This window comes from Lysinibacillus sp. NPDC093216, from assembly GCF_050280325.1.
Taxonomy (GTDB): Bacteria; Bacillota; Bacilli; order Bacillales_A; family Planococcaceae; genus Lysinibacillus.
Genome location: NZ_JBNNVB010000021.1, coordinates 1 through 57,671, shown reverse-complemented (window position 1 = coordinate 57,671; position 57,671 = coordinate 1). Strand labels below are relative to the sequence as shown.

Annotated in this window: 46 protein-coding genes, 1 pseudogene and 1 other annotated feature (1 of these 48 running past the window's edge); of the genes and pseudogenes, 34 read left to right on the top strand and 13 right to left on the bottom strand. The window is 34.5% G+C overall.

All coding sequences use genetic code 11. The annotated features are described in order from the left end of the window. The 4 genes in view from ACQKOG_RS19730 to ACQKOG_RS19715 are tightly spaced (each overlapping or abutting the next) and all read left to right on the top strand, a layout consistent with a single transcriptional unit that may run on beyond the window. On the top strand, positions 1 to 141 hold the 3' portion of the coding sequence (locus ACQKOG_RS19730; RefSeq protein WP_370076519.1) for a thiamine-binding protein. The gene continues 150 nt to the left of window position 1, outside the view; 141 of the gene's 291 nt are visible here — the last part of the coding sequence; the start codon falls outside the window, past its left edge; it ends in the stop codon at positions 139 to 141. Next, entirely contained in the window at positions 141 to 911 is a 771-nt protein-coding gene (locus ACQKOG_RS19725; protein WP_370076676.1) for an ABC transporter permease, read from the top strand. Before ACQKOG_RS19730 ends, ACQKOG_RS19725 begins: the two co-directional genes overlap by 1 nt. Further along, a complete protein-coding gene (locus tag ACQKOG_RS19720) occupies positions 889 to 1,638 on the top strand; it encodes an ABC transporter ATP-binding protein (RefSeq protein WP_427448063.1) in 750 nt (249 codons plus the stop codon). The genes ACQKOG_RS19725 and ACQKOG_RS19720 overlap by 23 nt, the downstream gene beginning before the upstream one ends. Beyond that, on the top strand, positions 1,628 to 2,377 hold the full coding sequence (locus tag ACQKOG_RS19715) for a TatD family hydrolase (RefSeq protein ID WP_427448061.1): 750 nt from the start codon (positions 1,628 to 1,630) through the stop codon (positions 2,375 to 2,377). Before ACQKOG_RS19720 ends, ACQKOG_RS19715 begins: the two co-directional genes overlap by 11 nt. Here ACQKOG_RS19715 and ACQKOG_RS19710 read toward each other — a convergent pair. Together ACQKOG_RS19710 and ACQKOG_RS19705 are read right to left on the bottom strand one after the other, a co-directional pair. Continuing rightward, positions 2,343 to 2,795 (bottom strand): hypothetical protein, encoded by a 453-nt coding sequence (locus ACQKOG_RS19710; RefSeq protein ID WP_427448059.1) that lies wholly within the window; start codon positions 2,793 to 2,795, stop codon positions 2,343 to 2,345. The genes ACQKOG_RS19715 and ACQKOG_RS19710 overlap by 35 nt on opposite strands. Further along, positions 2,788 to 3,057 (bottom strand): hypothetical protein, encoded by a 270-nt coding sequence (locus ACQKOG_RS19705; RefSeq protein WP_427448057.1) that lies wholly within the window; start codon positions 3,055 to 3,057, stop codon positions 2,788 to 2,790. The genes ACQKOG_RS19710 and ACQKOG_RS19705 overlap by 8 nt, the downstream gene beginning before the upstream one ends. Before the next feature lie 124 nt (positions 3,058 to 3,181). Between ACQKOG_RS19705 and ACQKOG_RS19700 the strand changes: the two genes are divergently transcribed. After that, entirely contained in the window at positions 3,182 to 3,757 is a 576-nt protein-coding gene (locus ACQKOG_RS19700; RefSeq protein WP_427448055.1) for a TetR/AcrR family transcriptional regulator, read from the top strand. A gap of 13 nt (positions 3,758 to 3,770) precedes the next feature. Beyond that, entirely contained in the window at positions 3,771 to 4,193 is a 423-nt protein-coding gene (locus tag ACQKOG_RS19695; RefSeq protein WP_427448053.1) for a DUF5360 family protein, read from the top strand. On the opposite strand, the gene ACQKOG_RS19690 is transcribed toward ACQKOG_RS19695, so the two are convergent. The 5 genes from ACQKOG_RS19690 to ACQKOG_RS19670 all read right to left on the bottom strand — a co-directional run bounded on the left by ACQKOG_RS19690 (position 4,190) and on the right by ACQKOG_RS19670 (position 8,743). Further along, positions 4,190 to 4,372 (bottom strand): hypothetical protein, encoded by a 183-nt coding sequence (locus tag ACQKOG_RS19690; RefSeq protein WP_370076509.1) that lies wholly within the window; start codon positions 4,370 to 4,372, stop codon positions 4,190 to 4,192. The genes ACQKOG_RS19695 and ACQKOG_RS19690 overlap by 4 nt on opposite strands. 100 nt (positions 4,373 to 4,472) lie before the next feature. After that, positions 4,473 to 6,017, bottom strand: coding sequence for a solute symporter family protein (locus ACQKOG_RS19685; protein ID WP_370076675.1), 1,545 nt, complete (start codon positions 6,015 to 6,017; stop codon positions 4,473 to 4,475). 8 nt (positions 6,018 to 6,025) lie between these two features. Then, positions 6,026 to 6,364: a DUF485 domain-containing protein gene (locus ACQKOG_RS19680; protein ID WP_415730631.1), complete on the bottom strand. Its 339-nt coding sequence runs from the start codon at positions 6,362 to 6,364 to the stop codon at positions 6,026 to 6,028. A 489-nt stretch (positions 6,365 to 6,853) separates the two neighbouring features. After that, entirely contained in the window at positions 6,854 to 8,407 is a 1,554-nt protein-coding gene (locus ACQKOG_RS19675) for a solute symporter family protein (RefSeq protein WP_370076505.1), read from the bottom strand. Next, the gene (locus ACQKOG_RS19670) at positions 8,408 to 8,743 is read right to left on the bottom strand and encodes a DUF485 domain-containing protein (RefSeq protein ID WP_370076503.1); all 336 of its coding nucleotides are present in this window, start codon (positions 8,741 to 8,743) and stop codon (positions 8,408 to 8,410) included. 589 nt (positions 8,744 to 9,332) lie between these two features. On the opposite strand from ACQKOG_RS19670, the gene ACQKOG_RS19665 reads away from it, so the two are divergent. The 7 genes from ACQKOG_RS19665 (at position 9,333) to leuS (ending at position 20,432) form a co-directional block, all read left to right on the top strand. Next, positions 9,333 to 9,920: an SCO family protein gene (locus tag ACQKOG_RS19665; RefSeq protein ID WP_427448050.1), complete on the top strand. Its 588-nt coding sequence runs from the start codon at positions 9,333 to 9,335 to the stop codon at positions 9,918 to 9,920. Positions 9,921 to 10,748: 828 nt separating this feature from the next. Continuing rightward, positions 10,749 to 11,453, top strand: a complete 705-nt coding sequence (locus ACQKOG_RS19660; RefSeq protein ID WP_427448048.1) for an ABC transporter ATP-binding protein — start codon at positions 10,749 to 10,751, stop codon at positions 11,451 to 11,453. 2 nt (positions 11,454 to 11,455) lie between these two features. Further along, positions 11,456 to 13,780, top strand: coding sequence for an ABC transporter permease (locus ACQKOG_RS19655; protein WP_402872788.1), 2,325 nt, complete (start codon positions 11,456 to 11,458; stop codon positions 13,778 to 13,780). Positions 13,781 to 14,191: 411 nt separating this feature from the next. After that, positions 14,192 to 15,151: a 2-hydroxyacid dehydrogenase gene (locus ACQKOG_RS19650; protein ID WP_427448046.1), complete on the top strand. Its 960-nt coding sequence runs from the start codon at positions 14,192 to 14,194 to the stop codon at positions 15,149 to 15,151. 43 nt (positions 15,152 to 15,194) lie between these two features. Next, complete coding sequence (locus ACQKOG_RS19645; RefSeq protein ID WP_402872792.1) at positions 15,195 to 15,578, top strand: cupin domain-containing protein; 384 nt, start codon at positions 15,195 to 15,197, stop codon at positions 15,576 to 15,578. Between the two features lie 447 nt (positions 15,579 to 16,025). Continuing rightward, a complete protein-coding gene (locus ACQKOG_RS19640; RefSeq protein WP_370076491.1) occupies positions 16,026 to 17,279 on the top strand; it encodes an MFS transporter in 1,254 nt (417 codons plus the stop codon). Positions 17,280 to 17,762: 483 nt separating this feature from the next. Further along, positions 17,763 to 17,971: a binding site (T-box leader), on the top strand. 37 nt (positions 17,972 to 18,008) lie between these two features. Then, the gene (leuS, locus tag ACQKOG_RS19635; RefSeq protein WP_427448043.1) at positions 18,009 to 20,432 is read left to right on the top strand and encodes a leucine--tRNA ligase; all 2,424 of its coding nucleotides are present in this window, start codon (positions 18,009 to 18,011) and stop codon (positions 20,430 to 20,432) included. Between the two features lie 311 nt (positions 20,433 to 20,743). On the opposite strand, the gene ACQKOG_RS19630 is transcribed toward leuS, so the two are convergent. After that, on the bottom strand, positions 20,744 to 22,357 hold the full coding sequence (locus tag ACQKOG_RS19630) for a PucR family transcriptional regulator (protein WP_370076487.1): 1,614 nt from the start codon (positions 22,355 to 22,357) through the stop codon (positions 20,744 to 20,746). 371 nt (positions 22,358 to 22,728) lie between these two features. Between ACQKOG_RS19630 and ACQKOG_RS19625 the strand changes: the two genes are divergently transcribed. The 14 genes and pseudogenes from ACQKOG_RS19625 to ACQKOG_RS19560 all read left to right on the top strand — a co-directional run bounded on the left by ACQKOG_RS19625 (position 22,729) and on the right by ACQKOG_RS19560 (position 38,851). After that, positions 22,729 to 24,351, top strand: a complete 1,623-nt coding sequence (locus ACQKOG_RS19625) for a lactate permease LctP family transporter (RefSeq protein ID WP_427448041.1) — start codon at positions 22,729 to 22,731, stop codon at positions 24,349 to 24,351. Positions 24,352 to 24,463: 112 nt separating this feature from the next. Then, positions 24,464 to 24,829, top strand: a complete 366-nt coding sequence (locus ACQKOG_RS19620) for a hypothetical protein (RefSeq protein ID WP_427448039.1) — start codon at positions 24,464 to 24,466, stop codon at positions 24,827 to 24,829. A 190-nt stretch (positions 24,830 to 25,019) separates the two neighbouring features. Next, the gene (gene allC, locus ACQKOG_RS19615) at positions 25,020 to 26,249 is read left to right on the top strand and encodes an allantoate deiminase (RefSeq protein WP_427448037.1); all 1,230 of its coding nucleotides are present in this window, start codon (positions 25,020 to 25,022) and stop codon (positions 26,247 to 26,249) included. Between the two features lie 23 nt (positions 26,250 to 26,272). Next, positions 26,273 to 27,076, top strand: coding sequence for a (S)-ureidoglycine aminohydrolase (gene allE, locus ACQKOG_RS19610; RefSeq protein ID WP_370076479.1), 804 nt, complete (start codon positions 26,273 to 26,275; stop codon positions 27,074 to 27,076). A gap of 78 nt (positions 27,077 to 27,154) precedes the next feature. Then, positions 27,155 to 28,204, top strand: a complete 1,050-nt coding sequence (gene allD / locus ACQKOG_RS19605; protein WP_370076477.1) for an ureidoglycolate dehydrogenase — start codon at positions 27,155 to 27,157, stop codon at positions 28,202 to 28,204. Between the two features lie 17 nt (positions 28,205 to 28,221). Continuing rightward, on the top strand, positions 28,222 to 29,979 hold the full coding sequence (locus tag ACQKOG_RS19600; RefSeq protein WP_427448028.1) for an acyl-CoA synthetase FdrA: 1,758 nt from the start codon (positions 28,222 to 28,224) through the stop codon (positions 29,977 to 29,979). Then, positions 29,979 to 31,244, top strand: coding sequence for a DUF1116 domain-containing protein (locus ACQKOG_RS19595; protein ID WP_427448026.1), 1,266 nt, complete (start codon positions 29,979 to 29,981; stop codon positions 31,242 to 31,244). The genes ACQKOG_RS19600 and ACQKOG_RS19595 overlap by 1 nt, the downstream gene beginning before the upstream one ends. Further along, a complete protein-coding gene (locus ACQKOG_RS19590) occupies positions 31,241 to 32,011 on the top strand; it encodes a DUF2877 domain-containing protein (RefSeq protein ID WP_370076471.1) in 771 nt (256 codons plus the stop codon). Before ACQKOG_RS19595 ends, ACQKOG_RS19590 begins: the two co-directional genes overlap by 4 nt. 5 nt (positions 32,012 to 32,016) lie before the next feature. Next, entirely contained in the window at positions 32,017 to 32,949 is a 933-nt protein-coding gene (arcC, locus tag ACQKOG_RS19585) for a carbamate kinase (protein WP_370076469.1), read from the top strand. 978 nt (positions 32,950 to 33,927) lie between these two features. Next, a complete protein-coding gene (locus ACQKOG_RS19580) occupies positions 33,928 to 34,542 on the top strand; it encodes a hypothetical protein (protein WP_402872814.1) in 615 nt (204 codons plus the stop codon). Between the two features lie 118 nt (positions 34,543 to 34,660). Further along, positions 34,661 to 35,539, top strand: a pseudogene (locus tag ACQKOG_RS19575) (phosphotransferase family protein). Positions 35,540 to 35,971: 432 nt separating this feature from the next. Further along, a complete protein-coding gene (locus ACQKOG_RS19570; RefSeq protein WP_370076463.1) occupies positions 35,972 to 36,334 on the top strand; it encodes a DUF4259 domain-containing protein in 363 nt (120 codons plus the stop codon). Between the two features lie 144 nt (positions 36,335 to 36,478). Further along, complete coding sequence (locus tag ACQKOG_RS19565; RefSeq protein WP_402872820.1) at positions 36,479 to 37,354, top strand: hypothetical protein; 876 nt, start codon at positions 36,479 to 36,481, stop codon at positions 37,352 to 37,354. A 552-nt stretch (positions 37,355 to 37,906) separates the two neighbouring features. Then, positions 37,907 to 38,851: an alpha/beta hydrolase fold domain-containing protein gene (locus tag ACQKOG_RS19560; RefSeq protein WP_402872823.1), complete on the top strand. Its 945-nt coding sequence runs from the start codon at positions 37,907 to 37,909 to the stop codon at positions 38,849 to 38,851. Positions 38,852 to 38,976: 125 nt separating this feature from the next. On the opposite strand, the gene ACQKOG_RS19555 is transcribed toward ACQKOG_RS19560, so the two are convergent. Continuing rightward, complete coding sequence (locus tag ACQKOG_RS19555) at positions 38,977 to 39,456, bottom strand: MarR family winged helix-turn-helix transcriptional regulator (RefSeq protein WP_370076457.1); 480 nt, start codon at positions 39,454 to 39,456, stop codon at positions 38,977 to 38,979. 223 nt (positions 39,457 to 39,679) lie between these two features. On the opposite strand from ACQKOG_RS19555, the gene ACQKOG_RS19550 reads away from it, so the two are divergent. The 5 genes from ACQKOG_RS19550 (at position 39,680) to ACQKOG_RS19530 (ending at position 45,592) form a co-directional block, all read left to right on the top strand. Then, positions 39,680 to 40,903: a MalY/PatB family protein gene (locus tag ACQKOG_RS19550; RefSeq protein ID WP_427448022.1), complete on the top strand. Its 1,224-nt coding sequence runs from the start codon at positions 39,680 to 39,682 to the stop codon at positions 40,901 to 40,903. Beyond that, positions 40,900 to 42,189, top strand: coding sequence for a M20 metallopeptidase family protein (locus ACQKOG_RS19545; RefSeq protein ID WP_427448020.1), 1,290 nt, complete (start codon positions 40,900 to 40,902; stop codon positions 42,187 to 42,189). Before ACQKOG_RS19550 ends, ACQKOG_RS19545 begins: the two co-directional genes overlap by 4 nt. A 15-nt stretch (positions 42,190 to 42,204) precedes the next feature. After that, positions 42,205 to 42,411: a DUF3311 domain-containing protein gene (locus ACQKOG_RS19540; RefSeq protein WP_427448018.1), complete on the top strand. Its 207-nt coding sequence runs from the start codon at positions 42,205 to 42,207 to the stop codon at positions 42,409 to 42,411. A 7-nt stretch (positions 42,412 to 42,418) separates the two neighbouring features. Then, entirely contained in the window at positions 42,419 to 43,900 is a 1,482-nt protein-coding gene (locus ACQKOG_RS19535) for a sodium:solute symporter family protein (RefSeq protein ID WP_427448104.1), read from the top strand. A gap of 786 nt (positions 43,901 to 44,686) precedes the next feature. Next, on the top strand, positions 44,687 to 45,592 hold the full coding sequence (locus tag ACQKOG_RS19530) for a tyrosine-type recombinase/integrase (protein WP_427448016.1): 906 nt from the start codon (positions 44,687 to 44,689) through the stop codon (positions 45,590 to 45,592). Between the two features lie 192 nt (positions 45,593 to 45,784). Here the strand turns inward: ACQKOG_RS19530 and ACQKOG_RS19525 are convergent, their stop codons facing one another. Continuing rightward, the gene (locus tag ACQKOG_RS19525; protein ID WP_427448015.1) at positions 45,785 to 47,149 is read right to left on the bottom strand and encodes a tyrosine-type recombinase/integrase; all 1,365 of its coding nucleotides are present in this window, start codon (positions 47,147 to 47,149) and stop codon (positions 45,785 to 45,787) included. A gap of 831 nt (positions 47,150 to 47,980) precedes the next feature. Further along, positions 47,981 to 53,821 carry an AAA family ATPase gene (locus ACQKOG_RS19520; protein WP_427448013.1) on the bottom strand — a complete coding sequence of 1,947 codons (5,841 nt, stop codon included), beginning with the start codon at positions 53,819 to 53,821 and terminating at the stop codon, positions 47,981 to 47,983. A gap of 678 nt (positions 53,822 to 54,499) precedes the next feature. Here ACQKOG_RS19520 and ACQKOG_RS19515 point away from each other — a divergent pair. Then, positions 54,500 to 56,575, top strand: a complete 2,076-nt coding sequence (locus ACQKOG_RS19515; RefSeq protein ID WP_427448011.1) for a hypothetical protein — start codon at positions 54,500 to 54,502, stop codon at positions 56,573 to 56,575. A gap of 15 nt (positions 56,576 to 56,590) precedes the next feature. After that, positions 56,591 to 56,890, top strand: a complete 300-nt coding sequence (locus tag ACQKOG_RS19510; RefSeq protein ID WP_427448010.1) for a helix-turn-helix domain-containing protein — start codon at positions 56,591 to 56,593, stop codon at positions 56,888 to 56,890. On the opposite strand, the gene ACQKOG_RS19505 is transcribed toward ACQKOG_RS19510, so the two are convergent. Beyond that, entirely contained in the window at positions 56,885 to 57,253 is a 369-nt protein-coding gene (locus ACQKOG_RS19505; RefSeq protein ID WP_427448008.1) for a hypothetical protein, read from the bottom strand. The genes ACQKOG_RS19510 and ACQKOG_RS19505 overlap by 6 nt on opposite strands. A gap of 2 nt (positions 57,254 to 57,255) precedes the next feature. Beyond that, entirely contained in the window at positions 57,256 to 57,495 is a 240-nt protein-coding gene (locus ACQKOG_RS19500) for a helix-turn-helix domain-containing protein (protein WP_427448006.1), read from the bottom strand. Positions 57,496 to 57,671 lie beyond the last annotated feature (176 nt).

Sequence of the window (57,671 nt, the reverse complement as noted above, 5' to 3'; positions counted from 1 at the left end):
CTACCGGTTTTATTACAAATCATTGAAAAAATGAATGACAAGATGATTGAGCTGGGCGCGATCAATGTCATCACGCAAGTGAAAATTTTATATCAGCCATCTGGTATTACAATGGGTACATTGACGGAGAAATACCAGTGATGAGGCAAGCTTTCAAACAAGGAAGGACGATAATTTTTATCGCCTTCCTCTTATTCATATGGGAACTAATTGTCCGCTTTGCTGATACTCCACATTGGCTTTTGCCTGCACCGAGTGCCATTTTGAAAGAAGGTTTTCAATCGTATGAGACGTTTGTGCCACATGCTTTAGCGACTGTTCAATTAGCACTTCTTGGTCTAGCTATCGGGATAGTATGTGGGCTAACGGTTGCCGTGCTATTACATCGTTTTACGTTTGTGCGGGAGCTATTTTATCCTATTCTGATTATGTCACAGAATGTCCCGGTGCTCGTTCTAGCACCACTCTTAATCATATGGTTTGGCTTCGGTTTATTGCCAAAGCTCATTATTATTTGTCTTGTGTGCTTTTTCCCTATTGTTATTTCGGCAATGGATGGCTTTCGTCAAACTTCGCCTGAGCTGAAGCATTATTTTAGGATGATTGGTGCAACGAAAGCACAAACCTTTTGGAAGCTTGAATGGCCTTATGCGTATCCAGCGATTTTTTCAGGCGTAAAGATTGCGGCAACCTATAGCGTCATGGGAGCTGTCATTGCGGAATGGTTAGGTGCGAAAATGGGGATTGGTGTTTATATGACATTAGCACAATCTTCATTTCGAACGGATCGCGTGTTTGTAGCTATTTTTGCTATCGTATTTTTAAGTTTACTATTATTTAGTGCTATACAATTGTTAGAAAAACTTGTTGTGAAGGGGAGAGGACTCCATGCTAAGCATTCAAAACATTGATAAATCCTTTGATGCTCTTCCGGTTATTCGCAATTTATCGTTTGAGGTCAAGGACGGGGAATTTGTGGCGATTATCGGACCGTCAGGCAGTGGAAAAAGTACACTCTTTCAATTAATTGGTGGTGTTACTTCTATTGATAAGGGTGCTATTTTATTAAACGATACAGATATCCAGAAAAAAAGAGGGACGATTGGCTATATGCCTCAGCAGCCGTGTTTATTACCATGGCGTACGATAGTAGAAAATGTCACGATGGTCGAGGAGCTTCATAGAAAACCAAACGTGAACTTGGCCAAGGAATGGTTAGACAAAGTTGGGCTTGCAGCGTTTGAAAATGCGTATCCCAATGAGCTGTCAGGGGGTATGCAACAGCGTGTATCGTTTATTCGTGCCATTGTTAGTGATAAGCCCATCTTATGCTTAGATGAGCCGTTTTCTGCACTTGATGAGTTTACAAGGCTTGAAATGCAGGCGTGGCTTTTATCGATATGGGAGGAATATCGAAAGTCTATATTATTCGTTACACATAGTATCGAGGAAGCTCTGTTTTTAGCTGATCGTATCATTGTACTCACGAAACGACCAGCGACAATGAAAAAGGAAATAATCGTACCTTTTGCAAGGCCACGCCAAGAAGAAATTCGTCATTCCGCTTCGTTTACGGCTTTGAAGCAACAGTTATTCACGTATTTAACAGAAAAAAAGGATGAAGCGAATGTTGATTGATGCACATATTCATTTAGATCAGTATAAGGAAAACGATATACCAACTTTACTAGAGGAAGTTGAACATGTCATTGCCGTTAGCATGAATCTTCCATCGTGTGAAAAGACGTTGAAACTGTCGAAAGCCTATGCAAAGGTAAAAGCAGCGTTTGGGTTTCATCCCGAACAACCGTTACTTAGTGATGAGGAGGAAGACGCGTTATTCGAGTGGATACGCCAACACTCTGATGAAATGGTAGCAATTGGCGAGGTTGGATTGCCTTATTATTTGAGGCAGGAGAAGGCGATTGATGTTCGTCCGTATGTAGCATTGTTAGAACGGTTTATTGTATTGGCAAAGGAGTTAAATAAACCGATAGTGTTACATGCTGTTTATGAGGATGCGGCGATTGTTTGTGATTTGCTAGAAAAACATCATGTAACGAAAGCGCATTTTCATTGGTTTAAAGGCGATGAGGAAGTGATTGAACGGATGATTTCTAAAGGGTATTTCATTTCTGTCACGCCTGATTGTACGTATGAGGCAGAAATTCAACAACTTATTAAAAAATATCCAATCGAACTAATAATGGTAGAAACAGATGGGCCATGGCCGTTTGAAGGTCAGTTTGACAATAAGAGAACATCACCTTGGATGATGGATCATTCCATCGAGGTTATCGCTTCGATAAAGGGGCTTACAATACAGGAAGCGGCGCGCATCATCACAAGAAATACGACAAAATTTTATAATTTATAGCAAATAACGCAGCTGCTCTTTTAAAGGGCAGCTGTGTTTTTGTTAAAAGTAATAGAATCGCTGATAAAACGTTGAACATCGCTGATAAAAGAGCCAGAATCGCTGGTAAAACGTTGAACATCGCTGATAGAAGTGCCAGAATCGCTGATAAAACGTCGAACATCGCTGATAAAAGAGCCAGAATCCCTGATAAAACGTCAAACATCGCTGATAGAAGAGCCAGAATCGCTGGTAAAACGTTGAACATCGCTGATAAAAGAGCCAGAATCGCTGATAAAGCGTTGAACATCGCTGATAGAAGAGCCAGAATCGCTGATAAAGCGTTGACCATCGTTGATAAAAGAGCCAGAATCGCTGGTAAAACGTTGAACATCGCTGATAGAAGTGCCAGAATCGCTGATAAAACAAGCTCAAACATTGCTGATAAAAAGAGCCAGAATCGCTGATAAAACGTCGAACATCGCTGATAGAAGTGCCAGAATCGCTGATAAAGCGTCGAACATCGCTGATAAAATAGCCAGAATCGCTGATAAAACGTCAAACATCGCTGATAGAAGAGTTAGAATCGCTGATGAAACGTCAAACATCGCTGATAAAAGAGCCAGAATCGCTGATAAAAGCATCAAACATCGCTGATAAAAAATTACAGAATCACTAACTTTGGTTACGCTGGTGTTCATAGGAATCTCTCGCTATTAAGCGAAGCGGGGTAGTTCAATTGACATTATTTTCATTTGGTACTATAATTAAATGGAAAACAAGGAAAATAAAAACGTTTTTTAGTTTTCCGGAAGGTAGTTGATCATGTTGAAAGCTAGAATTTTAAAGGTATCAATTAGTGAAGCTGAACGAAAAGGATTCCGATTTACGATGGGGGAGCTAGCAAAACAGCTTGGTATGAGTACTAAAACATTGTATGGATATTATCCCTCAAAGGAAGAACTGCTAAATGAAATGATTGATCTTGCCATTGATGAACTGAAAATGAAAGAGAAAGAAATTCTGCATGATGCAACGTTAAATCTTGTAGAAAAACTACAAAAAAGTCTTGTACTAATTCCGGCTGATTTTAAGTTTGCTCAGCTCAAATATTTAGAGGAACTTCAACGCTATTATCCAAAGCAATGGGAAACTCTTGATGAATTTATTCATGAACAATGGGCAGGTATCTTTTCGTTAATAGATGAAGGAATTGCAACAAATAAAATACGTCCCTTTAATAAAGAGATCTTTATAGAAGTCTATATTGGCGGGCTTTATCGATTGATGGAACATGCATCCCAAAACAGAAATATGATTTCACTTCAGGATACAATGCAGGAAATGGTGGACATTCTTATGCTTGGTATTCTAAATGGTAACGTTAACGAAGAAAACTAAATGGGGGCTGTAAATGAGTAAAGCTTTAAGAATGCTATTTTTAGGTACAGATTTCTTTTTTATACTCTATTGGTTTGTCACTTTTTTTCATTTGATTCCAGAAGAGTATTTATATCAAGATTATCAAAATGAATTATTAGTTATATGGAATTGGTCGTTTTTCCCGCTAGATATTTTAATTTCAGTTAGTGGTTTTATAAGTCTCTATCTATTTAAAATAAAAAATGAAAAGTGGAGAACATTTACCTTATTATCTCTGACACTAACAAGTTGCTCTGGATTACAGGCGATTGCTTTTTGGACAATAAAGCTTGATTTTGATCTTATGTGGTGGATACCTAATCTTTTTCTTTTACTTTATCCATTGTACTTTATACCAAAACTGATTACTTCTAAACATCAAAATGTCTCATTACAAGCAAAACACAACCACTAATCGTCTTCAACGTGGTTGTGTTTTCTGTGCTTTGTAAAATTTTGTTCAATATTTTCTTTTTTCGTTTTCGTTACACGCTCATGTGTACTGAAAGGGGAAGATTGACGATTTTTTTCAACGTCCTTCCCTTTAGTGCGTTTTATATGCATGCGTTTCTTTTTTGCTTTTGAGTTTGTCATGTTACCTTACCTCCAACTATCATTTGTAAATATAGTACCGAATACGGAAGAAAAAGTAAAACCTCGTAAGTATTTAACTTACGAGGCGATTGTCCTATTATTAGTGAGATACGTCTTGTACAGAAATACCTGTGTTTGCTTTAACATCCACTTCACGATATTTCTTAGCATCTGATTCCTTAGAAAGTAATGTTCCGATGAGACCCCCAAGGAAGCCAAGTGGTACAGAAATTATTGCTGGGTTCGTTAACGAAATTAACGGATTCCCAACGAAAATTGCTTTTCCTTCAACTGGATTCCAAAGGTTTGGTGAAACTGCAACAAGAACTAAAGCAGAGATTAAACCTGTCAACATTGCTGTAATAGCACCAGCTGTATTAAAGCGTTTCCAGTAGATAGTATAGATGATTACAGGTAAGTTAGCTGAACCTGCAATACAGAATGCAAGTGATACTAAGAACGCTACGTTTAATGTTTGTGCACCAAGTGCTAAAAGGATTGAAATAACAGCGATTGTGATAGAACCGATACGAGCTGCAAGTACTTGCTCTTTCTCTGTGATTTTGCCTTTTTTAATGATTTGACCATAAATATCATGCGAAAGGGCAGATGCGCCAGAAAGTACAAGACCAGCTACTACCGCTAAGATTGTTGCGAAAGCTACCGCACATACGAATGAGAATAGAATGTCCCCACCAAGTGCTTCTGCGAGAAGTGGAGCAGCCATGTTACCCGCCGCGTTTGCTTCAATAATTGCTTCTTTACCAACGAATTTAGCTGCACCGAATCCTAAGAAGATTGTAAGAATGTAGAAGATACCTACAATCCAAGTAGCCCAAATAACAGAGGAACGAGCAGTTTTCGCATCTTTTACTGTAAAGAAGCGCATTAGGATATGTGGAAGACCAGCTGTACCTAATACTAAAGCGATTAACATTGAAATAGTATCAACGCCATTTTGATATTTAAGACCTGGGTTCAAATAAGCTGCACCGCTATCAGTTGCAGTTTCCATTTCTTTGAACATCGTTGCAATACTAAAGCCGAACTCTTTTAATACTAAGAATGAAATAATAACTGTACCTAACATTAAAAGACAAGCTTTAATAATTTGTACCCAAGATGTTGCAGTCATACCACCGAATAGTACGTAAGTCGTCATCATAAAACCTACGATTAGAACGGCAACCCAATAGTCGATTCCTAAAAGTAATTGAATAAGTGCTCCTGCACCAACTAGTTGTGCAATCATGTAGAATAAGACAATCGTAATAGTGCTTAAAGCTGCTGTACCACGAACTTTAGAGCTATCAAAACGCGCTGTGATCATGTCAGCTAATGTAAATTTACCAAGATTACGTAATGGCTCAGCGACGATGTATAGAACCACTAAGTAAGCTACTAAATAACCGATAGAGAAGAAGAATCCATCAAATCCAAATAATGCAACTGCTCCAGCGATCCCTAAGAAAGATGCTGCTGATAAGTAGTCACCAGCGATGGCTAGTCCATTTTGCCAGCCTGTTAACCCACCGCCTGCAGTATAGAAATCACTTGCAGAAGAAGTTCGTTTTGATGCCCACCATGTAATAACTAATGTTAAACCAACAATGGCTACGAAGAAGAATATGGCTGTAAAACTCATTCCGTTATTCATCGGCGGCCACCTCCGTTTTCGTATTCAGTGATAATCGCCTTTGCCTCTTTATCAAAGCTATTTGCTTTTGCTACATATAAGTGACATAAGCACCAAGTCATGATGAATAACCCTGCTGAATATACCCACACCCAAGTAATTTCCCCAAATGCCTTTTGGTGTAGTACTGTCGTGTACGAAGTAAGAATTGGAAGCAACATGTATGCTGCTAAGAAGAACACAGTCATTGACCAAAGAAATGATTTCTTTCTTCGCACAAGCGCTTTAAACGACTCTTGATTTGCAATCGCATCATAATCAATCATGATGCTCTTATTGCCTTGATTGTTCCCCATTAACATTCCCCATTTTGTGTTTATTTTTACTGCTTAAAGACTCAATTTTGCTAGATTAGTGAATTCACATCTTCATTTTATGAGACAGTTCACAAAATTGCAATACTTTTCAGAAAAAATTATAAAAAAATAGTTTTTGAAAAAATAGTCTTAAAAGAGAATATACAAGACAAATGTAAGAAATAAAAGGGTTTTGGAAAATTCTGATAAATAAACGAAGTTAGGTCAATTCTAGATTTCCGAGCGGAAAATATGGTTGGAATTTCAAAAGGGAAATGATTTTTTATAAAAAATAAACACTATTTACTCAGTGAAAATCGTTTTTTTTTGAAAGAGAATAGTATTGTTCGATAAATAAATTGGCAATTTTTTTATAATAAAAAGTTAAAAAACCCGATAAAAAATCGAGTTTTTTAACTTGATATTTTTATTATGAATGATAGGACGATTGATATAGCCTTTTGCAATTATTTGGATTGCAGAAAGTGATCAATGAGAGATATCAGAAACAGATACACCTGTGTTTGCTTTCACACGAATTTCCTTGTAAATACGATCTGCTTCTTCCTGTGGTACTTTGCTAGAAGATAGAACAGTGCCTAAATAACCTGCGATAAAGCCAAGTGGAATTGTAATGACCGCTGGAACTGCTAACGGTACGATAGGATTACCAACAAAAATAGCTGCACCTTCAACAGGACTCCATACATTCGGCCCCATAGCACCTAACACTAAACATGATACTAAACCAGTTACCATCGCAGTTATAGCACCTGTTGAATTGAATTTTTTCCAGTAAATTGTGTAAAGAATAACTGGTAAGTTTGCTGAAGCACCGATACAAAATGCAAAGGATACTAAGAACGATACATTCAAGTTTTGCGCAAATAATGCAAGGATAATGGATACAATGGCAATAGAAATCGAGCCAGTACGAGCGGCTACAACTTGTTGCTTTTCTGTTAATTTACCATCTTTAATGATTTCTCCATAAATATCATGGGAAATCGCAGAAGCTCCTGTTAAAACTAAGCCCGAAACAACTGCTAAGATGGTTGCGAATGCTACGGCACCGATAAATGCCATTAACACATCACCGCCCAAATAATTAGCAAGAAGTGGGGCTGCGGTGTTACCAGCTTTACTTTCAGCAAGAATTTTATCGATCCCTACAAAATTTAATGCGCCAAAGCCTAAGAAAATAGTTAATGAGAAGAAAATAGCTGTAATCCAAGTTGTCCATGAAATAGAAGAACGAGCAGTTTTGGCATCTTTAACAGTGAAGAAGCGCATTAAAATATGCGGTAACCCAGATGTACCTAAAACAAGCGCCATCATCATCGAAACCGAATCAATTGAACTTGTATATTTCATCCCTGGTACAAGGAATTTCTCGCCATGATCCACAGCGATCGTATCAAACATTTTCATAAGAGAGAAGTCGAATTTAATTAATACTAAAGTAGCTAATACGCCTGTCCCAAATAAAAGAAGGCTAGCTTTAATAATTTGCACCCAAGAAGTAGCTGTCATGCCACCGAATAATACATAAGTAGTCATCATAACACCTACGATTAACACTGCAATCCAATACTCAATACCAAATAATAGTTTAATAAGGGCACCTGCACCTACTAATTGTGCAATCATATAAAGGATTACGATGATAATTGTTCCTGACGCAGCAACCCCGCGAATGCGTTTTTCATTAAAACGGGCAGTAAGCATATCTGCTAAAGTATAACGACCTAAATTTCGCATCGGCTCCGCAATTACATAAAGAAGCACTAAGTTAGCTACTACATAGCCTACAGAGAAGAAGAAACCATCAAAACCAGTTAACGCAATCGCACCGGACACGCCAAGAAATGCAGCCGCAGATAAGTAGTCACCAGCGATCGCAAAGCCATTTTGCCAACCTTTAAGACCGCCACCAGCTGTATAAAAATCAGCCGCAGAAGATGTACGTTTCGCTGCGATATATGTTACTACAAGAGTTAAACCAACGATTGCTAAAAAGAAACCAACGGATACTAAGTTCATTTATTTTCCACCTTTCGCCTGATACTCAGCTAGTACTGCTGCCGCAGCTTTATCGAATGAAGAAGCTTTTTTCACATACACTGTACAAAGTACGATTGTCATAATGAATAATCCTGCTGAATAAACCCAAACACCCGTAATATTTCCGATAATTTTTTGTTGTAGTACAGGTTGGAAAGCGAGGATTGGTAACAAAATATAAAGTGTTAAAAATATTGCTGTAATCGAGAAAAGGAAGGTATTCTTCTTTTTCACGAACTTGTTGAACGATTCCATAGCTTCAATTGCGCTATAGTCAACTGAATCTATACTTTTGTTCTCAGAAATGTTTGCCATTATTATTCCCCCTAAAGTGATATATTTCTTTCTTAAACGACATATTTCTTTATTGCTCGTCGTTATACTCACTTATTTTATGGGGAAGATTCTTATAATGCAATACTAAATTTTGAGTTTTTTAAATTTTTAATAATTTCCGAATCGTGGAAATAACGTAGAAATAATAAGGATTTAATAGAAATAATCCGTATGAAAGAGAATGGTATTTTTTTATAGAATAATATTCCTATAATAGTTTGATAATGATAATTGTGAATGTAGGAGAAAATTTGAACATGAAAGAGAATTTTCAAGAATTTATTATTGTGTCTTCGTATAGAGGATTTGCTTGGAAACTAAAAAAACTTTGTTATATAACAATTATATGATGTCTTGGGAAATAACCAAAATAGTAAAAAACAGCTTTAATTAATTTTTAAAAAAGTGTGAATTGTCTGGAATATACAGGGTAGTAATATACCAAAATCGTACAATATACATTGAAATGACATAAAAAAAATGAAAGGATAAGCGCATATCTTGTATTAAGTACCTATTATTTATACAATAAACAACGATGGTAAATTGAAGGGAAGTGAGCAAATATATGAAAAAGAAAAGTGCAATGCTCGTGTTGATACTAACATTAAGTAGCATTCTAACTGCTTGCGGAAGTTATAAATTTGAACCTGAAATGAACATAGAAGTACAGGATTTTTCGGTTACAAATCAAAAAAATGAAAAGGTTAGCCTTAATGATTTTAAGGGCAAGCCATGGTTAGCAATGTTCGTCTTTACTAATTGTAATTCCATTTGTCCGCCAATGACGTATAACATGACAGAGGTGCAAAAAGGACTTCAGGATAAGGGCGTGGAAGATTATCAAATTGTAGCTTTTAGCGTTGATCCTCAAGTGGACAAGCCAGAAGTTTTAACGAATTATTTGAAAACGTATTCAGTGCCTGACGAAAGCAAATGGCAACTATTAACTGGCTATGATCAAAAGTTTATTGAACAGTTTGCAATGAAATCGTTTAAATCACGCGTGAAAAATGATCCAAATACTGACCAAGTTGTACATATGGGAAGGTATTACTTAGTTAATGCTGATGGGATTGTTGTGAAGGATTATCCTGCTGTAACGGATGTGCCAGTTGAGACGATTGCAGCAGATATGAAGGCGTTAACTAAATAATAAAAAATAACTCAGAGGTTGGAATGACTTCTGAGTTATTTTTTATGGCCGTAAATATGAAAGGGGTTCCGCAATCTTATCAAAACGTTGAGGTGTTCGAGTACCTATCAATAAATTTGTTTTTTATTTTTTAGAAACCTGAATATTAGTGTTAATAGTAGCAGAACAATTGGTGTCAGTTCGATGTATTTAAAAGCATTTACACGTATTTATAATTAGAATGAAAGAAGTGAACTTCCTTCCGCCTTTTTCTGCTGTGATATGCGCATATCCTCACATTTGCCACAAAACATACTAGCTATAGTGATCAAAAGTAAAATCTATTCTAAGCCTCTAACATCTTCGTAACTCATCATTCAAACTTTAAATTACAGATAATTATATTATGTCTACTAAAAATCAAAACAAAAGAAACTGATGCATTTTACCCGTATGGGAAATCATTTCATAAATCTTCTATTTGATAAAATGTATTTTTTACCAAACGTGTATATATTTAATTTTATCAGCTTATATATTATTAGAGTGATTTAACTGCTTTTGCTTGAGCCCGGACGAAATAATGCCGATTCATAACTGCCGTAAACATCATGGAACCTTCTTGAAGCCGTGAATCGTGTTGTGGTTGAAACTGCTACAGAGAATGGTAGATTGAATTTCTTTTTAAGTCGATATAAATCTCTAACATTTTACCGTGATTAACGGCTTCTTGATAAAGCCAATCAGCAAAAAGAAACAACTAAAGAGTAACTCTAAAATATACGACAAATGTTGTTTATTTTAGAGTTACTTGACGTTGATAAAAAATTATTTGAGGAGATGAAATAAATGAAAAAGCTGATCGAACTTAAAAACGTAACGAAAGAATACAAAATAGGAGAAGTCCCAATCAAGGCTCTGAATGGTGTTGATTTTTCCGTAAATGAAGGGGAATTCGTCGTTATTTTAGGGGCAAGTGGTGCGGGTAAAAGTACGATTTTAAATATTCTTGGCGGTATGGATACAGTTACCTCAGGTCAAGTCTTTGTTGGGAATCAAGAAATAACAAGGCTGAACGAAAAAAACTTAACTGAATATCGTGGTGAGAAAGTTGGCTTCGTCTTTCAATTTTATAATTTAATTTCGAATTTAAACGCTCTCGAAAATGTTGAATTAGCCACTGAAGTATGTAAAAACCATCTGGATGCTAAAGATATTTTACATAAAGTCGGATTAGCGGATCGTATTAAAAATTTCCCTTCCCAGCTTTCTGGAGGAGAGCAACAAAGAGTCGCTATAGCTAGAGCCGTTACGAAAAATCCCTTACTTTTACTCTGTGATGAACCAACCGGCGCTTTGGATTATGTAACTGGCAAGTCTGTATTAAAGCTTCTGCAAGATTTAAACAGGGAAACGAAGAAATGCGTTGTTTTAGTCACACATAATTCTGCCATTGTTCCTATGGCTGACAAAATTATTAAAGTAAAAAGCGGAATGATCGAAAGCGTTACGATCAATGAGGAAAAACAAAGTGTTGAAGGGATTGAGTGGTAATCATGAAATTGTTTTTAAAATTATTGAGGGACATCAAACAGTCTATGGGGCAATTTATAGCCGTTGTGATTGTTATCGCAGTAGGTGCTTTTTTCTACGCGGGACTAGTAACCTACAGCAATAATCTTAATGCGTATACGAAGGATTACTTTCAAAAACATAATTTAAGCGATTTAAATGTGTACTACAGTCAACTTTCTAAAAATGATGTCACCCGGTTAAGTAAAATTGAAGGTATCCATAAAATCGAAGGACGTTATACCTTTGATGGTACGCAAAGCTTTGAAGATTACAAAACGTCATTAAAAATTCATTCGATCCCTGAAAACAATGAAATAAATACGCCTACTATAACTGAAGGTAGTATCCCATTAAAAAAGGATGAGATTTTATTAGATTCTCATTATGCAAAAGAACATCATTATCGTGTCGGCGATCAAATCACAATAAATGCGAATGAAAGCAGTTTTAACTTTACGATTAGTGGCTTAGGTGAAAATGTTGAACATGCAAAAAAGAATGACATTCAAGATCATAAAACATCTGGAGTCGCTTATATTGCTGAAGAGTCATTACCCGAAATCTTAAATGGCTTTTACTTTAACGAAATCATCGTGGATGCTACAGAAGGTTACGATATTGAAAAGTTAGGCAAATCAATTGAAGAACAGTCCAAGCAACTCAGCTATTTAGATCAAATAAGTAAGGAACGGACTTTCAACTATTCTAAAATCAATCAAACGATTAATAATAATAACTTAATGAGTAAAGTTATACCTTTAGTACTTTTTTTGATTGAAGCGATTATCCTATTTCTCGCCATGTCGAGGACGATCGATTCTCAACGGAATCAAGTTGGTATTATGAAGGCTTTAGGTGTAAAAAACAGCAACATTATGCTTCACTATATGGGATACCCTGTGCTGGCAGGTATACTAGGCTCCATCATTGGCTGTGTAATTGCCGTTTTTGTATTTATTCCTTTAGTAACTAAGTCGTGTGCAAGGGCCTACTCTTTGCCTGACATAACATTCTCACTCTCTCTATTTTCAATCATTCCACCGATTATTTTCTCCAGTGCTTTCGGGGTTCTGTCATGTTACTTAAGCGGTAGAACTATATTAAAAGAACATGCGGCTCAGGCTATGCGTCCTAAACCGCCAAAGAAGATGAAAAAGCTCTTGATAGAAAGAATTCCAGGTCTATGGAGTCATATTTCCTATAGTTATAAACTCATTCTGAGAAATATATTTTTAAATAAACAAAAAGCATTAGCAAGTTCAATTGGTGTTGTTGTAAGCACCGTTTTATTGATTACTGCTTTCGGTACTCAAGCTTCCTTACTAAAAGTAGCAGACCAAATTGAAGATGTTTATACTTATGATTTAAGAGTCGATTATACGATGGGCACAAATTTTAATACGCTAAAACTACCTTCTGAAATTAAAACTAGTTATTTGTTATCCACTCTTCCTATTGAAATGATAAAAGATAATGACAAAGAAAGCGCCAATTTAGTTGTTACTGAAAAAGAAAACAATCTCATTCATTTCTTTGACGAAAATGACAATAGGATATCTTTAGAAAATAACGGTGTGCTTGTACCCAAATCTTACGCTGACAAATATCATATTTCTAAAGGGGATCGTATCAACATAAAGTTTACAGCGCCAGAGCTAAAAGACACTTCTGTAGAAATGAAGGTTTTAAATATATCTACACAGTATTCGAATCCATCATTTTATAGTACACCAGAGTACTTAAAGAGCTTTAACATAGACTACAATCCAACCTCACTTTTAGTTCAAACAAATAACTCTACAGATGCTATGAGCGCTCATAAGTTTTTTGGAAAAGATCGCCGTGTAGATACAATTGCAAATAAGAATGATTTAAAAAAATCAGCTCAATACATTGTGAAACAAAACAGTTTTGTATTTATCATGTTTATCACAAGCGCCATCATACTGTCCTTTGGCGCCATCTATACGATATCCTCCATCAACATATATGAAAGGAATCGTGAGCTAGCAACACTGAAAGTACTAGGCTATCAAAAAAATAAAATAAACAGATTAATATTTTTGGAAAACATTATCCTAACGACATTTGCGGTCATTGTAGCTTTACCAATCAGTGGCTATGTCTATCAAATTATAGTAAAGGCTCTATCAAGCACCCATCAACAAATCCCAGATAAATTAAATATGTTTATCATATTAATCTCTATAATTGTCGCGTTCTTACTTACTATAGTGTCTAACTTACTTCTTAGAAGGAAAGTGACGAAAATAAATATGATTGAATCGCTTAAAAGTGTGGAATAGAGTTTTTGTGGTAAAGGTGTAAAATGGTAACCTTAATCAAGGAGCATCGATTGCCTAAAGATGTAGACAAAGAACGATGTGTGGTTAAATACACGATTATAATGTAACGAATCAGTCCGATTCTCTTTGGGCTGATTTTTTTATTTGGACGAAAACTTTTGTTAAAAATATGTAATGTCGTTTGCATTTTTGTTAAAAGTGAACAATGTTATTTAATAACTCATATCCTACAATCAGATTAAGCAAATAGAATAAAAAATAAGAAAAAACAGGAGTGTTAATCTATGTAAATACTATATTTTTTTGTGCGAAGTATACAAAATAATAAAAGAAGTGTGATCTCACTTTTCTAACGATGGTCACTAGTTAATCAACAGACGTATTCGACAATAATAGGAGGGAATGGATTGTATGTTAGTAAAATTATTAGAACCATTAAATGTTCCAGATTCGATCATTGAAAAATTAGCGGAACCAATCAAACAGGGCGGTCATGAATTTGTATATTACAACGAAAAAACTACTGATTGGGCAGAATTAGCAAGTCGTAGTGAAGGTGCAGATGTTATTATGATTGCGAATAATCCTTATCCTACAGAAGTAATTGATCAAAATGACAAGTTAAAATTAATCAATGTTGCCTTTACAGGGGTTGATCATGTAGGTATCACTCAAGCTAGAAACCAGGATATTATGGTATGTAATGCAGCTGGATATGCGAATCAAGCGGTTGCGGAATTAACAATTGGCTTAGTATTAGATGTATATCGTCGTATTACTAAGGGTGATAGTGAAAATCGTGCCGATAATTTCCCAGGGGCATTCCAAGGTAGTGAAATTAAAGGTAAAACAGTTGGTTTGATTGGTACAGGTAAAATTGGATTAATGACTGCCCGATTGTTTAAAGCATTTGGTGCAAACTTAATCGCTTCAGATCAGTCCAGCAGAAATCCAGAAGCTAAAGATTTAGGTATCGAGTATATGGAATTAGATGAGTTATTAGCACAATCTGATATTGTGTCATTACATATTCCATTACTACCAAGCACGAAAGGTTTAATTTCTAAAGACAAATTACAATTAATGAAGGAATCAGCCATTTTAATCAACTGTGCACGAGGACCAATTGTTGATAATGACGCATTGGCGGATGCATTAAATGAAGGGCGAATAGCAGGAGCCGGTATCGACGTATTTGATATGGAACCGCCTATACCAGGAGACTATAAACTATTACACGCCAAAAATGTAATTTTAACACCACATGTAGGTTTCTTTACTGACGAGGCGATGGAATTGCGTGCTGAAATTGCATTCGATAACACCATTGCATTCTTAGAGGGTAAACCCCAAAATATTATTAAACGCTAAATAATGTGGGTTTTTTGAAAATTGGAAACAAGGAGAAAATACAATGACATTAAAAAAAAGAGCAAGAAAAGATTTAAAAAATCGTATTTTCCATTGGCCAGATATTCAAGAGTTTAGAGAAGAAGAAGCGACAAAACATATTTTCTATGAAACACCTAATACTGTAGGAGCTGTTTGGTGTATGCATCCAGGACAAGATTTGCCAATTCACTCGCACGAGAAAGCTGATGATATTTGGATTGTTGTAGAAGGAACAGCAGATTTTTATCCAGAGTGTGGTGAAATGGTTCAAATTAGAGCTGGTGATGTTGTTGTTGCACGTGCGGGTGAAAAGCACGGAATGACTAATAATTCTGATAAAGATTTTGTTATGTTAGGGATTGCGGGTCCGACACCAATCGGTTTTATTCCGCATAAAAATCATTAAGTGAAATAGCACGTCTGTTGATTAACTAGTTTTCATAGTATAAAAAGAAAGATTCCTCCTTGTAGAAGCAATACCTACAAAGGGGGAATCTTTCATGCCATCATAATAAATTGTCATACCTCAATAAAACTTTATATTATAATGTGTTGCACTGTAAATATAGGTCAGTCCGATAACCTTAAGGGTAATCGGGCTTATTTTTTGTTTGTTGCACCTACCTTGCTGTGTAGAGAGTTATCGAGGGTGCAAAAGTACTACGTAGAGATCAGTTAGCGAGAATATCATAAGTCACACTTTTATAAATATTTTAAGTATATGCTTTTGTCTAAAATGTGCAAATCCATTTCTGTTTTTGTTAAAAGTGAACAATGTTATTTACTTACTCATAACCTAAAATTAACTTAAGCAATACATAAGTAAAAAAACGAAAAATAGGAGTGTCATATTATGGGACAAACAGTTAAAAATGACCCGAATTATTACAAAAAAATAATTGTTGCACTGTGCTTAGGTTGGGTAGTTATTTGGATTTATCGTACAATACTTACGCCCATATATCCACAAATTCAAGAATCGCTAGGGAATATTAGCGATACTCAGGTCGGACTAGTTGCTTCTATTTACTTTTTTGCCTATACAGGTATGCAAATTCCATCAGGTATACTAGTTGATAAATTTGGTCAAAAAAGAGTATTAATCCCTGCGTTTATCGTTTTTGCATTAGCGGCATTTGTCATTGGGACAAGCTCGACAATCACTCAAGTTTATATAGGCGCCTTATTGGCAGGTCTTTCGACTGGTTCATACTATGGTGCAGCGTTCTCCTTATCAGCTAAATATATGCCTAAAGATAAGAAAAGTTTTTCTAATGCGATCATCAATAGTGGTGCAGCATTAGGTATGGTCATTGGTCTAGTAGGCTCATCTGTTTTAGTTGGTGGTCTTGAAATCAAATGGAATTACATGCTTTATATCACATCTATCTTAATAGTAGCTGTAACATTTGTGTTTGCTTTGTTTGTTAAACAAGACAAAAAATCACCTACAGAAGGAACATCTGAAGATAAGAAAATAGCACAAGACGCAGATTCTCAAGGCATGAATTTATTCTCACCAAAACAATTAGTCATTTATTTCGTCTATTTTGCAACATGTTATGGCTACTACATGATTGTGACATGGTTACCATCATTCCTTGTCGCAGAAAAAGGATTCGAACAAGGTTCAGTAGGCTATGTAGCTGCTTTAGTCGCCATCACAGCAGTTCCTGGTGCATTAATATTTTCTAAATATATTGATAAAAATGCACATATGCGTCTGAAATTAATTTTATTCTTGTTAATTGGTGCAGCTGTAACAATTAGTTTAACCGTGTTTGCACCTAATCCTTCAGTGCTTTATGTTGCGCTTATTTTATATGGATTACTAGGAAAACTTGCAATTGATCCAGTTTTAATAACATATGTATCTGATTCAGTACCTTCAGATAGAGTTGCTAAAGCATTAGGTTTCTTTAACTTCTTTGGTATGAGTTCATCAGTTGTTGCGCCAACGCTTACTGGTTATATTGGTGATATCACTGGAACGAAGGTATTAGCATTCTATATTGCAGCCATACTTCTTGCAGTAGCAGCGATTCTATTTTTCCTTGTCGTGATGTTACGAGAGAATAAAGCAACCTCACCCCTAATTAATGAATAAAACAAGGCTACCCATCGATGGAGATTTTCTTTATCTCCCATCGGTGGGTAGCTTTGTGATTTATTTTCATTATTATGTCCGTATAAATTAAGGTATGGAAGCAAGTGTACCGATAAAGTAATTGTAGAAAAACTTTTCTATTTTTTGCCTCAAAACCTTTTTCAATTATTTCGAGCAAATATAATCCCGCTAAAAAGCATTTATACAACCTTCGGGCACGAGTTTATTCTAAGTCATAATTTATTAATTTTGTAGAAGACTATATATAAAGAACTAAATAGAAAAATTCGATTATGGAAGCCCCTAACGTATAGGCAAATACCTTATCTTATTAAAACGGAAAATATAGAGATAATAAATTGCTACTTTAGGAAAGTGATTTAAGTGTATTTTTAAAGAGACTTAATATTTTGAATATAAATACTTTTTTTGCAAAAGCTTTACAATAAACTAAATTATCTGTAATATTCGACTCAATTAAATATTTTTACATTGATTGGAAGTAGTAAGGAACACTTATTGTATAGAGAGCTGCTGGTGGGTGAAAAGCAGTCAATAATTTCCTGAACTCGTCCAGGAGTATTTATGCTGAACTTAAGTAAGCATAGACGGCAGCTACCGTTATAGATTAAGGGGGTTAATCTTACATTAACCAATTAGAGTGGTACCGCGAATCGAACTTCGTCTCTTTATTGAGACGGAGTTTTTTATTTTTAAGGAGGTTAAATTATGACATACGAATTTATAGAAATAGAAAACAAATGGAAAGATTATTGGGAGAAAAACAAAGTATTTGCAACAAATGTCTATGACAATACAAAACCGAAATATTATATTTTAGACATGTTTCCATATCCTTCAGGTTCGGGGTTACATGTTGGACATCCTAAAGGCTATACGGCTACAGATGTTATAGCACGTATGAAACGAATGCAAGGTTATAATGTTTTACATACAATGGGTTGGGATGCATTTGGCCTACCAGCAGAGCAGTATGCGATGCAAAATAAGCAACATCCGAAATTTATTACGAAACAAAATATCGATACGTATCGTCGCCAGATTAAAAGTTTAGGTTTTTCATACGATTGGGATCGAGAAGTTAATACAACTGATCCTAATTATTATAAATGGACACAATGGATCTTTATTAAACTTTTTGAAAAAGGTTTAGCTTTCATGGATGAAGTATCTGTGAACTGGTGTGAGGAGTTAGGGACGGTATTAGCAAATGAAGAAGTGATTGACGGGAAAAGTGAACGAGGTGGCTATCCTGTAATAAGAAAACCAATGAAACAATGGGTTTTAAAGATAACAGAATATGCTGACCGATTACTTGAAGATTTAGAGGACCTGGATTGGCCTGATAGTTTAAAAGAAATTCAAAGAAATTGGATTGGCCGTTCTGAAGGGGCACAAGTGAAATTTAAAGTTGCTGGCACAGTCAAAAGCTTTGAAGTTTTCACGACTCGTCCAGATACATTATTTGGTGCGACATACTGTGTTTTAGCGCCAGAGCATACATTAGTAAAAGAAATCACAACTAATACACAATATGAAGCGGTAGAAGCATACCTAACAAAAGTAGCATTAAAATCTGACTTAGAGCGTACAGACTTAGCAAAAGAAAAAACAGGAGTCTTCACAGGTGCGTATGCAATAAATCCAATCAACGGTAAAGAGGTGCCAATTTGGATTGCTGACTATGTATTATCAACATATGGTACAGGTGCAATTATGACCGTTCCTGCACATGATGAGCGTGACTACGAGTTCGCTAAAGAGTTTGATTTAGATATCACCCCCGTACTTGAAGGTGGCGACATCGAAAAAGAAGCGTTCACTGGTAACGGTGCACATATAAACTCAGACTTCTTAAATGGCTTAAATCAAGAAGAAGGTATTGCAAAAGTAATCGATTGGCTTAAAGTAAACGGATGCGGTGAAAAGAAAATTACGTATCGTCTACGTGACTGGTTATTCTCTCGCCAACGTTACTGGGGTGAACCTATACCGATTATTCATTGGGAAGATGGTACAAAGACGGCTGTTTCAGAGTCTCAGTTACCACTAATGTTACCTGAGACGAATAATATTTATCCTTCTGGCACGGGTGAATCCCCGCTAGCTACTATGAAAGAATGGGTGAATGTGGTAGATCCTGTTACAGGGATGAAAGGTAGAAGAGAAACCAATACAATGCCACAATGGGCAGGTTCTTGCTGGTATTACTTAAGATATATAGATCCTAATAATCAACATGCAATTGCAGATCCCGAGTTATTAAAAGAGTGGCTACCTGTAGATACATATATAGGTGGTGTTGAACATGCAGTTCTTCACTTACTGTATGCACGTTTTTGGCATAAAGTATTATATGATATCGGTGTAGTATCAACAAAAGAGCCATTCCAAAAACTTTATAATCAAGGGATGATTCTAGGCTCTAACAATATGAAAATGAGTAAATCAAAAGGGAATGTAGTAAATCCAGATGATATTGTATTAAGTCATGGGGCAGATAGTTTACGTTTATATGAAATGTTTATGGGACCACTTAATGCTTCAGCACCCTGGACAACGAATGGGCTTGACGGAGCTAAACGTTATTTAAAACGTGTTTGGGATTTAGTCATCGCTAGTGATGGTCAGATAAATTCAAATATAATTATGACAGAATCTTCCGACGAAATTTTATTTGAGTATCATCAATTAATAAAAAAAGTGACGGTGGATTTTACAGAGTTTAGATTTAATACAGGAATTTCCCACTTAATGACATTCCAAAATACGCTAAGTAAAGAAGAAGTACTTCCTCAGGATATTATTGAGGGCTATATCAAGTTATTATCACCAATTGCGCCGCACCTAGCTGAAGAACTGTGGAGTAAACTAGGTCATGAAGATACAGTTGCTTATGAAAATTGGCCAATATATGATGAAAAATTTTTAGTGAAAAATGTTTCTGAAGTCGTTGTGCAAATTAATGGTAAATTTAAAACTAAAATAAATATGCCGATGAATCTTGATCAGCAACAGGTAGAAGACTTAGTGAGGGAAGAAACAAAAGTTAATAGTGCGCTTGAAAATAAAACGATTATTAAAGTGATTTACATTCAAAATAAATTAATAAACTTCCAATGTGAAAATTGATGTAAAATAGGTTAATTTTATATGGGTTGGATGAATGGACATTCGAAGAACAACAGTGGCTGATGTAGCGGTATTGTCAAAGTCCATGTAGACAATAATCTGGGAACGTGTTACCCATTTTATTGATACCTGAGCGGATAATAATCAAATCTTTTTTTATAAAACTAAATTTCATTTATCATCAAACCCATGAATTTTGATCTATCTTTACTCAAAATTCATGGGTTTCTTCTATTATAAAATCAACGTTCAAAGACTACTTTTAGTCGAACTATATTCTTCCAAACCCACATTTTAGCGGGATTTTAAGTTTAAAATGTTATTTTCTCTGATGCAAATAACGCTAATCGTATATCCAATGAAGTATCAGGTGCATCGATTGGCTGACCTAAAATTTCTTCGCATTTTTTAATACGATATTTTACCGTATTACGATGGATATATAAATCTTCAGATGTCTTTGTAAGATCACAATGATTCGCCAAATAAATTTCTAAAGTATGTTTTAGTTCTTTCACTTTCGTTGTCTTTGGATAGGCTAATGAACCTAATGTGTATGTGATAAACGGTTTTAATTTATTGGCCGGAATGAGTTGTAATAATTCTTCCACACTTTTAGATTTATAGAGTTCTATATATCCAACTTCATCACTTTCAAACTTATGATCAAAAGCTTCATTCGCTTCGAAATAAGATAGCGGTAACTGTGAGAATTCAGTGACCTCATTACCAATGCCAAATGAAAGTGTGCTATTAAATAATTTTTGATACTCTTTTTGAAGATACTTGCAGTAATCTAAATAATATTGATGTTTAGTTTGTAAAAGTATCGTAAACCGATGATTACCTGGAGACATATATAAACTGATAGACGGATCAATGTCAATCAACTTATGCGTTAGCCATTCAAAAGTCATTTGATAGCGCTCATTCAAATAGATATTATTTTCTACATTTTTCTCTTTATCAATCGCACAAATTATCACCTGGTAGAAGTTTGATGTTTGGATATGATGCTTTTTCAAAAACTCAGGATGTTGCTTGACTGACATAAGATTATCAGGATGTTCAGACATGAGTGTTTCGAAAAATCGGTTTACCTCTTGTTGTTCCGCTTCTTTAATTTTACTGTTTTTATAAATGGCGAGACTGAGTGTATTTACGGCTTGTTCTATGGCAAGCAAACTAAATGGATAAGTAAGCGTATTGACATTTGAAACCATCAGATAATATGGGAAATATTTAAAAGCTGGCACCTCAAATATAATATGTTCTTCTTGGAAAGATGCACGATTATTAGGTGGAATGTGCTTGGAATTTAAAGATCTTTTGAAGTAACTAAGATTTTTTTGAACCTGTTCTGAGTGTTCTTGGAAGTGATGGCTCATCGATTTAATTTGATAAAAAGGATTTAAGAGCATTACAGGGACACGGAGGAGCCTACTCATCCGTTCAATCATCATTTCCAAGCTTAAACCTCTCATAAGCATTGTATTTAATTCTTGTTGGATATCTAAAGCAAAATATAATTTTTCAGTTTCTTCATCCAAGATATAGGATGAAATATGATGAGTGATCGATCCAAGATTCCAACTTTCGGGGATTCTGATAATTGGGAATTTTAATTTGTTCGCAAACTCTATCACTTCATCGTCAATTTTTTCTAAAAATCGGGATAATTTAATACCTATGCCAGCAACTTGTATATCATTTAATTCTCGAATGAGATCCATTAATCCGGATTGATCGTGCTGATAATTCATACCCGTTGTAACGATAAATGAATGTGGTGCAGTGAAATTTTGGATATCAGGCGTTTCTGTAATATCGACCATTTCTACTTCTCTTTCTAAATCGCCTTCACCATTTAACAATGTTAAATCAGAAAATTGTTGGACAGACATGATTTCTTTTAATGTTGTCAAAGAATCATCTCCTTTATCTTTGTTAGAAAAAGCTAAAATAAAACTTAAATATGTAAGATGCTACAAGGATAACCTATAAATCTGATTGTATACTATTTTTGAAGGTTATTATACGTATAGTCCTTTATTTCAAAATATCAAAGGAGAATTATGTGACAAATTCGGGGTAATCAACGGAATTCTTCGATTTTTGACAAGAGCGTGACAGCGAGGGAAGCATGCCAAAATTCATTTATTTACAAATACGACTTCGTACGAAGGAAATGAGGTAGTCGATGGATAATGCTACAAATCTAGTAGATATGTACATATCAGCTGAGGAATATCTAAATTATTTTTGAAATTAACTACTTTAGAAAGAAGTGACAACGATGTGGTATCAACAATATAATCCACTTGGAAACGAAATAGTGAGCGGAATTATAGCCTTTCTTCCTATTCTTTTATTTCTACTAAGCTTAACAATCTTTAAATTAAAAGGGGTTTATGCAGCAGCATTAACTTTAGGTGCTACTATCATCATTTCAGTCGGAGTCTTCGACATGCCGATCGCTAAAGCCTTCGGGGCAATTCTCCTCGGAACAGGCAAAGCACTTTGGCCAATCGGTTATATCGTCATTATGGCTGTATGGTTGTATAAGATTTCTGTACAAACCGGTAAATTTGAAATTGTACGTGGTAGTATAGCGAATATTACAGAGGACCAAAGACTTCAATTATTGCTCATTGGCTTTTGTTTTAATGCCTTCTTGGAAGGAGCGGCAGGATTAGGTGTTCCAATCGCTATTTGTGCAGCATTACTTGTGACTCTTGGTTTTCATCCAATAAAAGCAGCTGGACTTTGCCTCATCGCCAATGCCTCTACAGGTGCATTCGGTACTGTTGGAATTCCGGTTATTACAGGTGCCGAAGTTGGAGGTATGGAAACATTAGATCTTTCAAGAATGACGGCATTGATTTTACCAATGATTTCATTTCTTGTACCATTTCTCCTCATCTTTATTTTAAATGGCCTCAAAGGAATAAAAGAAATATTCCCAGCTATTTTTCTTGTCAGTAGTGTATTTTCAGTGCTTCAACTACTAACGATTGCTACTATAGGGCCTGAGCTTGCGAACATTATTCCATCTTTAATTAGTATGGTGGTGTTAGCCGCATTTTTAAGAAAATGGCAACCTAAAACGATTTATCATGAACCTGGGGTAGAAGTAACAGGTACTTTAAAAAAATATACTATGAAAGAGATTTTGGTAGCGTGGTCACCATTTTATTTGCTTACCGGTGTCATAGCTGTTTGGAGCTTCCCTGCATTTAAAAATTTATTCGTAGATGGTGGTGCACTGGATTTTACAACTATAGCTTTGAAAATTCCTGGACTACATGATGAAATCATTCGTACACCACCAATCGTAACAGAAGCAAATTCTATGCCAGCCATCTTACAATTTAACTTTGTTTCTGCAACAGGAACGGCGATTTTATTGGCAATCATTTTAACCAGTGTGCTTTTTCCTGCGTTAAACATAAAACAAACCGTAAATTTACTAGGTGACACCATTAAAGAACTGTGGTTACCGATTTTTACGATCGTTCTTGTCATGGCTTTCGCAAATCTATCTGATTTTTCTGGACTTAGTACATCTTTAGGACTGGCGCTTGCAAAAACGGGTGACTTCTTTCCATTTGTGAGCCCAGTATTAGGTTGGATTGGTGTCTTTCTCACTGGATCTGTTGTTAATAATAACGCTCTATTTGGTAGCTTGCAGGTAGTAACTGGAACGCAGATTGGGATTTCACCACCCTTACTGATGGCAGCCAATACAGCTGGAGGAAGCGTAGCAAAATTGATTTCACCACAGTCTATTGCTATTGCAGCAGCAGCCGTTAATCAGACCGGGAATGAATCAAAAATCTTTCAATATACATTACGATATAGCTTAGGGTTGCTTCTTCTCGTTTGTATCATGACACTTTGCTTATCATTTTTCCTATAATGATTTGAAAATGAATACACCGCATGGTAAATCAGAGTTTTCTCATTGATTTACTATGTGGTTTTGTTTTTATGTTTGGATAAATTCAGTGCCCTTTAACTGATGTTGCTGATTGGAGTCACTAGAAAAGCTGGAACTTGCTCCGAAAATAATAAATCCGATCGCTTCTCACGCCTGCCTGCTTGAGAAGATCGTCGCAAAAACGTCGAGTTCCGCCGCTAACCAGGAGAAGAACGCCGCTAAAACATCGAATTCCGCCGCTAACCAAGAGAAGAACGCCGCTAAAACATCAAGTTCCGCCGCTAACCAGGAGAAGAACGCCGCTAAAACATCAAGTTCCGCCGCTAACCAAGAGAAGTCCGCCGCTAAAACATCGAATTCCGCCGCTATCCAAGAGAAGAACGCCGCTAGAACATCGAATTCCGCCGCTAACCAGGAGAAGAACGCCGCTAAAACATCAAAATGCGCCGCTAACTAAGCCTAGACGTAATCGGAGCCAACAACTTTATTTTTTCATTCTAGACATTTTGCCTTTAATCTAACAAACATCTTAAATAAATTTGTTGATAATGCATAAAAAGACCATCCATTATTGTTCGTTATGTCAATGAATGGTTGTGAGTAAGCTCCTATAATAAAGGTGAGTTAGAGGAAGGAGTGAAAGGGTAATGGATATTCAATCAACTTTTGAATCGTTAGATAAGAAATTCACCAGTTTTGGTGGTTTACAACAAGGTGGAATTACACGTCTATTATATTCTCAAGAATGGAATGATGCTGTTCGTGAGCTGGAAACAACATTCATAGAAGCAGGATTCGAAGCAAGTTTCGACGATATCGGCAACTTAACTGGGCGACTTATTGGAAGTAAATATCCAGAAGAAACGATTTTAACGGGATCACATATTGACACAGTAGTTGAAGGTGGTCATTTAGATGGGCAATTCGGCATCTTATCTGCACTTGTGGCTGTGAGTTATTTAAAAGATAAATATGGTCAACCCCTCCGATCATTAGAAGTATTATCGCTTGCGGAAGAAGAAGGTAGTCGATTCCCTTACACATTTTGGGGTAGCAAAAACTTCTTTAACTTAGCTAAAAAATCGGATGTCGACACAATTGAAGATGCTGAAGGTATTAAGTTCGAAGATGCGATGCGCAAATCCGGCTTTGATTACCGAAAAAATACTGACGTTCGTAATGACATCAAAGCATTTGTTGAATTGCATATTGAACAAGGGAAAGTGTTAGAGACAGAAAACAAAATAATCGGTGTGGTCAATGGAATCGTCGGCCAGAAACGGTACACAATCAACTTAAAAGGCGAAGCGAACCATGCTGGCACAACGCCAATGTCATTACGTCGCGATACAGTTGTTGCCTATAGCGAAATTGTCACAGATTTAACGAAACGTGCAAGAGAAATTGGAGAGCCACTTGTGTTAACGTTCGGCCATGTCGTACCTGTTCCAAACACAGTAAATGTAGTTCCTGGAGAGATTTCGTTCTCAGTAGACTGTCGTCATATTGATCAACAACTATTAAATGATTTTGCGACAGAAATCGAAGACAAAATTAAAGCAGTCGCTACCGCAAATAACATGACTTATGACATTCATTTGTGGATGGATGAGACACCAACATTGATGGATGAAAAAATCGTTCAAATAATTGAACAAGCAGCCAAGGATAATGTAGGTGATCAATATAAAGTGATGCCATCTGGTGCAGGACATGACTCACAAATATTTGCACAATATGTTCCAACAGCCATGTTGTTTGTACCTTCTATAGATGGAATTAGCCACAATATAAATGAAGAAACGAAGATAGCTGACCTCGTTAAGGGGATTGAAGTATTGATAGATGTATTGTTTGAACTAGCGTATAAAGAATAAATAATGTGAAGGAGTCAGAAATTATGGGTTACATAAATCTAAATCAAGGATATAGAGAAGGTTTATTAGAAACACGTTCCGTGATTAAAAAAGATAATTACGCGTTAATTACACCAGACGGCTTAGTCAACAATGTTGTACCTGGCTTTAAAGATTGTGACGTAACAATCTTAGGATCCCCACGTTTAGGTGCAAGATTTGTAGATTACTTAATAACAGTAAAAAACCAAGGCGGAAACACAACTGGTTTCGCTGGTGATGGTATTCAATCATTTGTATACGTTGTCTATGGCAATATCAACGCTTATGCGGATGGTAAAAAATACGAACTAACGGAAGGTGGGTACTTATATGTACCTCCACACTTACAGTTGACGTTTGAAAATAATAATAACGGTGAAGATAGCCGCTTATTCCTATATAAAAAACGTTATCAGCCACTTAAAGGGCACCCATTAAAAGGGCATACACCGGAAATTATTTCAGGTAATGTGAACAACATTAAACAAGAAGCCTATGAAGGGATGAAAGAAGTATTAATCCAAGACTTATTACCAAAAGAAATCGGCTATGACATGAACATTCATATTCTTTCATTCAAACCAGGTGCTTCACACGGTTACATTGAAACACATGTTCAAGAACACGGTGCTTACGTATTAAGTGGACGCGGTATGTATAACTTAGACAACGAATGGATGCCAGTTGATAAAGGAGACTATATCTTTATGGGCGCTTATGTGCCGCAAGCAACTTATGCAGTTGGTTTAGATGAACCATTCTCATACATTTATTCGAAAGATGCGAACAGAGACATTGACCTATAAAGAGAGAGTATCAATAAATATTAGATTATTTAGAATCTGACAAAATATTTTATTCATGTAAGAGAAGGAGCTGACACCATGCGTGTATCGAAGGAAGAACTGTTTAATTTAATGAAACAAAAGTTTATGAAAGCGGGATTAAATGAAGGAGCGGCTCATGATGTTTCTGACGTATTAACATACGCTGATCATAGAGGCATTCACTCCCATGGCGCTGTCCGTGTTGAATACTATTCTGAACGAATTGCAAAAGGTGGTATTACAGCAAATCCAAATTACACATTTGAACAAACAGGACCAGCATCTGCTGTTTTTGATGGGGATAATGGTCCAGGTCACCAAATCGCAAAACAAGCAATGGAAAAAGCGATTGACATGGCCAAAAAATCGGGTGTTGCTGTTGTTGGTATGAAGCATATCTCGCATAGTGGTGCATTAGGTTACTTTGTTGAAATGGCAGCAGAACAAGATATGGTTGCTTTAAGTATGTGCCAATCAGATCCAATGGCCGTGCCATTCGGAGGAACTGAACCTTATTTTGGTACAAATCCAATTGCATTTAGTGCACCATCTGCTGATGGTCGTATCATTACATTTGATATGGCGACAACGGTCCAAGCATGGGGCAAAATTCTAGACGCAAGAAGTAAAAACGAATCTATTCCAGATACATGGGCGGTCGATGCAACAGGTGCACCGACTACGAATGCAAGAGATGTACATGCACTCCTGCCAATTTCAGGTCCAAAAGGGTATGGCTTGATGATGATGGTGGATATTTTATCTGGTAGTCTTCTTGGAGTCCCACATGGTGTACATGTTTCTTCCATGTATCAAGACTTAACAAAAGGACGCGATTTAGGTCAACTTCATATCGTGATTAATCCTGCGTATTTCACAGATTTAGATGCTTTCAAACGACAAATTTCAACGATGCTTGATGAATTAAAAGTGCAGAAAGCGGCAGAGGGATATGGAGAAATTTATTATCCAGGTGAACGCGGTAAGTTAAGAAGTGAGGAATATGATAAGGAAGGTATTGAAATCGTAGACGACATTTACAACTATCTTGTGTCAGACGATGTACATTTCGATCGTTATCACGGAAAAAATAGATTTGCAGAATAATAAAATGGAGGAACATCATGTTATATACAATTATAAAAGAAAACACTTATAAGGACTCCATCGTGTTAATGCTTTTATCAAACAAGTTATCTGCAATTGATGGTGTGAACAAAGTATCAATCATGATGGGAACACCGGCAAACAAAGACATTTTTAAATCGTCTGGCTTAGGCACGGATGAATTAGAAAAAGCCAAGCCAAATGATATCGTTATCGTTGTAGATACTGATCAGGAAGAAAAAGTAGACGAAGTGAAAGAAGAGGTAGAGATCGCATTAAAAGGTGAGTCTGATTCTCAAGATGCGTCTAAAGGCCAAGAAGCACATAATTGGAAACGTGCATTGGAGCTTGCGAACAATCCGAACTTAGCATTAATTTCAATTCCTGGTCAATATGCAGCAATGGAAGCGGAAAACGCACTGAACGAAGGTTTACACGTTTTCATGTTTAGTGACAATGTTGCTAAAGAAGACGAAGCGAAATTAAAACAAAAAGCGCATGAAAAAGGATTATTAGTGATGGGTCCAGACTGTGGTACTGCACTCATTCACGGCGTACCTCTTGCCTTTACAAATAACGTAAACGAGGGCGATATTGGTATTGTTGGCGCATCAGGTACAGGTATTCAAGAAGTGACAACAATCATTGATCGCTTTGGTAAAGGTGTAACGAACGCTCTTGGTACAGGTGGACGTGATTTATCGACGGAAGTTGGTGCCATCACCATGTTAGATAGCATCAAAGCATTAAACCAAGATCCGAAAGTAAAAGTGATTACTGTGATCTCCAAACCACCTGCAGAGGAAGTAAAGCGCAAAGTATTAAACTTATTAAGAAATATTGATAAACCAGTTGTTACATTATTTTTAGGTGACAAACCTTCCTATCAAGAAGAGAACATCTATCATGCTTATACCCTAGAAGAAGCTGCAGTTGTAGCTGTCCAATTATCCAATGGGGACCAACCTAATTTCAAACCGACAACAGCTGAAAATGTAAACGTTTTATTAAAAGAATCACAAGTTGGTATAAAAGGTTATTATTCAGGCGGTACATTAGCAACTGAAGCAGCCATGCTAGTGAGAGATGCTTTCAAAGATACAATAACGGAAGAAAAGAACGATCGTTATATTTTAAAAACAAAAAATCATGAAATCATTGACTTAGGTGATGATGAGTATACAAAAGGTAAACCACACCCGATGATTGATCCTGAAAATCGTATCGCAGTGCTTGAAAAATCTGTCAACGACCCTGAAACAGCCGTAATCATGATTGATAACGTCATCGGTAACGGTGGTCATGCAGATATGGCAGGTGAACTAGCACCAACAATCAAACGTTTATTGGACAATGCACATCAAAATGGTCGTCAACTTGCAGTGCTTGCAACGGTTGTTGGTACTGCACAAGACATCCAAGGTTACGATAAACAAATTGACACTTTAAAAGAGAGCGGAGCCATTATCTGCAAGACAAATGACCAAATGGTTCGTACGGCTATCCAACTTGTAGGCGGTAAAGTGGAACTACCAAGTGTTGATGTACAAAAATTTGACTATACACCAGAAAACTTAGCGGTAGATGAGAAAATTATGTCCTTCATCAATATGAAACCAAGTGTTATTAATATTGGTCTAAAAAGCTTTACGGAAGCTGTTCAAAACAGTGGCTCTGATTGTGTCCAATTTAACTGGCGTCCGATTGCTGGTGGCGATGAGAAGTTAATGAAAGTACTTCAATTCTTAAACTATTATGAAGGAGGTACAATCTAATGGATTACAAAACAATAAATGAAGCGAACGAAGCCGTTATCCAGAAAATCATTGTAGCAGCACCTTTCTTAACGGATGTTGTACCTGCTAAGTCTGTGATTCCTGAATTAGTAGATTACGTGTTATTACACGCTGGACCTCCAATTAAATACGAAAACATGACAAATCCTATGCAAGGTTCATGTGTTGGAGCAATCTTGTTTGAAGGATGGGCAGAAGACGAAAAGGGTGCACGTGACTTACTTGAAAACGATAAAATCAAATTCATTCCCTGTCACCATGTGAATGCAGTTGGGCCAATGGGTGGTATCACTTCACCTAACATGCCAGTACTTGTCGTTGTTAACAAAGAAAGTGGGAACGAAGCGTACTGTCAAATGAACGAAGGGATTGGAGCCGTATTACGCTTTGGCGCCTACAATGAGCAAGTAATCAACCGTTTACATTGGATGAAAGATGTATTAGGTCCCGTATTAAGTAAAGCGTTAAAAACATTTGACGAAGGCTTGAATGTTAACGTATTGATTGCTAAAGCTATTGCAATGGGTGATGAATTCCACCAACGTAATATTGCAGCGTCACTTGCATTTTTAAAAGAACTATCTCCAGTCATTTCAGCATTAGAAGACGTTGACAAGGAACAATGTACAGAAGTAATCCAATTTTTAGCAGACACAGACCAATTTTTCTTAAATATTGCAATGGCGACTGGTAAAGCGATCATGGATGCAGCACGTACAATTGAACACGGTACGGTTGTTACGGCTATGTGCCGAAACGGTGAAAACTTTGGTATCCGTATTGCGGGGATGGGAGACGAATGGTTTACGGCTCCTGTTAATACGCCGCAAGGATTATACTTTACTGGTTATTCTGCAGAAGATGCAAACACAGATATTGGCGATTCAGCCATTACAGAAACAATCGGTGTTGGCGGAATGGCGATGATTGCAGCACCTGCAGTTACCCGCTTCGTTGGTACAGGAGGATTTAATGATGCGCTTGAAATAAGTAATCAAATGACTGAAATTTGTATCGGCGAAAACCCGAACTATGTCATTCCAACTTGGGACTTCAAAGGCGCATGTTTAGGGATCGATGCACGGAAAGTTGTTGAAACGGGAATTACACCAGTCATCAATACAGGGATTGCCCATAAAATTGCGGGTTATGGTCAAATTGGTGCTGGTACAGTCCATCCGCCAATCGAATGTTTTGAGAAGGCAATCACGGCATATGCTGAAAAGCTAGGTTTTAAAGGATGATATTACAAGCAAGTGCGGTTGGTCCAATCGCACTTGAATTATTGAATGAAGGAAACACCTTTACCGTGCACAGTATTTTTGAAAAAGGTTTGAATATGGTTGATAGAAATGGTGAATTGATATTCGCTGGTACCGACGAAAATGGGACATTTCCGTTCGGGATCTTGCTTGATCGTCAAACTAAACAAACGATAAAGACTCATATTAGAGTAGGCGATACATTAACATTTCATAATAATCGTCTATTTCATAACAGTTTTGAAATGGTGTTTAATGTAAAAATACTACCGTTATATATGGATTTTGAACATGCAAATATAAATAGATTAAAAGAAAATTTCAAATACATTTCATTTGCATCATATGAATCAACAGATTTTGAACGAGCACGTGTGTTGGCCTTAATCAATAGATTACATGATCCAACCCAAAATCTTGAAAAGACATTCCGTTATTTTATTGGACGTGGACAAGGTTTAACACCAACTGGTGACGATATACTTGTCGGCATATTATACGGGCATTTTCTAAATAATTTTATCGAACATAAACATCTTGAAACTTTAAAAGCTTTAATCAAGGAACCTTTAACGACCATTGTCAGTAAGCGCTTTTTAACTTGTGCTTTAGATGGTGTATTTAGTTCGAAGATTACAGCATTACAGCATGATCCATCCTTAGAAAGCATGAAAAGTCTAATAGAAGTTGGCTCTTCATCTGGGATGGATACGTTATATGGCATTTATATGTCGGTAACTAAGGAGTGAAAGAAATGGGGAAAAGCGTAGTTATTGCATTGGGCGGCAACGCAATTTTACAGCCAAAGCAAGAAGCAACTTATGATAATCAATTCAAAAATGTAGTGTCTGCTACACGCCATATGATTGAAATGAAACAAGCGGGGCATAAAATCGTCATTACACACGGCAATGGTCCGCAAGTGGGAAATATTATTGCTCAAAACGAAGCGGCTAAAAATGTAGTCGAACCACTACCAATCCATGTTTGTAACGCAGAATCACAGGGGTTCATTGGTTATATGATGGAAACAGCTTTAAAAAACCATATTAATGAACGAGGCATTACTTCAAATGTGGTGACATTGTTAACAATGGTTGAAGTCGATAAAGAGGATCAAGCATTTGAAAATCCGACTAAACCAATCGGTGTATTTTTTTCAGAAGAAGAAGCGAAACGTTTAGAAACACAAGGCTATACAATGTTAGAAGATGCAGGGCGTGGATACAGACGAGTTGTACCTTCACCAGAACCACAAGTGATTCATGGTATAGACGAAATTAAACGTTTAATCGATGATACGATTGTTATTTCATCCGGTGGTGGTGGTATCCCTGTATATCGTGAAGATACTGGTCAATTACAGGGTATTGAAGCGGTGATTGATAAAGACCGTTCAGGATTAAAGCTTGCCCAACAGGTAAATGCGGAAGTTTTCATGATGTTAACAGATGTACCAAATGTCTATATCAATTTCGGGAAAGAAAATGAGCAGAAATTAAGCCAAATTACAATAGAAGAAGCTGAACAATACGTTGCAGAAGGACAATTTCCACCAGGTAGTATGCTACCAAAAATGCAAGCAGCTATTGAATTTGCAAAATCAGGGAAAGAGGCAATTATTTGTTCATTGGATCAAGCAGTAGCTGCATTAGAAGGAAAAGCAGGTACACGCATAACACAATAAGCTTATTTATAAGTATGATTCAAGGACCGTCTTTGAGTAAGTTCAATGCTTACAAAAGTTCTTGTTAGCTGCAGAACAAAGAGAATAACTGGACAACACCTTAAAAAGCGCAAGAAATCAATTTTAGAAACGTTGATTTCTTGCGCTTATTTGATATTTATTATTCTTTAGTTTTATCTTCTTAACTAAAGTCGTACTAATAGAGAAAATTTTAAGCAATAAAGGTTCATTTGAGTCAAATGCAGCGTGTGAAGAGTTACTATTCCGTGTTCACTTTTTTGTAGGAGGACTAGCTTCTTTATACCAGGACTGGTTCGCAGGGAAATTTGAATGCACTTTAGAAGAACTAACCGAATCCGTTAGCCGTATGATGATACAAGGGTTTCAATCGTATACTTTTAAATAAAACGACCTTCCTGTTTGGTTTATAGTGCAAGAAAAGAAGTTAGGGTGTCATTGAAACAACAAATCGAGGGCTACCTTTATATAAAAGGATAGTTAGCTTTATTAAGATGGTAAGAGGCGAAGAAATTCGTCTCTTTTTCATTGTACACTCGGCATACGTAGGAATTATAGGGTGGAAGGTTCAGAAGCGGGAAGACAGTGGTAGTGGTTAGCCGATAGCAATGGGCCTGTGGTGATGCGGAATCAGAAGGCAAAGACATGCCTGAGGAACACAAATCTCATAGAAGCTTGGGATGACGGGTGAGTGTCCACTATCAACACGAAAAATGATCTTAGCGTGAATGCAAAGCTCGCTGTCTTTTTTAAAATTTTTTAAGAAAAATGCTAATTTCTCGGGGTTCGAACAAATGTTCCTATCAAGGTGAATTCTAGCTAAATAGGGAAGTCAGTAAGTTAGAGTGCTGTTTAACTTGTGTCCAACAATCGGACCATTTAATAAAGTATAATAAAGTAATACATTAAACATAGGAGTAATATGAAATAATACATGACAAATTGATTGGAGGAGTAAAAATGCAAGGCTTTAAACGCTACTGCTCGTTTGTAATTCTTATCTTGTTGTTAACAGGGTGTGCGGGTGTGGAAAAAGATAAAACGTCCTCAAATGCGAAAATAACCATTGAACCATATAACATGAGTGAAAAAGAAAGTCTGCTTATTAGCAAATCGGGAGTAGGGCATATTGAATTTTTTAAACTAAATGGCACTTTAGCTGAAGATGATGATTTGCAAATCTCAGTGGAAGTATTTGAAAAAGGTAAGTTTAAAGAAGAATTGCTAAAAACCTGGGATAACCCCGAAAAAAATTATAAAGATATTCTCATTTCGTTTGGAATAAGTGACTTTAACGATGAAGTTCGTCCCTTAAAATTGATATCTGGCATACCTTCTGGGCTTGTTACAACGAATTATTCAAATAACATGACGACTTCTTCTTTCAGTAATTTAGTAAGCGAAAAGGTTACTTTAAAGAAAAACAAACCTGTTTATTTAGCGGCATGGCTAGGCACTACAAAAAATGAGCTGCGTTCTGTAGGAAGCGAAAATGGCGAATTACCTACCGGCATTGCAGAAGTTGAGCTCGCATTTTTATACAGAGTTTTATGGACTGATAAAGAAAAGAATTAACATTAGCAGTAATCGGGCCATTTGATGGAGTAAGACTTCCAAAAATAATGAATATATATGTTATTATTTTTAGAGATTGTGAAGAAGATAAACGGTACAGAAATGGGGGTTTTTTCGAATGGATATGTTGCAACAAGTAATAGATAAATTTAAGTTGAATGTGTTAGCAGTCGAGAACGTTCCTCAGTCTTTTAGTTCGACTGTATATAAAATCAAGCTAATTGATCATCGTACGGTATATATATAAATTCCTTATTCCCAAGCAAAACTTGAACGTGAGTATACTGTACTTAAACGATTACGCAATGAGCTACCTGTACCAGAAATGTTAGACTTTTGGGAAGGTAATGAGGATGTCACTGGTGCTTTATTATTATCCGCAATTAACGGTGTGCCGATTACAGAGAAAGTGGATACAGCTTTAGCTTATGATATCGGAGTACACCACGGAATTCTGCATGCAATCGTTCCAAATGAGCAGGATTTCAAAAGTTCCGTTCCCAATGTATATGGTCAATGGTCTGAGTTTATTAAGCGACAATTTTATTCCTTTGCAGAAGATGTAAAAGAAGTGATTGATCCTCGTTTATACGAACAATCATTGAAGCATTTTGACCGTCAACTGAAATTACTTCCATCTCCAGATGGACCTAGTTTTATACATATGGATTTTCGACCAGGTAATATTTTAGTTCATGAAAATCAAGTAGCCGGCATCATTGATTTTGAAAGTGTCCGAATTGGCGCAACCGAAATGGACTTTACAAAAATTAATCGTGATATTTTCATGAAATATCCTGGAACAAGGGATGCGTATCAAAAAGGCTATGAGTCCATTCGTCCACTTATTGATTTACAAGAAGTTTTACCGTTTTATCGCTTTATCGATGCGTTTAATTCAATTGGTTGGTGTAAAAGAAGAGGTATCGAAAAGCATCAAACTTTTTTACAGGAGAATTTAGCATATTTAAACGTTTTTTTTACGAACGAGGGATAGTTGAAAGAGAATTATCAAACGTCAATAACTGAGGATCCATGTATAAAGCTCTTTCTTATATTTCATTATTCAACAATCGGGAGCTATTGTTGAATAAAACTAGATTTTCAAACCACTATTATTGTTTTATTGTTATATTTTTTAGTATAGTGAAGTACCTTATACGATAATTAAATAACTTTATTGTCTTTTTACATTTTCTTTATCAGTAGGATCTGTTTTAATTTGAACTATACCTTATAAACTTAATCAACTTATAAAATGGTTCCAGTATTGTTCTGGAGCCACTTTATTTAGGATCGCTTGCTTGCTAACAGGGATTTGAAAGAAGTAGAAGAAGTTTTTTTCATGTAAGGGTAATTAGTTGAATGATTTCTTAAGTCGATTCTCTTACATAATAATGCTAAGAGTAAAAAACTAAGAGGTGATTAAATGGGGACTTGGGGAAAAGGGATATTTGATGATGATACTACTTGTGATGTGAGAGATGATTTTATTGATTATTTGGAAGAAGGAAAAACCGTTGAGGAAGCAACTCAAATAATCTTAGAAGAATATTCGGATGAATTTAGTATTGAAGATGACCTGGAAGTAATGTCTTTAGTATATATCGGTTTAGCAGCAATACAACTAGATAGAAAATGTCTTCAAGAACAAGTATGTAACAATGCTATTGGTTTAATCGAACGTGGTGCAGATCTTGAACTTTGGGAAGAAGCAGATCAAAAAGGTTATGAAGAACGGAAAAGAGTATTGAGTGAGTTTAAACAAAAACTACTTAATTATAAGTTATAAGGACTGTCAATAGACGGTCTTTTTTTATGCCTTTAAGTGTCGCAACTCAAGAGTTGTGGATTGGATCCTTCTTCAACGAACGGAGCAGGATAGTTGAAGAAGAATCGGGAAAGATACTTATAAAGAAAAGGTAGGTGGGTTTTATTGAAGAAAAAACTCTACGTCCTTTTTTGTATCCTATTTCTCGTAAATATTACTGTTGTTTTTGCGAAGCAAGAAGTACCTAACCAAGATTTTATTAATAAGTATTTTTTTGATGTTAATTTAATTAATTCAGCTAGCCAAATGACTGAAACAAAGAAGAATATCAATCAACCTTTTTTGGAACAATTGATGAAACATTCATTAGAGCATAATGATGTCCATAACATTAAAGTTGAAAATAATTCTGGACTTCAGCGTGTTTTCAGTATCAATGATGGTTTTCAAGAACGTGTACTCAGAAAAGTGGTTTACTGGCTTAATAACTCTGTCCGAGTGAATGGAACAATCGAGGTATCTTTAGATAATCCATCCAATAAATTGACGTTAAAAATGGCAAATGATGAAGAGATCACCATTGAACCCGCTTATATATGTGTAGTTGACAATAAACGCAAAACCTGCACGGCTAAAGAAGGGGAATTAATCGTTTCGGGAAACGGAAAAAAAGTGCGATCAAAGTCACAATCTCTTTATGATTGGCTCATGGTTGGCTGGAGAAAAGAATTGGACGAAGCTACTAAAGAAGAGTTACTTGAAGAAGCACTGTTTACACGTTATTTATATCATTTGGGCCCATCTTATTCGGAATTTTTTATGTGTCCAAAAATCAAAATTGAACCCATTAATGGAGATCCTAGGAGACATCTCATTTTTGCCAGTGCTTTAAACTATTCAGGACACCACGGAGGAGATTATGATAAACTTACTTTTTCTGTAAGGGACTCTAACCTAACAGGGTTACAAGTGACAAACGTAAATATAAAGAAACATATTTCGCAAGAAGAAAGCGAAAAACAATGCCGAACGTTTGATTAAATATAGTTCTTACGAAAAGGGGTGTTTCTTTCTGCGAAGGGAGCACGTTTTTTTATTTGAGTTAACAAAGTGATAATAAGTTTGTGAAAAATTGTACTTAAACGAACGGGGTGCTTTAGTTAATTATTCGATTTATGAAAAATCAAACAAAAAACAGAGTTGATTCTACACATTTTGTAGATTAACTCTGTTTTTATGTTATATCATCAATATTTTTTTAGAAAACAGCCTAAAAGAAATATGGCTATCAGGTGTCGAATGGAAAAATTCAGGGAATACATTTGTTATAATTATTGAAATGGAGGCCCATGCTCACTTTTTTTATGAGATGGAAAAGGGGATTTAAAATATTTTATTTTGAACTTGAAGCCTAGTTCAACCGTTTTACTGTAACCGATGTAGTATAGATATTAAACGCCTCCGTTCAGTTAAGACATTCTATCCAACTTGTTAAAGACTATTGATAAAGAGATACATGGCTATTTCGAATCATACCGTGTTATGAAACAACAAGATGAACAATAAAAATGTTTAAAGGAGAGAAAATAAAAAATGAGTGTAGAAATTTATAACGGAGAACGTTCTGAAGAAAGTGTTCAATTTGAAAAATTGTTAACTTCCGAAAGTAATAAAAACAGTTTTTCTTGTATTGAAAACACCAAACAGTTTGTTAATCAAATGGGAACTGAAAATAGAAAACCTTATGTTATTGGGGATGATGTTCAATTTTTAAGTGATGTTAAGGAGCGGGCATTCGAGGACATGCAAGTTTTCACACTAAATGACCAAGAGTCCCTACAGCAAAAAGTTATTTTATATATACATGGTGGTGCTTGGACGAATCAACCTTTAAATTTTCACTGGTGGTTCTTAGATAAAATGGCGCAATCTTTGAATGCGAAAATAATTGTTCCCATTTATCCTAAAGTACCTCATTTTAACTACAAAGATACCTATCCAAAAATCCTAAACCTTTATAAAGAAGTTCTTGAAACTGTTGAAAGATACGATCAATTGACCATTATGGGAGATTCTGCAGGCGGAAATATATCACTTGGTCTGGCTCATCTTTTAAAAATGAACCATTTACCTCAACCGAAAGATATTATTTTATTGTCTGCATGTGTTGATATGAGTTTTGAAAATCCTCATATACCTGAATATGAAGAAAAGGACCCGATGTTAGCTAGTGAAGGAATGGAAGTCATTACAAAGATTTGGGCAGCTGATAAAGATTTAAAAGACTCATTAATTAGTCCAATTTACGGTGATTTTAAAGGACTTGGGAAGATTACTCATTTTATTGGAACACACGAATGTTTATATCCAGATGCAATAAGACTGGATGAAAAACTAACAGAACAAGAAATTGAAATCAATACCTTTGTTTATCCTAAAATGAATCATGTGTTTGTTGTTATGCCAATCCCTGAAGCTCTAGATGCTCAACAGAAAATTATTGAAATAATTTGTTCGTTGAAGGAAATGGAGAGTTAACTGTACATGAAGCGGCCATCAGGGGGAAGAGATTCTAAAAATTGCTATGACCATAAAGGCGTGTCACAAAGTTCGTGACACGCCTTTTTTCCATATTATCCAATAGTGTAGGGTAGTAAAGATAATTAATACGCCTTTGATTTTTTGTCATTAAGCACGCTTTGAGTCCTTTGATTGATTAAGTTTAGGACTGTAATATACTTTTGAAAATCTTCAGCTGTAAATTGCTCGAGGTTCTTCAAATGACTCCGATATTCCTCTAAATCTAGATTTTTATGATATTCATAAACTATTTTGCCTTTTGGCGTTAATTCAATATGGAATTCTCGATAATTGTCCAGATTTCTATATTTAATTACTAGACCCTTTTTAATTAGTTTATCAACCATTTGAGAAACAGCACTTTTTGTGCAATTTTTAATTTCTGCAATTTCAGAAGTAGTGGTTTTTATTTGATCTCCAATTAAGTTGAGTGTATGAACTTCTATCATATACAATTCATCTTCTGTCCCATATTTTCTTGGAATATTTTCGTAGGAACTAATCAGTCTAGATGTCTCGTAAATCGTTTCCATTAGCTCATAAAAAATCTTCTCTTTATCCACAAAGCATCTCCTCCCCATAATTGGTAGCCAATTTAATTTAATTTTAACATATAGAAAATCTATATTTAACTTTCGTTTTGAATCTAATTAATTTTGTAAATATTCTGAAATTTAGGTTGACGATTTTACAGTTAAGGTGTTAAACTGAGAAAAATTTAATCTAAACGTGTCGAAAATTGCGATAAAGTAGAAAGTTGAATGCGACAAGAGGTGGGGAGAAGCATTGAAATATAATTTTGATGAAGTAGTTAATCGCAGAAATACTTATTCCTTAAAGTGGGATGGTGAAGATTTAATTAAAACAATTGGTTATACAGAAAGGTATGACTATGAGACCATTCCGCTATTTACTGCAGATATGGATTTACCCGTACCGCAACCATTGATAGATGCACTACATAAAACAGTTGATCATCGTATTTTTGGATATTCTGTTTTTCCAGATGAGTACTTTGAATCAATTCAGCATTGGTTTAAAAAGAGACATGACTGGACCATCAAAAGAGAAGAGATTGTATATAGCCCTGGAACTGTACACGCCTTGGATATAGCTATAAAAGCATTAACTAAACATGGTGAAGGTATCATTATTCAACGTCCTGTTTATCCGCCGTTCACAGCTGCGATAGAAGGAAATGGAAGAGTTGTTCGAAATAATGCATTGAAATGTGATGCTGAAGGGTATTACACAATTGATTTTGAGGATTTTGAAGCAAAAGCAAAAGAAGAAAATACTACAATGTTCATTCTCTGCAGTCCACACAATCCGACTGGTAGAGTTTTAACTTATGAGGAATTAAAAACGCTTTCAGATATCTGTGAGAATAATAATGTAATTATTGTAGCTGATGAAATTCATGGGGATCTCATTAGAAAAAAACAAAAATTTATACCCATCGCAAAAATTGCAAACAGCTCGGATCATATCATCACATGTACAGCCATTAATAAAACCTTTAATGTTGCGGGTCTGCACTGTACAAATGTTATTATTTCAAACACTGAGATTAGGAAAATCTTTAGCGACACAATGGGAATGCAGTTACCATCACCGTTTACAATTGCAGCCCTTATAGCTGTCTATAACGAAGGAGAAGAATGGTTAGCGCAAATAACAGAATATATTGACGACACAATCGAGTATGTGAAAAATTTCATAGATAAAAAAATGCCTACAGTCAAAGTTAGGATCCCTGAAGGAACATATGTGCTATGGATGGACTTTAGTGGATATGGCCTTTCAGCTCAAGAGATTCATGATCGTATCTATAACAAAGCCAATGTCATACTTGAAGATGGATACTTGTTTGGAAATGAAGGTAAAGACTTTCAAAGAATCTGTATCCCTTCACCAAGACCACTTATAAAAGAAGCACTTGAAAGAATCGCTTTAGAATTCCAAGATATCGAATCCAATAATCAATCAGAAAGGGAGTATATAAAATGAAAACGATCGAATTTAAGCTTAATGCGTTAAAAGCTGCAAAAGAAATAGAAGACTATGTAATTGAGATAAGAAGAGATCTTCATAGACACCCTGAGATTGGATTACAGGAAGTACGGACAATGAGAATAGTTACAGATGAGTTAACTAAATGGGGCATTCATTACGAAATTGTCCAAGATGGTGGAATTATTGGTTATATTCAAGGGAAACAACCGGGAAAAACTTTAATTCTTAGGGCAGATTTAGATGCACTGCCGATGAAGGAAGAGGAAAATAATTTAAAAAAGAAAAAAGTAGTATTTTCAGCGTATGATCAAGCTGCTCATACTTGTGGGCATGATGGACATACAGCGATGCTTTTGGGTGTCGCGAAAATCTTGGCTCAACACCAAGACAAAATTAAAGGAAGAGTGTTATTAGCTTTTGAACAAGGCGAAGAAATGGGTGGTGGGATTTATAATCTCTGTAAACGATTACACGAAATCGGAGGAGATGGAATTTGGGGTATCCATTTAAAAAATGATCTTCCGACTGGGAAAATATCTGTTGATCCAGGTCCAAGAATGGCTGCTTCTTTTGTTTTTGATGTCTTAATAAAAGGAAAAAGTGGACATGGTTCAAGACCAGATTTGTCAGTTGCTCCATTAGACTGTTTTACCGATTTTTATAACAATTTAAGAGCAATGAGGTTAAATACTTTAGACCCTTTTAAAACAATTACCTATTCAATTGGAACGATTAATTCAGGTTCCGCAGCAAATATAATTCCAGAAAGCTTACAGTTCTCAGGAACAGCTAGATATTTAGATTTTAACCAAGGAACCCATGTAGCAAAAGAATTTAAGAGAATCCTTGAAAAAGTCTGTGACCTCCATAATTGCACCTATGAATTTATTATTGAACCTAAAGAATCGGATTTAATTGTCTACAATCAAAAAGATTGTGCACAAATTGCGATCAATGCGGTGAAAAATGCAATTGGTACAGATGCATTACAGTCAATCCCTGCTTGGATGGCATCAGAATCATTTGCGTTTTATGAAAAATACTTCCCAGGTGTGTTTGCATTCGTAGGAATACAAAACCTCGAAGAAGGGATTGGGGCCGAACACCATAATGTTTACTTTGACTTAGATGAAGATGCTTTAAAAATAGGAGTGGCGGCTACTGTACAATACACAATTGATTTTCTAGATAATGAAAAACAAGTTCATTTTACTCCTGATAAAAGAGATATAAATAGTCTATTTATTGATAACGGGTTTCAGCGATTAATTAATAAATAAAAAGGAGATAGAAAAATGACAAAAAAAAGGCTCTGCAATTTGCTCTCGTTCATTGCATATTTCGGAATGCCATTAGGAGTTCCTTTTATCAAAAGTGCCGAACCATATGTCCTAGGTCTTCCATTTTTATTATTTTGGATGGTTTTATGGATCTTTTTAGGAACAGGGTTAATGATTATCGTTCATCGTATAAATCCTAATGCAAAAGAGGAGACGGAATAATATGATAATTTCAGTTGGAATCATTGCAATTTTCTTAGGTATTGCTTTATTTTTAGGCATTATGGCTAGTAGAGGTAAAGATATGAGCCTTGAACAATGGAGTGTTGGAGGCCGTGGATTTGGTTCTATCTTCATCTTCTTATTAATGGCTGGTGAAATTTATACAACTAATGCATTTTTAGGGGTAAGTGGTTGGATGTACGGGAAGGGCGCCGCAGCATTTTTTAATATCGCGATGTTAAACTATGTAATTGCTTACTGGTTGACACCTAAAATATGGGCTTATGGAAAGAAACATAGTCTACTATCACAATCTGATTTTTTTGAAAAGGCATATAATAGTAAAATTCTCGGCACACTTGTAGCTATTGTAGGGTTAGCAGCTTTAATTCCTTATTTAGTCATTCAATTAAAAGGTCTTGGCATTATCGTTTCTGAAGCTTCGTATGGAGCGATTGATCCGAAATTAACAATTTGGATTGGCACAATTGCTATGATTGCGTATGTCATGGTTTCAGGAATTCATGGCTCGGCTTGGACAGCTGTTATTAAAGATATTCTTATTCTGGGTGTTGTGTTATTCCTTGGTATCTACTTACCTATACATTATTATGGCGGGATTCAACCAATGTGGGAGGCAATTGAAGCTGTTAAACCAGGTTTTTTAACGCTTCCAGACTCAGGTTTTAGTGCCTCATGGTATATTTCAACAATCATGTTAACATCATTAGGGTTTTATATGTGGCCACATACATTTATCGCTACTTTTTCAGCGAAAAGTGGTAATGCCTTAAGAAAAAATGCGATTATGCTTCCTATCTATGCGTTATTTTTATTATTTATTCTATTTACTGGAGCAGCTGCAATTTTACAAATTCCAGAGTTAGAAGGAGGCGCTGTAGATTTAGCATTATTTAAAATCTCCACACAAACATTTAATCCAGTCATCGTAGGCTTTATTGGAGCTGCAGGGTTATTAACTGCAATTGTTCCAGGTTCAATGATTTTAATGTCTGCAGCTACATTATTTGCAAAAAATGTTGTAAAACCAATTCGTCCTCAAATTAGCGATCAACAAATTGCTATCATTGCTCGTTATTCAGTTCCAGTGATCGCACTAATTGCACTGTACTTTACTTTTAGCGGTGGTGGAGCAATTACGTTATTATTTTTAATGGGATATGGTCTAGTTACTCAATTCGTACCAGCAGTTGTAAGTAACTTTATGAAGAAAAATCCATTAACTGTACAAGGTGTGTCTGTTGGGATTATTGTCGGAGTTTCAATTGTAGGTTGGCAAGCATCTACAGGAGCTCATCTAAGTAAGCTGTTCCCAAGCTGGCCATCTTACATACAAGATATCAACATTGGTTTCCTTGCATTGACTGTTAATATTTTAGTAAGTTTAATTGTTAGTGCGTTTACAAGGAAATTAACTGTTAAAAATGATGGAATTACAAATGAGAAAACAGTAGAAAACACTCCATAATATCATTTATATTTTCGCGATATTCAGACTTTACGAAAAACGCAAATATCAATTGATTCAAAATTTAATAGGAGATTTACTAATTTTTCTAGTCAAATTCCTGTTAATTCGTCATCAAATGAAGTCGTTGTGAACGAAATTATTATTCTGACCAATTGTTATGAAGAATATTGTGGCTATTTTAGAATCACAACAGATTCAAGTGAAATGTCATGAAAATAACGATTTTTTCTAAAAAACATGTCAATTTAAACTTATAAATAAGGATTATAACAAATATTTGGATGATCATGGCCAAGTCAGATTAATAAAAGATGTACACGTTGAAATTAAGTAATTGATATTGGATGTTTAACAATTTAAATCCAAATTTAATTAAAAAGAATCCGTTTTAATCTAACGTGTAAAATGGATTCTTTTTTATTCAACTATATGGGTGATAAGATTAACAATTTTTATTCAAGAAATCATCGAAGTCTAAAATATTTTGTCATTGAAATAATATTTAGTTATTTACGTCCATTTATATCCGTTTCGTCTCACTATTATTAGTATACTTTTCACTGATACATAACTTCCTATAATTTATATTATGTAAACTAAAATTATTTGGCGTGGTGGAGGGCTTGGATACGTCATCTACCCATAATATCTGTACTTTTCGACTTGTAATTTTCAAGTTCCTTATAATTTTCATGTGAACGATAACTCTCCTTTTTTACGATAATGGGATGATTTTGTACAGATAATAATTATTGTTTAATACGATATCTGGAGGTTTTATACTTGCAACTACACGCTGCCATTGACGAATTTGTATTGTATATTGAGATTGAAAAAAATTACTCGGAAAATACGGTTACGAGTTATGAATACGATTTACAGCTCTTCTTAACCTTTTTAACGGACCATGGCTGTTCAACCTGTTTAAATGAGATTACCAAGACCCAAGTACGTCGCTTTATCCAATATCTATTAGGATCTTTAAAACAAAAACCTCGTTCGGTGAACCGAAAAATTTCTTCCTTAAAATCGTTCGCCAAATATTGTTTAATAGAACGATACCTTGCTAATGATTTTACGCACGGGATTGAATCGCCAAAGACCGATGATAAACTTCCTGTGTATATGACATTAACGGATCTAAAGCAGCTATTTGACTATCTAGAACGCGCCCAATCGCGTTTTTCGATGCGGAATGAGCTCATGTTTAAATTATTAGCAACAACAGGTATAAGACGTTCTGAACTTGTTTCATTAACATGGGAACAAGTTGATCTGGTAAATGAAACGATTCGAATTGATGGAAAAGGGAAAAAAGAACGGATATTGCCCCTTCATCCACACTTAATTCCGCTTCTGGCATCCTATAAAGCCTCTTTAAGATCATATCAAATTTATCCAACAGAACCTGTTTTTCTAAATAAAAATCGTAAAGCATTAGATCCGCGGGGTTTACATGTCATTTTTAAAGATGTATTGAAAAAAGCAGGCCTTCCACCTACCCGCTTCTCGCTACATCACTTACGGCATACTTTTGCAACATTGATGTTACAGCAAAATAAAGAAAACGTTGATTTACGAACACTGCAAGAATTACTTGGCCATGAAAGTATTACATCAACTCAAGTCTATACACATGTTGAATATGAGCAGAAAAAGAAAGCAATTAATTCGTTTCGAATTTTTTGATTCATTTCCTTTAAACAGGAGCTAGTTACCCAAATACGGGTAGTTAGCTCCTGTTTTTAAAATTATCGTATCCGTAATATGCGTTGGATAAATAGTTTTATAATGAATAGTGGTTATCTGCGCCAGCAAAGGATAATTTAAACTTGTGAAGGCATTGTAAAACCTCCTAGTTGAAGTTGAAAGAGTGCGTCATTAATACCCTTTATTAAGATCATTCAAAATAGACATCAGTTGGTCCATTTGTATTGATGTTGCATTCATTTGTGATTGTTGATTGAACACCATACCCGATTGTAGTTGTGATGGTACCATTTGTTGCAGTGCGCCATATGGCATTTGATGCGGTGTTACTGTTTGTTGTATGGGCATTTGCAAGTTTTCCATGATTTGCGATAAAGGCTTCGCTATAATTTGCTTCTTAAAATGAAGAAAATATTCTTCATTATTGTGAAGTTGATGTTGAAAAGCGAGTTCTAATTTCTTAGACACATCTTGGAAATCTAATTTAAGATTATATTTTATATCAAGTTCTAAAGCGGTTTCTAATACCGTTTCTAGAAGGATTTGAGCAGCCTGTAATCGTCTAATATGCACGTCAAAACGTAAAAGATATGGATCTAATGAGTCATAGTTTTTAGTAGAATGTAATAATAGAAATTTAATCGTTTCACGAGGAACCCCCATTTCATCAAATAAAGTTGAAATCGTGTAACGAAATGCGTGAGGAGAAAAAAATTGTTCTGTTTTAATCACTTCTACTCTTTCTTCATTATTAATTGGATTTTTCTTTTCGATCCAATTTAAATGTTCACATATCTTGTTCGTAATATAGTTCATTTGTTTGTTTTCTAGAGGGTTTCCTTTTAGCCCATATAATAAGGAATCTTCAGGGTCAAGATCTTTAATATGCTCTACAAGTAAAGACATCATTTTAGGTGGCAGTGGCAAGAAAAAATCTTTATTTTTTCGGTTCCCTTTTTCTTTTTTCTTAGATACCTCATTTCCCTTTCCTTTTTCACGATTTCGTTTAAATTCCAGCCCATTTTTTTGAATAGCTACAGAATTAACCGTTAACTTTTTTAAAGATGTAGAACGTAATGCAGTGTAGATTTCAATTAAAATAGGGATCAGAACATTTACTCCATTATTTTGTAATTCATACGCAGCTTTATAAACTGTGAATAATTCCTCTAAAGTTAAGGCTCTTGAGTGATGTTCGTCAGCATAATCTTCAATGGCATCTATAGCAGCAAAAGGATTGCTATTAATGATCCCAAGGTGATTAAAGTGAGAAAATAAAGATGATAAGGTTGATATTTTTTGATTAACGGTTTTAGGACTAAACTGCTCTTCCATTCGTTTAACCCATTCCAGCAAATAATCATATTTTACATTTTCAATTATTGGATCAATTTTGTTATTTTCCATATCCAATACAAATTCTTTTATATTCCGTTCATATGCTCCATTTGTAGAAGCAGACCAACTCTTTGCACTTCTGTATTTTTCAAATGCGATGTATAAAGGTGTTTTGGGTGTGATTTTAATATCTGACAATTAGGTTTCCTCCTTATATAACAAAAAACCCCAAGCTAAATACAACTATCAAACGTATATATTACGTTTAACAATGTATAAGCTTGGGGTTTCCCCTTGTTATATATAAATTTATTATTTTTTCTTTAATATAAATATCTTAACATTTTTTAATTATTTGTCAATACTATTAGATTACGTCTAATAGATAAAGCTTTTAATTGTTATTCTAGTGATAGATAAGCCTTAGTTGTTATCTCCTTATTCCCCTTTTACCCCGTACCTGCGCGTTTCACAGCATTCGACGTTCCATAAATTCTATAAGTAGCGAAAACGCTCAGAATTTACTCTAAGCGTTTTTGTTTTGTGTATAACCTACAATTCAAATTTAACTGCAACAACCTGTTTAATTTAATCAACTTAAATAATAATGTTCGTATTTTATTAAATCATAGAAGTATCCAGTCGATGGACATACAGCAATTTCTTTGTTTAAATACGAATGTTTAAAACATCTATTAATAAAATTGTTCGTTAATTACCTTGTGGCTGGATTTTTACAAACAATCGTCTCAAACTAGATATCAGTTTAATCCGCTTCTTTCCAAACGCTGTTTCTTGTTTAATTCAAACTAACAAGGAAAAGTATTGCGCGCAGACGAATTGAAAATAGACCAGATGAACGACCACCCATCTCGATTCGTCTGAACACAATTTCACAGCACCCTATCTACTATATTACGCCATCTTTGAAAAGAGATACTAAAGTTGTTTAATTATGATTTTACAAATGTAATAACCACCTATCGATATATTTGATAGGTGGTTTAAATTTCATTATTTAAATTCAAACTAATGGATGTATTTTTTTGAGACTCTATAAACATTTCCATTATACTTTTTTAGCAGTTCATCAAAGATATCAGATCTCATTACTAGCTCAAAGCCTGACAATCTAAACGTTTCTTCACTTAAGTCTGTACCTATTAAATCATATTCCCAATTTCTATAAGCTACCGCAACTTCATTATTTTGATCCAGTAAATCAAACGCGCTCGGAAAGTCTGCTGCTTTTAGGTTTAATGCATTTATAATCGAATCTTCCAATTTTAATAATCTATGCTCTCCAAAGTCATTATAAACTGTGCCGTAGGATGATAAATAAATTACTGGGGGCTTTGGTAAATCATGTTCAAATGCTTCATCTATATACCACCAATCTATATCTTCTATCTTCTTAAACGGCAGTTTAATAGAGCTAATATCTGCAAAATCAATACTTACAAGTCCACTATAAACTTTCTTTATACTTTGCATGTTTGCAAAGTAACCTTCTTCAAGAATTACTTCATTTTGAATACTAGCAATTGTGACCCAATCTTCAAATCCCTCGATATTTGAATTCTTTGGAATGTGATTTTCTAAATCTATATCCACATTTTCTGGATATCGAACTTTACTATATTTCATCGATATTGGAATTCTTAAATCGCTAACCATGTGCGATAATATTAAGGGATTGACATTACCAAATTTCAATACTTCTCTATTTAAAACTTGTTTGTAAATTTCATTTTCTATTCCCCAATAATGCACTTTAGGTAGTATCCTCTCTCTTGTACTACTGAAAGCTCTATATAGACTTTGCATCTTTTCAACATAGACTTCATTACTCTCAAATATGTTCTCAAATATATTACAAGTTTGCTCAATTATATTGGGTAGATATGGTTCGATATTTATAGCTGCCTGATTTCTATCTAAAGATAAAATACTCTCATCAAAATCAATCTCAATCGATAAATTATCAACTAAATTAGAATCTAAATTTCCAGGTTGAACACCCAAAATAAAATGAGCTAATTGATTTATACTGAAGTAGTCTGAGGTTAACAATGCTCGAATCCAATCATTAGTTAAAACCTTCTCTGGAACTTCCCTTTCTAACAAAAGAGATAAAATTACATCAAATGTTGATTCGTATATATCTGTTTTTATAAACTCATCCAAAGCATTCAAAAATTCATTCTCATAATTAAAATAACTATATTGAATTCCCCATAAAGCCCATGTTCTTCTTTTTAATTCAGGATGTGTAATTCGCGACATTATTAGTTCGATGATACTTTCTATACTATTCGTTTTAACTACAATATCTTTACAATCAATAAAGGGCCCTGAGAAATTTCTCTCCGTTTTTAAACGTAAAGATATTACGTCAAACGCTTCTGTCCAAAGATCTTTCGCTAAATCTATATTTAATCTTGCAAATAAATGTATTAGATTAGACGTTACTCCAAATGAAGGTATCTCACTATTTGCATTGAGTTCAAGTTCATTTTGTAGAATATTATCAATATACTCAGGATATTTCCTATAATTTTGTTCTATTATAGGAATCATTTCTTTGCCGCCAAAATAACTCCACCCTTTATCATATACTCTTGTATACTGAAGAATTGATAAATAGACTGCAGACTCATTTATATTGTACCTTTCTAAGCCTATCATTAAAGAATTAAAGATGTAGGATAATTCTTTATTATAAAGCTTAAGTTTTTTAGCCAGTAAATCTATTATCTTATTAATATCTTCACTGTTTCCAGTAGTTGAATACTCTATCATTTTATATCCTAAGGAATTAATAACTTTGTCATTACATAATTGAGTAGGGGTTAAATTTTTGATATATAAACTTAAATCTATAAAAGAAGCATCTGAAAGATAGCACTCTACGATTTCATTATTGATTATTTCTTCTTCTATTTCTTCTTTATCAGTAGAAAAATATGCCCCTTCCATCTCAAACTCATTTAATAAATTTAAAACTTTTTCTTCTAAATCATTTTCATAGATTCTAGCCTTTATTATGATGTAAAGAGTATTCGCTTTTTCTATATCTATTTGTTTAATTGACTTTATTGCATCAATCATTTTTTTTATTAAATCATATCTAAAAGGAATACTACTTGAAAGAGCTGAAACAATGTATACATCTTTGGGAATTAAATCATAACTTTGAATAACTACCTCTTCTAAAGCATCTTCTAATTTCCAATCGATTTCTCCACCATCAGATTTCAAAGATTGAGATAATATTTTTGTTGCCAGATTAAAATCCAAAAGTAATAAGTATTTAAACCAATCATTATGAACATATCTAACTTCTTTTTGATTAGTATGATTTAATACATTATTCAGTAATGGTAATAAGTTAAATAACTCTTGTTTTATCCATTCATCATCAATGCCTATAAAATACTCCACACTATAAAGTAACTCATAAATAGTAATATCTTTATGAAAACCATAAGAACATAAATATCTACAAACTCGATTCCAACTAGAAAGTGCAACTTCTTTGTTTCCTGCATTATTCATAATCACGGAATAATACATTTCATGTTCTGCTTGAATTTCAAAGTATTCACCACTTTTACTTGCTTTATGGGTAAGTCGTTCCATTGCTTCAACAATAGCTGCCTTTGCATTATCTATATGAGTTAAAGAATCAAGTAATTTAATTAAGCTTAAAGAAGGTAGCGGCCCACCTGCACTTCCCATTAAATATGTAGTCGTTTTCATTGAAATTTCTTCTAAAGTCTGTAATACTTCTTTCCACCCTTTCGCACTACATACATATTTAAGACCTTTTTTAAAGGAATTATAAATATAAGGCTCTATACTGTGTAAATCACACGCTCGCGGTTTCCCTTCAAATGGACTCGAGATATTCAAGAGTGATTTAAAGGTATTTAAAACTTCTGTTTCTCTATCTGAGTCCGATTTAAACTCCGTAAATTCAATCTGTGCCATTTCTATAATAAAAACGAGCCACTTTCTATACCAACCATTCCCAGATACTCTATCTAACTCTTGGTTTATTGTCTCAATGTTTTTTTGAGCTACATGCACTCTAACTGATATGAGCCACTTATATATATTTTTAGCTTCAGAAATATGACCATTTAAAAAAAGATCAATTTCTTCAGGATTTTCAACGGTTACATCTTCTAAAAGAGATATTTCGTTATGATTCAAAAGTAATTCCAATAATTCTTCTATATTCCATTTCCACGAAAAACTTCGAATTAATTCTTTTGCCTTAACTCTATCTACTGAAAACAAATATTTTGCTAACTCAAAGTACAACACACTTTTCAACTTTTCATTCAATTCCAGATTAATCAACTCATAAATAAAATCTATTAATCCTAACTCTAATAAGACACCAGTAATCCCTTTTATATACGAATGATTAAATTTCTCACTTAAGTTTTTAAACCAATCAATTAATATTGGATGTTTTTCATTCCAAGGTTCTACTTTTAGTACCCCTTTAAAAAAGGCTATATTTGCTTCCATGTTATCTTGATTTTCTATATTTCTATAAGCTTCACAGTATTCTTTCCAGGGAGCCACTTTCCCTTGCTTGTCTATTAAATCACATAAAATGAGACCCGAATTTATATCTAGCGTAATACGACCGTCTAATATTAATCTTTGCGCTAATAAATCAAATCCATAAAGCATCCCAAAAGTTTTGCCATATAATCGTATGTCCATTAGTTTTTCTTCAAAAGCTACATACAAAGATTTTTTCAATTCATTTATTCTGATTTGTAATTTAAAATCATTTAAATCTTTTGCCGCATTAGATGCAAGTAATAAGTTTCTTTCTATTGTTTTCCTAGGATGACAATAAGCTATGCTTTTAATTATGAAATCGCTATTTACTATAGATTTAATTTCTTCTAGTAGTCTTCCTTTTCTAAGCATGCCCAATAAAAACTCATACGACTTAGAATCTAAAAAGAAATCTTTATTTCTTAACCAATCTATAATAGGTAAAACTAGACTTTGAATTGATTCACCTTTTTGCTGTGAACGTTCTAAAATAAACCGTTTAAAACTTTCATGATAGATTCGTATGCCGCCCTGTGCAGATACATTTACAAGTACCGGAGATAATAATTCTAAAGCTGGAGATATCAACCGAGCAGCGAATGGTCCTGAAATTTCTTTTATTTCTATTTCTGTTAGTCCAAAATCTACTGCAGATAAAATTTCTCCTACTAAATTAGCCCCAGAGTCTGTTGTAGACTGAAGCAAATACTCATAATAATTACGAATATCACCTTGTATCAAAGGAATATTATTAGTAAACTCTTCTAAATCAATTATTTTACTATTAATATCGATTAGTAAACGTTTTATCAAGAAGGTAATATATAAGGGATTTCCTTCTGTTTTACTCTTAATATTTTCATAAAACTGCATTTCTGAACTAACTAAAGCTGGAATTTTTTCATTCAATTGGTAATTTATAAATAAGTTCTTTATATCTTCAGCTTCCCAATCAGGCATATGATAATATTGAATATTATCAAGGTCCGATAAAGGTTCTAAATGCTTACCAGGTTGCGTTCCTAATACAATATGTACATTATGAGGGATTTTTAACATCATTAGTTTCTCAACTATATCTATCTCATTTATAGATAAATCTGTTGTAGAGTTAAACACTCTAGAAATGTGATCTAATCCATCAACGATAAGATAGATTTTTTCATTATCAACTGAAGCTTGTTCCAAAATATGATTCAACTCATCCTCATCAGCACTAAATAAAGTACTTTTGGAATACCGTTTTTTATCTTTGGAACCCATCAAATCTGAAATTAAATTCCCAAACATTGCATTAGTAGTAACTCGTCTTTGTACATCTTCATCCCCTGGCTCTAAATAACAATAATGTCTAGCAACTAAGAAATCCTTTTTCAAGTCTTCATAAAGCATCGATAATAACCACGATTTCCCTGAACCCGGTGTTCCTGTTAATACTGTAAAGGCTTTATTTATACCCGCTTTAAAATTGTCCAAAATACTTGTTCTGGCTACATATCTTTTCAAATCTACTATATTTCTTTGAGATACTTTCCCGAAGTCAGTTCTTATTCCTAATTGATTGATTATTTCTTTAGGAGTAATTGTTCTACTTTCTGCTCTGCAAATAGTAGCTAATCGAATTAGTGTAGCTGCTACATCTACCGCATTTCGATTTTCATTTGGATATTTACCTATTCCAATTTTATCTTCTAGTATATTTACAAGGTATTCTTCTAGTATTCCAGGGATAGTTAAATCTAAAGATGCCTTTGGCCAATTTAATTCAATAATAAGAGAATCACATAGCTCCTGAATATTATTTCTATCTATATTTAAATTTACTATCTCTTCCCAGACAGGCTTACTGTATTCAGGCCACAATTTATCTAGTTTTAGTTTATAACAATTTGTTTTTAAAACTTCTAAACTGGGTTCACATTCAATCTTCTCAAGAATAGATAAAACTTCTTCATCAATCGGATCGTCCCATGCTAAACATAGCCTATACTCTTTAGTTCCAGTTTGTTTAAATTCTAAGTGACTTTTAATAATATCTACTATGCTTATTGTACCGTCTTCATTCTTTATATCTTTCAATTGTAATTTTCTATTTTGACTATACTTAAACTGGCTCCTAATAGTTTTTTCTCCTGTGTAAACCGTCAAATCATCAAGAGAGTCTCCTTTAAATAATTTCTTATCTACCATGATACTTTCGTAATTATGCGATATTGATTGTACAAAATAACAGGCTGTTACTAAATCTTGATAAATGTATCCTCTATGGGCTGCATTTAAAGCCATGGTATCGTCTCCTTCAATAAATCTTATAATTTAGTAGTTTTAACTTGTGAAGTCCACATAGCGCCAAAAAATATCTTCGTCCGGAGGAGAACTCCAATTTTTATGTAACTTAAACAAAATACCACCTCTTCAAATCCTAATTACTACCATTTCATTATACTAATAGACAATAAGAAATGGTGCAAAAAAACAATTGCATACCTTCTTTTTAAACAAGTTTATTATTTGTAATCAAGAGGCTTTTTGTATTTCAAACTGTTCTCGAGTTTTGTCTTAAAACGTTTTTAATTGGACGTACTGACCTAAGTGCAACAGCTTACATTCAACAATTTAGTCTGCCTCCCGCTTCTAGATTTCCATTATCGTTAGAGTAAATCCATCTATTTCTCAGAAAATTTTTCTTTTCAAAAATCCACATAATTTTTCATCCATTCTGATTAATCCCTCTAAACATAAGCTTCTTAAAAAATATAGTTGGCTACAAACTTATATGGCCTTAAAATATTGAATTTCCACTGCTAATATATTTACACACATAACACACAGACACGAACATATTAGGCTTCAATGTCCACCGTCATTGAACCTTAGATTGTGTTTGTATGTGCGTATTGTGTGTTTGCCCAACATTTTATTTGGAAACAATTATTAATAATCATTAAATAAGGAGGATTAATCATGCTAAATGATAATAATGGGTATGTAAGTATAAATGAGGCTACAAAATTTATAGAACCTGACCGTCGAAACATTTCCTATATCATCACGAAAGCGGAATTTTCGTCGCAAATAAGAATAACTAAAGGTAAAACATTAATTCCCAAAGTATTATTAAATCAGATTGAGGATTATTATGAGCAGAATAAGGCTCTTTTCGATAAATACAGCAAAAGTGATGATCATATTAGTACATTACTAATGTCTAGATATTTAGGTATTACTTTTGAGGAACTAATAGAGCAAATACATGAAGGAAAGTGGGACGGGAAACATGTATGTATTCCAAAACTCACTCCACCTGTCAAAAAAGATCAAAATCATTTTAACTACTTTTTTATTCGATCTTTAACCATCAACCATTTTAAAACTATTAACGAAATAGCTACAAAAAATAAAGATATTATCGTAACAAGAGAAACAATATTTAGATATGCGAGAAAAGGGTTGTTACCTCAACCTATTCACCTAAAAGGCTCAAATTTATACGATGAGAAGGAAGTATTAGCATCATTGTATAGTATAAGGAAAAGTCAAATATTATCTCAGAAAGAACATAAAGGAGGTGTTATAGTTTCAAGATATAGCCTTTTAAATAATCACCAGAAAAATGCAATTGATAAATTTATTAGTTTCAGAAGAAAAAATGGAATTATTGATTTTAATGGATTCCGTACTAAAGATACTATTGCACATATGGATAAAACACTTAAATCCATGAAAGAAATTATTTCAAGTGCCTTTGTTCTAATTATTAGTGGACGTTGTGGAATCGAAGAGGAAGTGATTGTGAATAAAAGTATAAATGAGGATATAATTGATGAATTTAATCCTGATGTTTTCGATTTTCTTTCAATTAATGTAGAAGATTATTTTTCTTTATCCTCAAAAAGAAAAAAAGTGACACTAAAAAATTATCTATTAAACTTAAAACAATTCTATTACTTCTATTTACAACAGCTAGAATTAGAAGCTGTCATTAGTGAAGAAAAACATAGGGAGTTTTTAGCCTTAAATTTACGGGTTAAGCAATTTTTAAATCAATTTCCTAGAGAGAGAAAAAAATGGTTTTCGCTTGATGAATCTAAAGCAAAAAAATCCTTTCTAACACCTGAACAATTGATAAAGGTAAGAGATCTAATTCTAACTGACCCTGTTTCTAGAAATTCCACAATGAATGCTACTATTTGGCAGTTGGGATGTACAACTGGTTTAAGGCCAGAAGAAATGGAACATGTCCGTATTGAGCATTTTCTTTTAGATGAACTAGGATTTTTAAAATTAAATGATAGAGGTTGGGGAATCTTAAAATTACCAACTGAGGCATCCAAGCATGAAAATTCACCTTCTCATGTTATTTTTGGAACACCTATTCCAAAGGAAACAGTAACACAAATTAACAGGTACTTACAAAAACTTTACTTAAAACAAGGTACTTCATACAAACCAGGATCTGGTTATCTCTTTAGGCCTAACCCCGCATTTCCCGATATGCCCTATAATAAAATAGATAAAAGTTTTTTAGTTAGAATAAGACCATTATTAAATTTCCTAACACCTGAACAAACTGAAAACTTTGTTCTAAAATCATCTCGACATTCTATGAATAACATTATTTCTAAAACTCATCTACCAGTACTAAGATTTAATGGTGAAATTCAAAAAATTGCTGCACAGTATCAGATGAGGCATAAGCCAAAAGATACTACAATTGGGGATGATTATTACTCTGCATTAATTACAGAAGATGATTTTTATAAGGTACTTGATTTATCTATTAATTTTCCGTGGAATCAAGAACAATTAGAACTATGGGAAATAAAACAAGGATATAAAAAAGCCACAAATAATGAAACAAAATTACAACAAGATAATCTAATTATGGAAGTACAATCAGAAGAGGTTTCTGAACGTATTAATCAGATTGAAAATCGGCTATCAGAATTAAGGACAAGACCGAAAACAATAAGTGTAAAAGAGTGGACCATCGAAGTAAATAAGTTAAAAAAAGAAAAAAATGCATTACTTACATTTTAAGATGGAGGAAAATTAATGAATAGTAACTCAAAAGATGACGAACAGTTATTTTACGACATTAATGAAAATATTAATATACCAAGAATATTTGAAATTTTGGATGATGATTTATATCTAACACCAAAGGATATTAGTGAACTTATAGGAGTACATCCTGAAACGGTACGAAGATGGTGTCGTAACAAAAAATTACGAATTATTGCTCCGAGCGGCCGCTATAAAATACTTGGAAAAGATCTTAAAGAATTTTTGTTTCGATTGTATATCAATAAAAATCATAACAAAAAAAAACCTCATAAACTGATGTGTTTATGAGGTCTTTTTCTCAAAATACTGCAACAATTCATTGAATTTCAATTCAATATTACTTAACTTGTCCTTCATTTCAGGTGATTGTTTTATTGAATTTTGTATCATTAAATTAATCTTCTTTTTCTCTCTTTTTGGATTATATATTCTTGTTTTTAAAATATGTCCATTATTAAAATATCTAATAAGACTTAATAGATTTCCATTATTGTAACATTTAGAGCATTTCCAATTTGTTGTATTTGTACACATTTCAACTTCGTCAAAGCATTCAAAGCATGGAAATAGGATAATCTGCTCTTTCGAATTGTAAATATAATCCACCTTCTGTTCTTTAAAAAGTGATAAGATGGCATTTTCTTTTCCCATTCTTAGCTCTCCCATCTTGGTGTTACTTTTGATCGCTTCATAAAAATTTTAAAATCTTCCCCAACAATAATGTACTTGTTACCAAAACAATACGATGGTAATTTCCCCTGCCTGCACCATCTTCTTACACTCTCAACATGCATACCAACTAATACTGCAATATCCTCTGGATTTAGAATTTCTTCATCGGGTAATTCAAAAATCTCATGAATTTTTATATTTTTTAATTCTTTATTAGACATATCATCTGCTCCTTCCCACATTAAACATTTTAGACAAAGCAGACAACATTTATACCTTTTACATAACAAACAGATGTAATATATAAATGTCAACACCAATATGTACATTTTCGCTCGTTTAAGGATGTACAAAATCACTCGTTTTCCGATGTTAAATGATGCTTTAATCGGTATGA

What these genes read in the sequence shown, in the direction of transcription:
- arcC (WP_370076469.1), top strand. Translation starts at nt 32,017, where the DNA reads ATGGGGAAAAGCGTAGTTATTGCATTGGGCGGCAACGCAATTTTACAG.
- ACQKOG_RS19510 (WP_427448010.1), top strand. Translation starts at nt 56,591, where the DNA reads ATGAATAGTAACTCAAAAGATGACGAACAGTTATTTTACGACATTAAT.
- ACQKOG_RS19505 (WP_427448008.1), bottom strand. Translation starts at nt 57,253, where the DNA reads ATGGGAAAAGAAAATGCCATCTTATCACTTTTTAAAGAACAGAAGGTG.
- ACQKOG_RS19695 (WP_427448053.1), top strand. Translation starts at nt 3,771, where the DNA reads ATGAGTAAAGCTTTAAGAATGCTATTTTTAGGTACAGATTTCTTTTTT.
- ACQKOG_RS19640 (WP_370076491.1), top strand. Translation starts at nt 16,026, where the DNA reads ATGGGACAAACAGTTAAAAATGACCCGAATTATTACAAAAAAATAATT.
- ACQKOG_RS19665 (WP_427448050.1), top strand. Translation starts at nt 9,333, where the DNA reads ATGAAAAAGAAAAGTGCAATGCTCGTGTTGATACTAACATTAAGTAGC.
- ACQKOG_RS19705 (WP_427448057.1), bottom strand. Translation starts at nt 3,057, where the DNA reads ATGAACACCAGCGTAACCAAAGTTAGTGATTCTGTAATTTTTTATCAG.
- ACQKOG_RS19650 (WP_427448046.1), top strand. Translation starts at nt 14,192, where the DNA reads ATGTTAGTAAAATTATTAGAACCATTAAATGTTCCAGATTCGATCATT.
- ACQKOG_RS19600 (WP_427448028.1), top strand. Translation starts at nt 28,222, where the DNA reads ATGTTATATACAATTATAAAAGAAAACACTTATAAGGACTCCATCGTG.
- ACQKOG_RS19675 (WP_370076505.1), bottom strand. Translation starts at nt 8,407, where the DNA reads ATGAACTTAGTATCCGTTGGTTTCTTTTTAGCAATCGTTGGTTTAACT.
- ACQKOG_RS19725 (WP_370076676.1), top strand. Translation starts at nt 141, where the DNA reads ATGAGGCAAGCTTTCAAACAAGGAAGGACGATAATTTTTATCGCCTTC.
- ACQKOG_RS19645 (WP_402872792.1), top strand. Translation starts at nt 15,195, where the DNA reads ATGACATTAAAAAAAAGAGCAAGAAAAGATTTAAAAAATCGTATTTTC.
- ACQKOG_RS19700 (WP_427448055.1), top strand. Translation starts at nt 3,182, where the DNA reads ATGTTGAAAGCTAGAATTTTAAAGGTATCAATTAGTGAAGCTGAACGA.
- ACQKOG_RS19660 (WP_427448048.1), top strand. Translation starts at nt 10,749, where the DNA reads ATGAAAAAGCTGATCGAACTTAAAAACGTAACGAAAGAATACAAAATA.
- ACQKOG_RS19500 (WP_427448006.1), bottom strand. Translation starts at nt 57,495, where the DNA reads ATGTCTAATAAAGAATTAAAAAATATAAAAATTCATGAGATTTTTGAA.
- allE (WP_370076479.1), top strand. Translation starts at nt 26,273, where the DNA reads ATGGGTTACATAAATCTAAATCAAGGATATAGAGAAGGTTTATTAGAA.
- allD (WP_370076477.1), top strand. Translation starts at nt 27,155, where the DNA reads ATGCGTGTATCGAAGGAAGAACTGTTTAATTTAATGAAACAAAAGTTT.
- ACQKOG_RS19520 (WP_427448013.1), bottom strand. Translation starts at nt 53,821, where the DNA reads ATGGCTTTAAATGCAGCCCATAGAGGATACATTTATCAAGATTTAGTA.
- allC (WP_427448037.1), top strand. Translation starts at nt 25,020, where the DNA reads ATGGATATTCAATCAACTTTTGAATCGTTAGATAAGAAATTCACCAGT.
- ACQKOG_RS19685 (WP_370076675.1), bottom strand. Translation starts at nt 6,017, where the DNA reads ATGAGTTTTACAGCCATATTCTTCTTCGTAGCCATTGTTGGTTTAACA.
- ACQKOG_RS19570 (WP_370076463.1), top strand. Translation starts at nt 35,972, where the DNA reads ATGGGGACTTGGGGAAAAGGGATATTTGATGATGATACTACTTGTGAT.
- ACQKOG_RS19545 (WP_427448020.1), top strand. Translation starts at nt 40,900, where the DNA reads ATGAAAACGATCGAATTTAAGCTTAATGCGTTAAAAGCTGCAAAAGAA.
- ACQKOG_RS19690 (WP_370076509.1), bottom strand. Translation starts at nt 4,372, where the DNA reads ATGACAAACTCAAAAGCAAAAAAGAAACGCATGCATATAAAACGCACT.
- ACQKOG_RS19655 (WP_402872788.1), top strand. Translation starts at nt 11,456, where the DNA reads ATGAAATTGTTTTTAAAATTATTGAGGGACATCAAACAGTCTATGGGG.
- ACQKOG_RS19625 (WP_427448041.1), top strand. Translation starts at nt 22,729, where the DNA reads ATGTGGTATCAACAATATAATCCACTTGGAAACGAAATAGTGAGCGGA.
- ACQKOG_RS19720 (WP_427448063.1), top strand. Translation starts at nt 889, where the DNA reads ATGCTAAGCATTCAAAACATTGATAAATCCTTTGATGCTCTTCCGGTT.
- ACQKOG_RS19670 (WP_370076503.1), bottom strand. Translation starts at nt 8,743, where the DNA reads ATGGCAAACATTTCTGAGAACAAAAGTATAGATTCAGTTGACTATAGC.
- ACQKOG_RS19595 (WP_427448026.1), top strand. Translation starts at nt 29,979, where the DNA reads ATGGATTACAAAACAATAAATGAAGCGAACGAAGCCGTTATCCAGAAA.
- ACQKOG_RS19590 (WP_370076471.1), top strand. Translation starts at nt 31,241, where the DNA reads ATGATATTACAAGCAAGTGCGGTTGGTCCAATCGCACTTGAATTATTG.
- leuS (WP_427448043.1), top strand. Translation starts at nt 18,009, where the DNA reads ATGACATACGAATTTATAGAAATAGAAAACAAATGGAAAGATTATTGG.
- ACQKOG_RS19515 (WP_427448011.1), top strand. Translation starts at nt 54,500, where the DNA reads ATGCTAAATGATAATAATGGGTATGTAAGTATAAATGAGGCTACAAAA.
- ACQKOG_RS19580 (WP_402872814.1), top strand. Translation starts at nt 33,928, where the DNA reads ATGCAAGGCTTTAAACGCTACTGCTCGTTTGTAATTCTTATCTTGTTG.
- ACQKOG_RS19680 (WP_415730631.1), bottom strand. Translation starts at nt 6,364, where the DNA reads ATGGGGAACAATCAAGGCAATAAGAGCATCATGATTGATTATGATGCG.
- ACQKOG_RS19560 (WP_402872823.1), top strand. Translation starts at nt 37,907, where the DNA reads ATGAGTGTAGAAATTTATAACGGAGAACGTTCTGAAGAAAGTGTTCAA.
- ACQKOG_RS19540 (WP_427448018.1), top strand. Translation starts at nt 42,205, where the DNA reads ATGACAAAAAAAAGGCTCTGCAATTTGCTCTCGTTCATTGCATATTTC.
- ACQKOG_RS19710 (WP_427448059.1), bottom strand. Translation starts at nt 2,795, where the DNA reads ATGTTTGAGCTTGTTTTATCAGCGATTCTGGCACTTCTATCAGCGATG.
- ACQKOG_RS19715 (WP_427448061.1), top strand. Translation starts at nt 1,628, where the DNA reads ATGTTGATTGATGCACATATTCATTTAGATCAGTATAAGGAAAACGAT.